The 57552-nt window shown below is 69.7% G+C and carries 52 protein-coding genes, 2 pseudogenes and 1 riboswitch (2 of these 55 running past the window's edge); of the genes and pseudogenes, 47 read left to right on the forward strand and 7 right to left on the reverse strand.

The window, feature by feature from the left end:
* The 8 genes and pseudogenes from ACIREI_RS34830 to mutM form a co-directional block, all read left to right on the forward strand.
* A protein-coding gene (locus ACIREI_RS34830; protein ID WP_403341623.1) for a helicase-related protein crosses the window boundary here: on the forward strand, positions 1-3150 show its 3' portion. 81 nt of this gene lie to the left of the window's left edge; 3150 of the gene's 3231 nt are visible here — the last part of the coding sequence; its start codon lies beyond the left edge, outside the window; its stop codon occupies positions 3148-3150.
* Between the two features lie 103 nt (positions 3151-3253).
* A pseudogene (rsmD, locus tag ACIREI_RS34835) lies at positions 3254-3847 on the forward strand (16S rRNA (guanine(966)-N(2))-methyltransferase RsmD); the annotation flags it as partial.
* A gap of 26 nt (positions 3848-3873) precedes the next feature.
* Positions 3874-4353 (forward strand): pantetheine-phosphate adenylyltransferase, encoded by a 480-nt coding sequence (gene coaD / locus ACIREI_RS34840; protein WP_301996628.1) that lies wholly within the window; start codon positions 3874-3876, stop codon positions 4351-4353.
* A 58-nt stretch (positions 4354-4411) separates the two neighbouring features.
* Complete coding sequence (locus ACIREI_RS34845; protein ID WP_403341625.1) at positions 4412-5491, forward strand: cell division initiation protein; 1080 nt, start codon at positions 4412-4414, stop codon at positions 5489-5491.
* A gap of 138 nt (positions 5492-5629) precedes the next feature.
* On the forward strand, positions 5630-6271 hold the full coding sequence (locus tag ACIREI_RS34850; RefSeq protein ID WP_403341627.1) for a YceD family protein: 642 nt from the start codon (positions 5630-5632) through the stop codon (positions 6269-6271).
* 2 nt (positions 6272-6273) lie between these two features.
* Positions 6274-6447 (forward strand): 50S ribosomal protein L32, encoded by a 174-nt coding sequence (gene rpmF, locus ACIREI_RS34855; protein WP_015657589.1) that lies wholly within the window; start codon positions 6274-6276, stop codon positions 6445-6447.
* Positions 6448-6466: 19 nt separating this feature from the next.
* The gene (rnc, locus tag ACIREI_RS34860) at positions 6467-7276 is read left to right on the forward strand and encodes a ribonuclease III (protein ID WP_403342051.1); all 810 of its coding nucleotides are present in this window, start codon (positions 6467-6469) and stop codon (positions 7274-7276) included.
* A 92-nt stretch (positions 7277-7368) separates the two neighbouring features.
* Entirely contained in the window at positions 7369-8229 is an 861-nt protein-coding gene (gene mutM, locus ACIREI_RS34865) for a bifunctional DNA-formamidopyrimidine glycosylase/DNA-(apurinic or apyrimidinic site) lyase (RefSeq protein ID WP_403341629.1), read from the forward strand.
* Here mutM and ACIREI_RS34870 read toward each other — a convergent pair.
* Positions 8202-8603, reverse strand: coding sequence for a winged helix-turn-helix transcriptional regulator (locus tag ACIREI_RS34870; protein WP_403341632.1), 402 nt, complete (start codon positions 8601-8603; stop codon positions 8202-8204). The genes mutM and ACIREI_RS34870 overlap by 28 nt on opposite strands.
* A gap of 118 nt (positions 8604-8721) precedes the next feature.
* Between ACIREI_RS34870 and ACIREI_RS34875 the strand changes: the two genes are divergently transcribed.
* The gene (locus tag ACIREI_RS34875) at positions 8722-9312 is read left to right on the forward strand and encodes a flavodoxin family protein (RefSeq protein ID WP_403341635.1); all 591 of its coding nucleotides are present in this window, start codon (positions 8722-8724) and stop codon (positions 9310-9312) included.
* 88 nt (positions 9313-9400) lie between these two features.
* On the opposite strand, the gene ACIREI_RS34880 is transcribed toward ACIREI_RS34875, so the two are convergent.
* Positions 9401-10570 carry a CAP domain-containing protein gene (locus ACIREI_RS34880; RefSeq protein WP_403341638.1) on the reverse strand — a complete coding sequence of 390 codons (1170 nt, stop codon included), beginning with the start codon at positions 10568-10570 and terminating at the stop codon, positions 9401-9403.
* Positions 10571-10722: 152 nt separating this feature from the next.
* Between ACIREI_RS34880 and ACIREI_RS34885 the strand changes: the two genes are divergently transcribed.
* The 4 genes from ACIREI_RS34885 (at position 10723) to ACIREI_RS34900 (ending at position 17097) form a co-directional block, all read left to right on the forward strand.
* Positions 10723-11004, forward strand: coding sequence for an acylphosphatase (locus tag ACIREI_RS34885; RefSeq protein ID WP_194040143.1), 282 nt, complete (start codon positions 10723-10725; stop codon positions 11002-11004).
* Positions 11005-11387: 383 nt separating this feature from the next.
* The gene (locus ACIREI_RS34890) at positions 11388-11591 is read left to right on the forward strand and encodes a hypothetical protein (RefSeq protein ID WP_007493378.1); all 204 of its coding nucleotides are present in this window, start codon (positions 11388-11390) and stop codon (positions 11589-11591) included.
* 253 nt (positions 11592-11844) lie between these two features.
* Positions 11845-15465 (forward strand): chromosome segregation protein SMC, encoded by a 3621-nt coding sequence (gene smc, locus ACIREI_RS34895; RefSeq protein WP_403341641.1) that lies wholly within the window; start codon positions 11845-11847, stop codon positions 15463-15465.
* Between the two features lie 216 nt (positions 15466-15681).
* Positions 15682-17097, forward strand: a complete 1416-nt coding sequence (locus ACIREI_RS34900; protein WP_403341644.1) for a sugar porter family MFS transporter — start codon at positions 15682-15684, stop codon at positions 17095-17097.
* A gap of 116 nt (positions 17098-17213) precedes the next feature.
* Here ACIREI_RS34900 and ACIREI_RS34905 read toward each other — a convergent pair whose 3' ends face one another.
* Entirely contained in the window at positions 17214-18185 is a 972-nt protein-coding gene (locus ACIREI_RS34905) for an LLM class flavin-dependent oxidoreductase (protein ID WP_403341647.1), read from the reverse strand.
* A gap of 105 nt (positions 18186-18290) precedes the next feature.
* Here ACIREI_RS34905 and ftsY point away from each other — a divergent pair, with 105 nt between their 5' ends.
* Positions 18291-19502, forward strand: a complete 1212-nt coding sequence (gene ftsY / locus ACIREI_RS34910; RefSeq protein WP_403341650.1) for a signal recognition particle-docking protein FtsY — start codon at positions 18291-18293, stop codon at positions 19500-19502.
* A gap of 140 nt (positions 19503-19642) precedes the next feature.
* On the opposite strand, the gene ACIREI_RS34915 is transcribed toward ftsY, so the two are convergent.
* Positions 19643-20299 carry a bifunctional DNA primase/polymerase gene (locus ACIREI_RS34915; RefSeq protein ID WP_403341652.1) on the reverse strand — a complete coding sequence of 219 codons (657 nt, stop codon included), beginning with the start codon at positions 20297-20299 and terminating at the stop codon, positions 19643-19645.
* A gap of 458 nt (positions 20300-20757) precedes the next feature.
* Here ACIREI_RS34915 and ACIREI_RS34920 point away from each other — a divergent pair, with 458 nt between their 5' ends.
* From ACIREI_RS34920 to ftsH, 6 genes are all read left to right on the forward strand, one after another.
* Positions 20758-22251, forward strand: coding sequence for a hypothetical protein (locus ACIREI_RS34920; RefSeq protein WP_403341654.1), 1494 nt, complete (start codon positions 20758-20760; stop codon positions 22249-22251).
* Positions 22252-22588: 337 nt separating this feature from the next.
* On the forward strand, positions 22589-23929 hold the full coding sequence (locus ACIREI_RS34925) for an ammonium transporter (RefSeq protein ID WP_403341656.1): 1341 nt from the start codon (positions 22589-22591) through the stop codon (positions 23927-23929).
* On the forward strand, positions 23926-24264 hold the full coding sequence (locus tag ACIREI_RS34930; protein ID WP_003997576.1) for a P-II family nitrogen regulator: 339 nt from the start codon (positions 23926-23928) through the stop codon (positions 24262-24264). The genes ACIREI_RS34925 and ACIREI_RS34930 overlap by 4 nt, the downstream gene beginning before the upstream one ends.
* Before the next feature lie 57 nt (positions 24265-24321).
* Positions 24322-26769 (forward strand): [protein-PII] uridylyltransferase, encoded by a 2448-nt coding sequence (locus ACIREI_RS34935; RefSeq protein WP_403341659.1) that lies wholly within the window; start codon positions 24322-24324, stop codon positions 26767-26769.
* Positions 26770-26875: 106 nt separating this feature from the next.
* Positions 26876-28429 (forward strand): signal recognition particle protein, encoded by a 1554-nt coding sequence (ffh, locus tag ACIREI_RS34940; RefSeq protein WP_403341661.1) that lies wholly within the window; start codon positions 26876-26878, stop codon positions 28427-28429.
* Between the two features lie 131 nt (positions 28430-28560).
* Positions 28561-30498 (forward strand): ATP-dependent zinc metalloprotease FtsH, encoded by a 1938-nt coding sequence (gene ftsH, locus ACIREI_RS34945; RefSeq protein WP_403341664.1) that lies wholly within the window; start codon positions 28561-28563, stop codon positions 30496-30498.
* Between the two features lie 28 nt (positions 30499-30526).
* On the opposite strand, the gene ACIREI_RS34950 is transcribed toward ftsH, so the two are convergent.
* A complete protein-coding gene (locus ACIREI_RS34950; protein WP_403341667.1) occupies positions 30527-31405 on the reverse strand; it encodes an SAM-dependent methyltransferase in 879 nt (292 codons plus the stop codon).
* A 327-nt stretch (positions 31406-31732) separates the two neighbouring features.
* Here ACIREI_RS34950 and ACIREI_RS34955 point away from each other — a divergent pair.
* The 18 genes and pseudogenes from ACIREI_RS34955 to ACIREI_RS35040 all read left to right on the forward strand — a co-directional run.
* Positions 31733-32112: pseudogene (locus ACIREI_RS34955) on the forward strand (proline--tRNA ligase); the annotation flags it as partial.
* A gap of 261 nt (positions 32113-32373) precedes the next feature.
* A complete protein-coding gene (locus ACIREI_RS34960; RefSeq protein ID WP_062709177.1) occupies positions 32374-32970 on the forward strand; it encodes a hypothetical protein in 597 nt (198 codons plus the stop codon).
* Positions 32971-33369: 399 nt separating this feature from the next.
* A complete protein-coding gene (rpsP, locus tag ACIREI_RS34965; RefSeq protein WP_030048919.1) occupies positions 33370-33789 on the forward strand; it encodes a 30S ribosomal protein S16 in 420 nt (139 codons plus the stop codon).
* A gap of 2 nt (positions 33790-33791) precedes the next feature.
* On the forward strand, positions 33792-34031 hold the full coding sequence (locus ACIREI_RS34970; protein ID WP_003973401.1) for an RNA-binding protein: 240 nt from the start codon (positions 33792-33794) through the stop codon (positions 34029-34031).
* A 108-nt stretch (positions 34032-34139) separates the two neighbouring features.
* A complete protein-coding gene (rimM, locus tag ACIREI_RS34975) occupies positions 34140-34700 on the forward strand; it encodes a ribosome maturation factor RimM (RefSeq protein ID WP_403341670.1) in 561 nt (186 codons plus the stop codon).
* Positions 34697-35530 carry a tRNA (guanosine(37)-N1)-methyltransferase TrmD gene (gene trmD / locus ACIREI_RS34980; RefSeq protein WP_403341674.1) on the forward strand — a complete coding sequence of 278 codons (834 nt, stop codon included), beginning with the start codon at positions 34697-34699 and terminating at the stop codon, positions 35528-35530. The genes rimM and trmD overlap by 4 nt, the downstream gene beginning before the upstream one ends.
* Positions 35531-35664: 134 nt before the next feature.
* Entirely contained in the window at positions 35665-36015 is a 351-nt protein-coding gene (gene rplS / locus ACIREI_RS34985) for a 50S ribosomal protein L19 (protein WP_018531094.1), read from the forward strand.
* Positions 36016-36075: 60 nt separating this feature from the next.
* Positions 36076-36792: a signal peptidase I gene (lepB, locus tag ACIREI_RS34990; protein WP_403341677.1), complete on the forward strand. Its 717-nt coding sequence runs from the start codon at positions 36076-36078 to the stop codon at positions 36790-36792.
* Positions 36785-37876, forward strand: a complete 1092-nt coding sequence (gene lepB / locus ACIREI_RS34995; protein ID WP_403341680.1) for a signal peptidase I — start codon at positions 36785-36787, stop codon at positions 37874-37876. The genes lepB (ACIREI_RS34990) and lepB (ACIREI_RS34995) overlap by 8 nt, the downstream gene beginning before the upstream one ends.
* A complete protein-coding gene (lepB, locus tag ACIREI_RS35000; protein ID WP_403341683.1) occupies positions 37764-38735 on the forward strand; it encodes a signal peptidase I in 972 nt (323 codons plus the stop codon). Before lepB (ACIREI_RS34995) ends, lepB (ACIREI_RS35000) begins: the two co-directional genes overlap by 113 nt.
* Before the next feature lie 141 nt (positions 38736-38876).
* Positions 38877-39653, forward strand: coding sequence for a signal peptidase I (lepB, locus tag ACIREI_RS35005; RefSeq protein ID WP_403341685.1), 777 nt, complete (start codon positions 38877-38879; stop codon positions 39651-39653).
* A 4-nt stretch (positions 39654-39657) separates the two neighbouring features.
* Positions 39658-40179, forward strand: coding sequence for an NUDIX hydrolase (locus ACIREI_RS35010; protein ID WP_403342053.1), 522 nt, complete (start codon positions 39658-39660; stop codon positions 40177-40179).
* 56 nt (positions 40180-40235) lie between these two features.
* Positions 40236-40544: a DUF2469 domain-containing protein gene (locus tag ACIREI_RS35015; RefSeq protein ID WP_003965949.1), complete on the forward strand. Its 309-nt coding sequence runs from the start codon at positions 40236-40238 to the stop codon at positions 40542-40544.
* 156 nt (positions 40545-40700) lie between these two features.
* Positions 40701-41063 (forward strand): YraN family protein, encoded by a 363-nt coding sequence (locus tag ACIREI_RS35020; RefSeq protein WP_403341688.1) that lies wholly within the window; start codon positions 40701-40703, stop codon positions 41061-41063.
* 1 nt (position 41064) lies between these two features.
* Positions 41065-42690 (forward strand): YifB family Mg chelatase-like AAA ATPase, encoded by a 1626-nt coding sequence (locus ACIREI_RS35025; RefSeq protein WP_403341691.1) that lies wholly within the window; start codon positions 41065-41067, stop codon positions 42688-42690.
* Positions 42687-43847 carry a DNA-processing protein DprA gene (dprA, locus tag ACIREI_RS35030; protein ID WP_403341693.1) on the forward strand — a complete coding sequence of 387 codons (1161 nt, stop codon included), beginning with the start codon at positions 42687-42689 and terminating at the stop codon, positions 43845-43847. The genes ACIREI_RS35025 and dprA overlap by 4 nt, the downstream gene beginning before the upstream one ends.
* Positions 43848-44152: 305 nt before the next feature.
* Entirely contained in the window at positions 44153-44995 is an 843-nt protein-coding gene (gene whiG / locus ACIREI_RS35035; protein ID WP_147994030.1) for an RNA polymerase sigma factor WhiG, read from the forward strand.
* 95 nt (positions 44996-45090) lie between these two features.
* A complete protein-coding gene (locus tag ACIREI_RS35040; protein ID WP_403342056.1) occupies positions 45091-45648 on the forward strand; it encodes a TetR/AcrR family transcriptional regulator in 558 nt (185 codons plus the stop codon).
* A gap of 560 nt (positions 45649-46208) precedes the next feature.
* Here ACIREI_RS35040 and ACIREI_RS35045 read toward each other — a convergent pair.
* The gene (locus tag ACIREI_RS35045; RefSeq protein ID WP_403342059.1) at positions 46209-46811 is read right to left on the reverse strand and encodes a murein hydrolase activator EnvC family protein; all 603 of its coding nucleotides are present in this window, start codon (positions 46809-46811) and stop codon (positions 46209-46211) included.
* Positions 46812-47093: 282 nt separating this feature from the next.
* Between ACIREI_RS35045 and rpsB the strand changes: the two genes are divergently transcribed.
* From rpsB to ACIREI_RS35075, 6 genes are all read left to right on the forward strand, one after another.
* On the forward strand, positions 47094-48002 hold the full coding sequence (rpsB, locus tag ACIREI_RS35050) for a 30S ribosomal protein S2 (protein ID WP_030048935.1): 909 nt from the start codon (positions 47094-47096) through the stop codon (positions 48000-48002).
* A 153-nt stretch (positions 48003-48155) separates the two neighbouring features.
* Positions 48156-48992, forward strand: a complete 837-nt coding sequence (tsf, locus tag ACIREI_RS35055; protein WP_403341698.1) for a translation elongation factor Ts — start codon at positions 48156-48158, stop codon at positions 48990-48992.
* Positions 48993-49188: 196 nt separating this feature from the next.
* A complete protein-coding gene (gene pyrH, locus ACIREI_RS35060) occupies positions 49189-49947 on the forward strand; it encodes a UMP kinase (protein WP_274243771.1) in 759 nt (252 codons plus the stop codon).
* 170 nt (positions 49948-50117) lie between these two features.
* Complete coding sequence (gene frr, locus ACIREI_RS35065; protein ID WP_062709224.1) at positions 50118-50675, forward strand: ribosome recycling factor; 558 nt, start codon at positions 50118-50120, stop codon at positions 50673-50675.
* Positions 50676-50812: 137 nt separating this feature from the next.
* Positions 50813-51832: a phosphatidate cytidylyltransferase gene (locus tag ACIREI_RS35070; RefSeq protein WP_403341701.1), complete on the forward strand. Its 1020-nt coding sequence runs from the start codon at positions 50813-50815 to the stop codon at positions 51830-51832.
* A gap of 242 nt (positions 51833-52074) precedes the next feature.
* On the forward strand, positions 52075-52524 hold the full coding sequence (locus tag ACIREI_RS35075) for an SRPBCC family protein (RefSeq protein ID WP_403341703.1): 450 nt from the start codon (positions 52075-52077) through the stop codon (positions 52522-52524).
* Positions 52525-52564: 40 nt separating this feature from the next.
* On the opposite strand, the gene ACIREI_RS35080 is transcribed toward ACIREI_RS35075, so the two are convergent.
* Positions 52565-55132, reverse strand: coding sequence for an NACHT domain-containing protein (locus ACIREI_RS35080; protein ID WP_403341706.1), 2568 nt, complete (start codon positions 55130-55132; stop codon positions 52565-52567).
* A 174-nt stretch (positions 55133-55306) separates the two neighbouring features.
* Here ACIREI_RS35080 and ACIREI_RS35085 point away from each other — a divergent pair, with 174 nt between their 5' ends.
* The 3 genes from ACIREI_RS35085 to ACIREI_RS35095 all read left to right on the forward strand — a co-directional run.
* Positions 55307-55435, forward strand: a complete 129-nt coding sequence (locus ACIREI_RS35085; protein ID WP_403341708.1) for a hypothetical protein — start codon at positions 55307-55309, stop codon at positions 55433-55435.
* Between the two features lie 48 nt (positions 55436-55483).
* Positions 55484-56590, forward strand: coding sequence for a 23S rRNA (adenine(2503)-C(2))-methyltransferase RlmN (gene rlmN / locus ACIREI_RS35090; RefSeq protein WP_403341711.1), 1107 nt, complete (start codon positions 55484-55486; stop codon positions 56588-56590).
* A gap of 24 nt (positions 56591-56614) precedes the next feature.
* Positions 56615-56720: riboswitch (TPP riboswitch) on the forward strand.
* A gap of 78 nt (positions 56721-56798) precedes the next feature.
* Positions 56799-57552, forward strand: the 5' portion of a protein-coding gene (locus ACIREI_RS35095) for a thiamine ABC transporter substrate binding subunit (RefSeq protein WP_403341713.1). The gene runs 344 nt beyond the window's last position; only the first 754 of its 1098 coding nucleotides appear in the window; it begins with the start codon at positions 56799-56801; its stop codon lies beyond the right edge, outside the window.

Consider the following 57552-nt stretch of genomic DNA (forward strand, 5'->3'; position numbering starts at 1 on the left):
GGCCTGCACACCGTCGGCGACCTCCTGCACCACTACCCCCGCAGATACGAGGAGCGCGGCCAGCTCACCCACCTCGCCGACCTCCCCATGGACGAGCACGTCACGGTGGTCGCGATGGTCGCCGACGCCCGCCTGCACACCTTCGCCTCCAGCAGGGCCCCCCGGGGCAAGGGCCAGCGCCTCGAAGTCACGATCACGGACGGCAGCGGCCGCCTCCAACTCGTCTTCTTCGGCAACGGCGTTCACAAGCCCCACAAGGAGCTCCTGCCGGGCACACGCGCGATGTTCGCGGGCAAGGTCTCCGTCTTCAACCGCCGCCTCCAACTGGCCCACCCCGCGTACGAGTTGCTGCGCGGTGCCGACGGCGAGGCGGAGGAGACGGTCGAGACCTGGGCCGGCGCCCTCATCCCCCTCTACCCCGCCACCGCCAAACTGGAGTCCTGGAAGATCGGCAAGGCGATCCAGACGGTCCTGCCCAGCGCCCAGGAAGCGATCGACCCCCTGCCGGACTCCCTCCGCGAGGGCCGCGGCCTGGTCTCCCTCCCCGAGGCCCTCCTGAAGATCCACCGCCCGCACACCAAGGCGGACATCGAGGACGCCCGCTCCCGCCTGAAGTGGGACGAGGCCTTCGTCCTCCAGGTCGCCCTGGCCCGCCGCCGTCACGCCGACGCCCAACTCCCGGCGGTCGCCCGCAAACCCAAGCCGGACGGCCTCCTCACGGCCTTCGACGACCGCCTCCCCTTCACCCTCACCGAAGGTCAGCAGAAGGTCTCGAAGGAGATCTTCGACGACCTGGCGACGGAGCACCCGATGCACCGGCTGCTCCAGGGAGAGGTGGGCTCAGGGAAGGCTCAGCCGCTGGACTCACTTGTGCTCACGCCCAGCGGTTTCCGGCGGATGGGCGACCTGGGGGTGGGGGACGAAGTTGTCGTGCCCGCAGGAGAGATCGCTCTGATCGACGGGGTCTTTCCACAAGGCGAGCGAGATGTGTGGCGCATCGTGCTCTCCGACGGAAGTTCGGTGGAATGCGATGACGAACACCTTTGGATCGTCGGCACGAGTTGCGGCTGGGATCGTGGTCAGTCCCCCAAAGTGCTGACCACCCGGGAAATCCGGCATGACCTGTTCAAGGCCAACGGATCGTCGAAGTGGTACATCCCGGCGGCAACGCCCGTGGACCTCGGCGACGACTCCGGGCCTCCCTTGGATCCCTATCTGTTCGGGCTCCTGTTGGGTGACGGCTCGTTCCGGCACAACCTGCGGTTCTCCACGGTCGACGAGGAAATGCGCGATGCCTTGGAGGCCTCGGTGGCTCCGGAATGTCGCGTCGTCCCTGTCACAGGCTCGCGGTGCGACTACACGATTCAGCTGACCCGACGCTCGGGCGGCGTCCGTAATCCGGTTATCCAGACACTGCGTGACCTGGGCCTTTGGGGACTGACGTCACACGACAAGTTCATTCCCGCCGAATTCAAGAACACGTCGATCAAGAACCGCCTCGCTCTCCTGCAGGGGCTCATGGACACCGTCGGCACGGTTGATCAAAACGGTATGAGCATTTCCCTGTGCTCGGCCTCGCCAACGTTGGCGGACGACGTGGCCTGGCTTGTGCGCTCCTTGGGCGGCCGGGCGCGTGTTCTGTCCAAGAAGGCGGCTTTCAACGTCTCGGTGGCGTTGCCGGATGGCTACCCCCCGTTCCGGCTCACCCGCAAAGCCGAACGTGTACGCCCACGCCCGAGGTACAACACCTTCCGCCGCGGCATCCGCGCTGTGGAGTACGTGGGGCGGAAGCCGGTCCAATGCATCAGTGTCGGCCACCCCAGCCACGCCTACGTGACGGATCACTTCACGGTGACCCACAACACGATGGTGGCGCTGCGCGCCATGCTCGCCGTCGTCGATGCGGGTGGGCAGGCCGCCATGCTCGCGCCCACAGAAGTGCTCGCCCAGCAGCACCACCGCTCCATCGTCGAGATGATGGGCGAGCTGGCCGAGGGCGGAATGCTGGGTGGGGCCGAGCAGGCCACGAAGGTGGTCCTGCTGACCGGCTCCATGGGCGCCGCCGCCCGCCGCCAGGCCCTGCTCGACCTGGTCACGGCGGAGGCCGGGATCGTGATCGGCACGCACGCGCTGATCGAGGACAAGGTGCAGTTCCACGACCTCGGTCTGGTCGTCGTCGACGAGCAGCACCGCTTCGGCGTCGAGCAGCGCGACGCCCTGCGCGGCAAGGGCAAGCAGCCCCCGCACCTGCTGGTCATGACCGCGACCCCCATCCCGCGCACGGTCGCCATGACCGTCTTCGGCGACCTGGAGACCTCGGTCCTCGACCAGCTCCCGGCCGGCCGCTCCCCGATCGCCAGCCATGTCGTCCCGGCCGCCGACAAGCCCCACTTCCTGGCCCGCGCCTGGGAGCGGGTGCGGGAGGAGGTGGAGAACGGCCACCAGGCGTACGTCGTCTGCCCCCGCATCGGCGACGAGGAGGACGACCCGAAGAAGGCCGGCAAGAAGAAGTCCCCCGAGGACGAGGCGGACAAGCGCCCGCCGCTCGCGGTCCTCGACGTGGCGGACCAGCTCTCCAAGGGGCCTCTCCGAGGCCTCGAGGTCGAGGTCCTGCACGGCAGGATGCACCCCGACGACAAGGACGCCGTCATGCGCCGCTTCGCCGCAGGCGAGACGGACGTCCTGGTCGCCACGACGGTCATCGAGGTCGGCGTGAACGTCCCGAACGCCACCGCGATGGTGATCATGGACGCCGACCGCTTCGGCGTCTCCCAGCTCCACCAGCTGCGCGGCCGAGTGGGCCGGGGCTCGGCACCCGGCCTCTGCCTCCTGGTCACCGAGATGCCGGAGGCCAGCGCGGCCCGCCAGCGCCTCAACGCCGTCGCGTCCACCCTCGACGGCTTCGAGCTCTCCCGCATCGACCTGGAACAGCGCCGCGAGGGCGACGTCCTGGGCCAGGCCCAGTCGGGCGCGCGGTCCAGCCTGAGAGTCCTCGCCGTCATCGAGGACGAGGAGATCATCGCCGAGGCACGGGACGAGGCGGCGGCGCTGGTGGCGGCGGACCCGGAACTGACCGGACTTCCGGGCTTGCGAACAGCCTTGGACGCACTCTTGGACGAGGAAAGGGAGCAGTACCTGGAAAAGGGGTGAGGATGAGCGCCCCTTCAGGAGCGCAGGGCTGTAATCCGTATGCGGCTACCGCCGCGCAGGCGCGACCAGCCACACTGAACCTAACGCTCCCCACAACCAAGGACCGAAGATGACCCGCGTGATCGCCGGTGCGGCCGGCGGACGTCGCCTGGCCGTCCCGCCAGGGACCGGTACCCGCCCCACCTCCGACCGCGCACGCGAAGGTCTCTTCTCGACCTGGCAGTCACTCCTCGGCGGCCCCCTGGAGGGAGAGCGGGTCCTCGACCTCTACGCCGGCTCCGGCGCCGTAGGCCTGGAGGCACTGTCCCGTGGCGCGAGTCACACCCTCCTCGTCGAGGCTGACGCAAGAGCCGCCCGCGTGATCCGCGAGAACGTGAAGAATCTCGGCCTCCCCGGCGCCGAGGTGAGGTCGGGCAAAGCCGAACAGATCATCCAGACACCAGCGCCGGCCGAGCCGTACGACATCGTCTTCCTCGACCCCCCGTACCGAGTCACAGATCACGATCTTCGCGAGATTCTGCTCACACTCCGCTCTGGGGGCTGGCTCGCGCCGGACGCTCTCGTCACCGTGGAGCGCAGCACCAGAGGCGGGGAATTCCGATGGCCGGACGGCTTCGAAGCGCTCCGGGCCCGTCGCTACGGCGAGGGAACGTTTTGGTACGGTCGCGCCGCCTCTACGTGCGAAGACGCACGATGACCGGACCGGAGAGCGAGGGATCACAAGTGCGCCGCGCCGTCTGTCCCGGGTCGTTCGACCCCATCACCAACGGACACCTCGACATCATTTCCCGCGCCTCCAGGCTGTACGACGAGGTCTACGTCGCAGTCATGATCAACAAGGCCAAGAAGGGCCTGTTCGAGGTCGACGAACGGCTCGACCTGATCCGCCAGGTCACGGCCGAGTACGGAAACGTCCGGATCGAGGCCTTCCACGGCCTCCTCGTCGACTTCTGCAAGCAGCGCGACATCCCGGCCATCGTGAAGGGCCTGCGCGCGGTCAGCGACTTCGACTACGAACTGCAGATGGCCCAGATGAACAACGGCCTGTCCGGCGTCGAGACACTGTTCGTGCCGACCAACCCGACCTACAGCTTCCTGTCCTCCTCGCTCGTGAAGGAAGTCGCCACCTGGGGCGGAGACGTCTCACACCTGGTGCCCCCGGTGGTCCTGGAAGCCCTGAACAAGCGCCTGCGCAGGGACTGATGGGGCTACAGTCGTCCCGTCGGTCTCCATCACAGCTGTAGAGAGTGGCGAGCACACGGTGGACGTACAGAAGAAGCTCGACGAGATCGTCGCGGCCGTCTCGGGTGCCCGGTCGATGCCCATGTCGGCCTCGTGCGTGGTCAACCGAGCCGAACTGCTCTCGATGCTCGAAGAGGTCCGCGCGGCCCTGCCCGGCTCCCTCGCCCAGGCCCAGGAGCTGATCGGCGACCGCGAGCAGATGGTCGAGCAGGCCCGTCAGGAGGCCGAGCGGATCATCCACTCCGCGCACGCCGAGCGCGGCTCCCTGATCTCCGACACCGAGGTCGCCCGCCGCTCCCAGGCCGAGGCCGACCGCATCCTCGCCGAGGCCCGCAAGGAGGCCGAGGACATCCGCGCCGAGGCCGACGACTACGTCGACTCCAAGCTCGCCAACTTCGAGGTCGTCCTCACCAAGACCCTCGGCTCCGTCGGCCGCGGCCGCGAGAAGCTCCTCGGCACCGGCCCCGGCACCGACGAGAACGGCTACCAGGACGAGGACGCCCCCGAGCGCAGCCACGACCCCGAGACCCTGCGCCGCACCGCCGACGAGTACGTCGACGTCAAGCTCGGCGCCTTCGAGGCGGTCCTCGCCAAGACCCTGGAGGCGGTCGGCCGCGGCCGCCAGAAGCTGCACGGCCGGATCGCCACCGACGACCTCGGCGCCCTCGCCGACGACACCAGCACCGTCCAGCACTCCAGCGACGCCGACTACCTCGCCGACCTCGCCGCCCTCGCGGAGCAGGACGCCCCGGCAGCCCCCGCCGAGCAGCCCGCACAGCAACAGCAGCAGTACGACCAGCAGGCGGCCGTGCAGCCGGCGTACGGCTACCAGCAGCAGAACGCGGATCCGTACGGCGGCTACCAGCAGGGCTACGGCGGCCAGCAGGACCCGTACGGCTACCAGCAGGCCGACCCCTACGCCTACCAGGGCTACGCCCCCCAGCAGGCCGCCTACGACCCGAACCAGGCCCAGCAGCAGGCCGCGCAGCAGACCTCGCAGGGCAACGACGGCTACGCCCTCGACGAGACCAGCCTCTTCGACACCAGCATGATCAGCGCGGAGCAGCTGCGGGCCTACGAGCAGGGGCGAGGCCAGTAAGGGGCCACCGGATTGGGCCGTGAGCGAAAGGTCCAGTATCCTGGCTCTTCGGTCGCGCGTACGTCCGCGATCACCGCTGCCCGGGAACACCGCGGGGCAGCAACCCTCTGAGCTCAGCAGATCGAAAGCAGGAATGGCGTGACAGCCCGCCTCGACCACCGCAACCCTCTCGTGTTCGACACACACGAGCTGGGCCGGCGGCCCGGTGCGCTGCAGCGCGTGACCCGCACGGTCGACGCCCCGAAGGACCTCGGTCTCAAGGACGTCATCGGAGTGCCGGAAGGCGCCCCGGTGGAGCTCGAACTCCGGCTCGAGTCGGTCATGGAAGGGGTGCTTGTCACAGGCACCGGCCGTGCACAGGCCGAGGGGGAGTGCGTAAGGTGTCTGGAGCCGCTTCAGCTCGACGTCGAAGCGGACTTCCAGGAGATGTTCTCGTACCCTGACGCCGATGACCGAGGCCGCGTCCACCACGCGGAACCCGGCGACGACGCCGAGGACGACGAGGACAGGCTCTTTCTCGAGGACGGCCTGTTCGACCTCGAACCCGTGCTGCGCGATGCGGTGGTGCTCGCACTGCCGATGCAGCCGGTGTGCCAGGAAGACTGCCCAGGACTGTGCGCCGAGTGCGGCGCACGCCTCGCGGACGACCCGGACCACCACCATGACGCCGTCGACATCCGTTGGGCGGCACTGCAGGGACTCGCCGGTTCACTCGAAGACGGCGAGAAGGACGAGATGAGCGGCGCCGAACCGGGCGTCGACGAGAAGCAGGAGAAGTAGCCGTGGCTGTTCCGAAGCGGAAGATGTCGCGCAGCAACACGCGCCACCGCCGGTCGCAGTGGAAGGCTGCGGTCACCCCCCTGGTTGCGTGCGAGCGCTGCCACGAGCCCAAGCAGCAGCACATCGCGTGCCCGTCTTGCGGCACCTACAACAAGCGCCAGGTCCTCGAGGTCTGAGCGGCTGGTGAGAGGCACTGTGTCCACGCCGAAGAAGAACGCAGCGGACAACACGGCCTCGTCCCACACGCTGTTGGAAGGGCGGCTCGGGTACAAGCTCGAGTCCGCCCTTCTGGTGCGTGCGCTGACCCACCGCTCCTACGCATACGAGAACGGCGGTCTGCCCACCAACGAGCGCCTGGAGTTCCTCGGGGACTCCGTCCTCGGCCTCGTGGTGACGGACACGCTGTACCGCACCCACCCCGACCTGCCCGAAGGCCAGCTGGCCAAGCTGCGGGCCGCGGTGGTCAACTCGCGTGCGCTGGCGGAGGTCGGCCGTGGGCTCGACCTGGGCTCCTTCATTCGGCTCGGCCGCGGTGAAGAGGGCACGGGCGGCCGGGACAAGGCATCCATCCTCGCCGACACCCTGGAAGCGGTGATCGGCGCGGTCTATCTCGACCAGGGCCTGGACTCGGCGGCGGAGCTGGTGCACCGCCTGTTCGACCCCCTGATCGAGAAGTCCTCGAACCTCGGAGCCGGCCTGGACTGGAAGACCAGTCTCCAGGAGCTCACCGCGACCGAAGGCCTCGGAGTCCCCGAGTACCTGGTCACGGAGACCGGCCCCGACCACGAGAAGACCTTCACTGCTGCCGCCCGCGTCGGAGGCGTCTCGTACGGCACCGGCACCGGCCGCAGCAAGAAGGAGGCGGAGCAGCAGGCCGCGGAATCCGCGTGGCGGTCCATTCGGGCCGCGGCGGACGAGCGCGTCAAGAAGGCGAAGGCGGCAGCGGATGCCGCCGAGCCGGATACCGCTGCGCCGGACGCCGACGCGTCATCGGCCTCCGCCTGACCGAACAGCGCGATCCGAGCGCCCGTCCCGGCCCCGGGACGGGCGCTCGGCCCATACCCGCAAGTACCCGCAAGGTGTGTACGGGGGATCCCATGCCCGAGTTGCCCGAGGTCGAGGTGGTACGGCGCGGTCTGGAGCGGTGGGTCGCCCATCGCACCGTCGCCGACGCCGAGGTGCTGCACCCGCGTGCCGTACGCCGGCACATCGCCGGTGCGGACGACTTCGCGCACCGCCTCAAGGGCCACCGGATCGGCATGCCGAGCCGTCGCGGCAAGTACCTGTGGCTGCCCCTGGAGGACACGCACCAGTCGATCCTGGCGCACCTCGGGATGAGCGGTCAGCTGCTGGTGCAGCCGCAGAGCGCGCACGACGAGAAGCACCTCAGGATCCGCGTGCGGTTCGCGGACGCCCTCGGCACCGAACTGCGCTTCGTCGACCAACGCACCTTCGGCGGCCTGTCGTTGCACGACAACACCCCCGACGGCCTGCCCGACGTCATCGCGCACATCGCCCGCGATCCGCTGGACCCGCTCTTCGACGACGAGGCCTTCCACCAGGCCCTGCGCCGCAAGCGCACGACCATCAAACGGGCCCTGCTCGACCAGTCGTTGATCAGCGGAGTCGGCAACATCTACGCGGACGAGGCCCTTTGGCGCACCCGCCTCCACTACGACCGCCCGACCGCGACCTTCACCCGCCCGCGCAGCCTCGAACTCCTGGGCCACGTAAGGGACGTCATGAACGCCGCCCTCGCGGTGGGCGGCACGAGCTTCGACAGTCTGTATGTCAACGTCAACGGTGAGTCGGGCTACTTCGACCGGTCACTGGACGCGTACGGCCGTGAAGGGCTGCCGTGCAAGCGGTGCGGTACGCCGATGCGCAGGCGGCCCTGGATGAACCGGTCCAGTTACTTCTGCCCGAAGTGTCAGAGGGCGCCGCGCGTCTCGTCGTAACGTCGGCGTGCTTCGAGTACGTCGTCCATCTCCCCCTCCACGAAGTGGATGAGGTTCAGCAGCCGCTCGGCGATCCCGCGCCCCAGCGGCGTCAGCTCGTAGTCGACCCGGGGCGGATTGGTCGGCTGGGCCTCGCGGTGCACCAGGCCGTCGCGCTCCAGGGCGTGCAGCGTCTGGGACAGCATCTTCTCGCTGACGCCGTCGACCCGGCGGCGCAGCTCGTTGAAGCGCAGCGAGCCCTCGTGCAGAGCGCCCAGGGTGAGTCCGCCCCAGCGGCCCGTGACGTGCTCCAGCGTGCCGCGCGAGGGGCAGGCCTTGGCGAACACGTTGTACGGGAGGTCCTGCGCCTCCGTGCGCTCCTGCGTGGTGTCCATATCGCAAGCGTACGCGAATGCAGCGCTAACCGGGAGGTTGCACTAACCAGAAGTTAGTGCTTTCCTTTCGTCATCGCCAGTGAGCTGCCTATCAGCTGCCTACCTCAGGAGTACGTACGTGACCACCCCTGTTGTCTCCATCGCCTACCACTCCGGCTACGGCCACACCGCTGTCGTCGCCGAGGCCGTCCGTTCCGGTGCCGTCGAGGCCGGTGCCGAGGTGCACCTGATCAAGGTGGACGAGATCACTGAGGAGCAGTGGGCGACCCTCGACGCTTCGGACGCCATCGTGTTCGGTTCGCCGACCTACATGGGCACCGCGTCCGGCGCCTTCCATGTCTTCGCGGAGGCCACCTCGAAGCGCTGGGCCGAGCAGGCCTGGACCGACAAGCTGGCCGCCGGCTTCACCAACTCCGCCTCCAAGAGCGGCGACAAGCTGCACACCCTGCAGTTCTTCCAGATCCTCGCCGCCCAGCTCGGCATGCACTGGGTCAACCTCGGACTGCTCCCCGGCTGGAACAGCAGCGCCGGCTCCGAGAACGACCTCAACCGCCTCGGCGTCTTCACCGGCGCCGCCGCCCAGACCAACGCAGACCAGGGCCCGGAGGCCGTTCACAAGGCCGACGTCGCGACGGCCGAGCACCTCGGGCGCCGGGTGGCCGAGACGGCGAAGGTCTTCGCGCGAGGGCGCGCAGCGGTCGCCGCGTAGGCGCTGACGCACGAAGGGGCTCCCAGCCGGTCACCTCACCGGATGGGAGCCCTCGTCGTACGTGCTCGTACCCTGCTCGTACCTGCTCTCAGTACCCGAAGTCCTGCGTCCACCAGGGCCCGCCGGAGCCGAAGTGCACGCCGACCCCGAGCGTCTTGAAGTCGCAGTTCAGGATGTTGGCCTTGTGGCCGGGGCTGTTCATCCAGGCGTCCATCACCGCAGCCGCGTCGGCCTGGCCGCGGGCTATGTTCTCGCCGCCGAGGTCGGTGATGCCCGCCTTCGCGGCCCGGTCCCACGGCGAGGCCCCGCTGGGGTCGGTGTGGTCGAAGAAGCCCCGCGCGGCCATGTCCTCGCTGAAGTCCTGGGCCAGATCGGCAAGCGAGCTGTTGGCGGCGACCGCGCTGCAGCCCACCTGGGCGCGCTCGTCGTTGACGAGTCTCAGCACCTCGGCAGCGGCGGCGGCCTCCGCGGACACCGTCACCGGGGCGCTGGTCTTCTCCTTCTCCGGTGCCTTCTCGGGCGCCTTCGTGGCCGTACGCGAAGGGGTCTCCTTCGGCTTCTGGCTGGGCGTGGCCGAGGGCTTCTTCGACGGGGTCTTCGTCGGTGCGGCCGACGAGGTCGACGGGGACGGCGAGGTGGGCCGCTGGGCGTCGCGGCTCGTCGAGCCGCCGTCGCCCTGGCTCTCGGCGCTGCCGGAGGTGCCGCCCTGCTCGCTCGGGGAGTTGGTCGGGGTGTCGGCGGCCTGCACCTTGTCCGCGCCCGAACCGCCGAGCTGGTAGTTGTCGATGCCGGGCACCACACCGGTGGCGACCGCGACGGTGCCGAGCGCGACCGCGGCGGAGACGCCGAGCAGCCCGGTCTTCACCGGGGCCCCGGCCCGCTTCTTGCGGCGGCGGTGCGAGCCGCCCGCGGGCCGCCGGGAGTCGCCGGTGGGCGTGAAGCCGTCACTGCGGAGGACCGCGGTGGTCGCGCCCGCGGCGGAGCCGGCGGCGGAAGCGGCGTCGCCCGGGAAGGTCGTGGTGCCCGTGACCAGGTCGAAGTCGTCGTCCGTGGCGAACAGGTAGGCGTCGCTCTTCGCGTAGGCCTCGGCGTACGCCTCCGGGTTCAGGTAGGGCGCGATGCCCATCTTCGGAGGGTGGTCGCTCGTGTACGAGTCCCGCGGGGCGTGGCCCTCCGTATAAGAGCCGTCCGTATGCGTGACCCCCGTGGCGCGGCCCGTGGCGGCGCGGCCGGCGGCGGAGCGTCGGTGGCGTCCCATGTCCTGGCCTTCCTCGTCCGTGCGGTCTCAACGTCCTCACAGAACTCACACGATCGAGTGAGTTTCATATGAGATTCATTGGGTGGGGACGGTACCCCATGGCGCCAGGGGAGGAAGTGCTCGGAGAGGTATTGGCCCGTTAGGTTGCACTCATGAGCGAGGATGTACGACTGGTCGCCTGGGTGCGTGGACGCGTCCAAGGCGTGGGTTTTCGCTGGTTCACGCGGGCCAAGGCGCTCGAGATCGGCGGCCTGAGTGGTTTTGCTCTCAATTTGGACGACGGACGGGTCCAGGTCGTCGCGGAGGGAGCCCGGGACGGCTGTGAAGGACTCCTGGACTGGCTCCAGGGTGACGACACGCCCGGGCGTGTGGACGGTGTCACCGAGATCTGGGACACACCTCGCGGGGGTTACGACGGCTTCGCCATCCGCTGAGCCGGATCTGTGAAACGGCCCTGGTGCAAGCGGAAGGACGTGCCACCGGCAACTGCCCCGAGCAGAAAGGAGCAGGTGGTTGCCAAGAATCGCTTGCACTGGCAGGCTCCGCACGCAAGGGTGATCGCCACGCCCCGAGGGGCCCGCAGGAGTCGCCGCGCAGCCGCCATTCGGCCGTGTGCCCCCGGGTTTGCCCCCCAATACGGGGCGTGATCGTGTTGACCGTCAAACTTTTTGGTGAGACGCTGAAAGCCCCGCGCACCTTAGCTGTTTGGCGTGGCTGAACGGCAGCACAACTCCAGGCCTGCCAAGCAACCGCGGGTGCGAATCCCTCACGACCCACACCGCATCGGTCGGTCACTCAGTGTGGAGGACCATCCATCATGGCAAAGGCGCTTCTCGGTTACGTCGGCGGCTCCGACCCTCGACTCCTCGCCGAGATGCGACGGCTCCAGCAGCGTGTCCAGGACCTGGAATCCGAACTCGGACGAATCCAGGCGGAGAACGACGCTCTGCAGGCTGCCGCTTCTCACGACAGGATCATGGAGAGCATCGACGCACACCAGGCGGAGCCTGCGCTCACCTGATCACTGCACCGCTCCACAACAGCACAAGCAGTGGTTGGGCGGCCCGTATCCAACCGCTAGGTAGTTGTCAGACGACTGGCTCGCCGGCCGTCAGAAGTTGCAAGGGACGCTTCGGCGTCCCTTCTTTCTTGCCCCCGGCTTACTGGCCCGCGCATCCTTTCACCTTCTTTAACGTCTGGTGTGCCCTGCACGTTCACCGGTGAAACCGTGGGTTCATGGAGTGACATCCGGGCGGAAGGTAGAGTCCAGCGGCGTGCACCTCAAGGCCCTGACCCTCCGCGGGTTCAAGTCGTTCGCCTCGGCGACCACGCTCCGGTTCGAGCCGGGGATCACGTGCGTCGTCGGTCCGAACGGCTCGGGCAAGTCCAATGTGGTGGACGCGCTCAGCTGGGTCATGGGTGAGCAGGGCGCCAAGTCGCTGCGCGGCGGCAAGATGGAGGACGTCATCTTCGCCGGCACGACCGGCCGCCCGCCACTTGGCCGTGCCGAGGTTTCGCTGACCATCGACAACTCCGATGGCGCACTGCCCATCGAGTACGCCGAGGTCACCATCACGCGGATCATGTTCCGCAACGGCGGCAGCGAGTACCAGATCAACGGCGACACCTGCCGCCTCCTCGACATCCAGGAGCTCCTCTCCGACTCCGGCATCGGCCGTGAGATGCACGTCATCGTCGGCCAGGGCCAGCTCGACTCCGTCCTGCACGCCGACCCCATGGGCCGCCGCGCCTTCATCGAGGAGGCCGCGGGCGTCCTCAAGCACCGCAAGCGCAAGGAAAAGGCGCTCAGGAAGCTGGACGCGATGCAGGCCAACCTCGCGCGCGTGCAGGACCTGACGGACGAGCTGCGCCGGCAGTTGAAGCCGCTGGGCCGCCAGGCGGCGGTGGCGCGCAGGGCCGCTGTCATCCAGGCGGATCTGCGCGACGCCCGCCTCCGCCTCCTCGCCGACGATCTCGTACGGCTGCGTGAGGCGCTGCAGGCCGAGGTCGCCGACGAGGCCGCGCTGAAGGAACGCAAAGAGGCCGCCGAGCAGCAGCTGAAGAAGGCCTTGCAACGCGAGGCGCTCCTGGAGGACGAGGTACGGCAGCTCACGCCGCGCCTCCAGCGGGCCCAGCAGACCTGGTACGAGCTGTCCCAGCTCGCCGAACGGGTACGTGGCACGATCTCGCTGGCCGACGCGCGCGTGAAGAGCGCGACGTCCGCGCCGCCGGAGGAACGTCGGGGCCGTGACCCCGAGGACATGGAGCGCGAGGCCGCTCGCATCCGCGAACAGGAGGCCGAACTCGAAGCGGCCCTGGAGGCGGCCGAGCGGGCCCTGGAGGACACGGTCGCCCACCGTGCCGAACTGGAACGGGAGCTCACGCAGGAAGAACGGCGCCTGAAGGACGTTGCCCGCGCCATCGCGGATCGCCGCGAGGGCCTGGCCCGGCTGAGCGGGCAGGTCAACGCGGCCCGTTCGCGTGCGGCCTCCGCCCAGGCCGAGATCGACCGCCTGGCCGCGGCCCGGGACGAGGCCCAGGAGCGGGCCTTCGCCGCGCAGGAGGAGTACGAGGCCCTGAAGGCCGAGGTCGACGGCCTGGACGCCGGCGACGCGGAACTCGGCGAGCAGCACGAGGCGGCGAAGCGGCAGCTCGCGGAGGCGGAGGCCGCGCTCACCGCAGCCCGCGAGGCGGCCACGGCGGCGGAACGAGCGCGCGCCGCGACCCAGGCCCGGCACGAGGCGCTGGCGCTCGGCCTGCGCCGCAAGGACGGCACCGGGATACTGCTTGATGCCCGCGACCGACTGACCGGGCTCCTCGGCCCGGCGGCGGAGATGCTGACGGTGACACCCGGCTACGAGGTGGCCCTGGCGGCCGCCTTCGGCGCGGCGGCGGACGCGATCGCGGTGACGTCACCGTCCGCCGCGGCGGAGGCGATCCGTTTGCTGCGCAAGCAGGACGGCGGTCGAGCGGCGCTGCTGCTGGCGGGGGAGCCGGGGGTGCCGACAGAGGCGGGGACGGAGGCGGGGACGGCAGCGCCCCAAAGGGGCGCGGGGAACTGCGCGACCAGCCACGATGAACCCGCAGACGCCCGACATGCTCACGCGGCACATTTCGTCCGCGGCCCTTCCGAGCTCATGCCCGCCCTACGCCGCCTCCTGCACGGCATCGTCGTCGTCCCCACCCTCGAAGACGCCGAGGAGCTCGTCTACGCCCACCCCGACCTCACCGCCGTAACCGCCGAAGGCGACCTGCTGGGCGCGCACTTCGCGCACGGCGGCTCCGCCGGGGCGCCGAGCCTCCTCGAAGTACAGGCCTCCGTGGACGAGGCCGCCGCAGAACTGGAGGAGCTGGCCGTCCGCTGCGAGGAACTGGCCGAGACCCAGGACGCGGCGGCCGAACGCCGTAAGGCATCCGCCGCGCTTGTCGAAGAGCTGGGGGAGCGGCGCCGTGCCGCCGACCGGGAGAAGTCGACGGTCGCCCAGCAGCTCGGCCGGCTCGCAGGCCAGGCAAGGGGCGCGGCGGGCGAAGCGGAGCGTTCCGTCGCCGCCGCCGCGCGGGCGCAGGAGGCGCTCGACAAGGCCCTCCAGGACGTCGAGGAGCTGGCCGAACGGCTCGCTGTCGCCGAGGAGATGCCGGTCGAGGAGGAACCCGACACGTCGGTACGGGACCGTCTCGCCGCCGATGGCGCCAACGCGCGCCAGACCGAGATGGAGGCCCGCCTCCAGGTCCGTACGCACGAAGAACGTGTGAAGGGACTCGCCGGCCGAGCCGATTCCCTCGACCGCGCCGCCCGAGCTGAGCGGGACGCACGCGCGCGTGCCGAGCAGCGGCGGGCCCGGCTGCGCCACGAGGCGGCCGTCGCCGAAGCCGTCGCCTCCGGTGCGCGCCAACTCCTCGCCCACGTCGAGGTCTCCCTCGCCCGCGCCGACGAGGAGCGCACCGCCGCCGAGGCCGCCAAGGCCCGGCGGGAGCAGGAGCTGGCCGCCGCCCGGAACGAAGGCCGCGACCTCAAGGCCGAACTGGACAAGCTGACCGACTCCGTCCACCGCGGCGAGGTCCTCGGCGCCGAGAAGCGGATGCGGATCGAGCAGCTGGAGACCAAGGCCCTGGAGGAACTGGGCGTCGAACCGGCCGGGCTCGTCTCCGAGTACGGCCCCCACCAGCTCGTACCGCCCTCCCCGGCCGCCGAGGGCGAGCAGCTCCCCGAGGACCCCGAGCATCCCCGCAACCAGCCCAAGCCCTTCGTCCGGGCCGAGCAGGAGAAGCGGCTCAAGGCGGCCGAGCGGGCCTACCAGCAGCTCGGCAAAGTCAACCCACTCGCGCTTGAGGAGTTCGCGGCGCTGGAGGAACGGCACAAGTTCCTCAGCGAGCAGCTCGAGGACCTGAAGAAGACCCGCGCCGACCTGCTCCAGGTCGTCAAGGAGGTCGACGAGCGCGTCGAGCAGGTCTTCACCGAGGCCTACCGGGACACGGCCCGGGAGTTCGAGGGCGTCTTCAGCCGGCTGTTCCCCGGTGGCGAGGGACGGCTGATCCTGACCGATCCCGACAACATGCTCACCACGGGAGTCGACGTCGAGGCCCGTCCGCCCGGCAAGAAGGTCAAGCGGCTGTCCCTGCTCTCGGGCGGTGAGCGCTCACTCACCGCGGTCGCCCTGCTCGTGTCGATCTTCAAGGCCCGGCCGAGCCCGTTCTACGTCATGGACGAGGTCGAGGCCGCCCTCGACGACACCAACCTGCAGCGGCTGATCCGCATCATGCAGGAGCTGCAGGAAGCCTCGCAGCTGATCGTGATCACCCACCAGAAGCGCACGATGGAGGTCGCCGACGCGCTGTACGGCGTCTCCATGCAGGGCGACGGCGTGTCGAAGGTCATCAGCCAGCGGCTGCGCTGACGCCGCCGGCCGTTCCCGATCGCGAGCTCTTCAAACCCATCACTTCAAGAAGTGAACACATCTCAGCTAGTCACGTCTCGAAAGTCACAGCAGCGCGACTATTGACTTCGAAACTTGAAGGAATAGTCTCTGCAACGTTCCTTTTACCTTCAGGTATCACTACTTGGAGCGGCTGACCCCCACCCGGCAGCGTTGCCGGTGGCCCGAGGAGTACACGTGACCAGCACAGCGCAGGCACCCACGTCAGGAGCCAGGACGGCTCATCCCGAGCACCTCGGGCACGTCGTCTTCATCACCGCGGCGGCCGCCATGGGCGGCTTCCTCTTCGGCTACGACAGCTCCGTCATCAACGGAGCCAACGGCGGTATCCAGGCCCGGTTCGACCTCAGCTCCGGTGTCACCGGAACCGTCGCCGCCAGCGCCCTGCTCGGCAGCGCACTGGGCGCCGCGATCGCCGGCCGCATAGCCGACCGCATCGGCCGCATCCGCGTCATGCAGATCGCGGCGGTGCTGTTCGCCGTGAGCGCCGTCGGTTCCGGCCTCCCGTTCGCCGCGTGGGACCTCGCTGCCTGGCGTGTCCTCGGCGGCATCGCCATCGGTATGGCCTCGGTCATCGGCCCGGCCTACATAGCCGAGGTCGCCCCGCCCGCGTACCGAGGCCGGCTCGCCTCCTTCCAGCAGGCCGCCATTGTCATCGGCATCGCCGTCTCCCAGCTGGTCAACTGGGCCATCCTCAACATGGCCGACGGCGAGGAGCGCGGCACGGTCGCGGGCCTGGAGGCCTGGCAGTGGATGCTCGGCGTGATGCTGGTCCCCGCCGTGATCTACGGCCTGCTGTCCTTCGCCATCCCCGAGTCCCCGCGCTACCTGATCAGCGTCGGCCGCGTCGACGATGCGAAGAAGGTCCTCGCCGACGTCGAGGGCGGCGTGGACCTGGACGCCCGGGTCGCCGAGATCGACCAGGCCATGCGCAGCGACCACAAGTCCACGTTCAAGGACCTGCTGGGCGGCAAGTTCGGCCTGCTGCCGATCGTGTGGATCGGTATCGGCCTCTCCGTCTTCCAGCAGCTGGTCGGCATCAACGTCATCTTCTACTACTCGAACCTGCTGTGGCAGTCCGTGGGCGTCGACCCGTCGAGCTCGTTCTTCTACTCGTTCGAGACCTCGATCATCAACATCGTCGGCACCGTGATCGCGATGATCTTCGTCGACCGCATCGGCCGCAAGCCGCTCGCCCTCATCGGCTCCGTCGGCATGGGCCTCTCGCTCGCGGCGGCGGCCTGGGCCTTCTCCTTCCAGAACGGCAACGACCCGCTGCCGACCGCGCAGGGCTACGTGGCGCTGATCGCCGCCAACGCGTTCGTCCTCTTCTTCGCCCTGTCCTGGGGTGTGGTCGTCTGGGTCATGCTCGGTGAGGTCTTCCCGAACAAGATCCGCGCCGCCGCCCTGGGTGTGGCCGCCTCGGCCCAGTGGATCGCCAACTGGGTCATCACGATCACCTTCCCGGACCTGTCGGACTGGAACCTGTCGCTGACGTACGTCATGTACGCGGTGTTCGCCTTCCTCTCCATCCCGTTCATCCTCAAGTTCGTGCCCGAGACCAAGGGCAAGAAGCTGGAGGAGATGGGCTGACCGGCCCCCGAACTCGGGGAGAAGGGCCAAGTCCCCGCTGCCCCTCTCCCCGTCATCCGCCGCCGCCCCGGCTCGGCCACTGCCCGAGCCGGGGCGGCGGTTTCGTGTACGAGCGGTCAGTCACCGAGCCCGGGCAGCACCCGCTCGCAGAACAGCCTGAGGCTGCGCCACCCCTCTTCCACCGGCATCCCGCCGGACAGCGGGTGCAGTACGTAGTTCTCGTGGCCCAGCGCCACACACTCCTGCGGCGTCACGATCCGGTACACGCCCTCGGCGCGCAGCTCCGCCACCGTCGTGGCCGCCGACTTCACGGCGGACCGTACGTCCCCGGACTGCCAGGAGGCGTACGTCCGCGCCTCGTGCAGGAAATGCCCGCCGTACCGGGCCCACGCCCGGTCCGGATCCTCGGCGATGTGCAGCAGCGGTGTCTCGGCGGCCGGCATCATCGTCCAGCCCTCGGTGCCGTACTCGACGAGCCGCTCCTTGTAGTACGCCTCCAGCTCCGGCAGATGCGCGCTGGGGAAGAACGGCAGGCCCAGCCGGGCGGCCCGGCGGGCGGCGGCCTTCGAGGAGCCGCCGACCAGGAGCAGCGGGTGCGGGTCGGTGTACGGGCGCGGGGTGACCCGTACCGTACGGCCCCGGTACTCGAAGGGATCGCCGCTCCAGGCCTTGAGCAGGGTGTCGAGGAGCTCGTCCTGAAGCCTGCCGCGCCGCTTCCAGTCCACGTCGAACAGGGCGTACTCCTCGGGCCGATACCCGATGCCGGCGACCGTCACCAGCCGCCCGCCGCTCAGCAGATCCAGTACGGCGATCTCCTCCGCCAGCCGCAGCGGGTCGTGCAGCGGGCCGATGATCGCCGAGACGGTGACCGCGATCCGGCGCGTCGCGCCGAACACCGCGGCCGCGAAGGAGAAGGGGGAGGGGAGCCAGTTGTTGTCGGCGCCGTGGTGCTCCTCGGTCTGCACGGTGGTGATGCCGTGCTCGTCGGCGTACGCGGCCATCTCCAGGGCCGCCCGATAGCGGGCGGCGAGCGAGGCGGGGGTGGCGTCGGGCTCGACGAGGTTGAAGCGTACGACCGTGACGGGCATGGGGGTCCCCCTTCACCGGGCGGGTGTGAAGGCGGACGTTAGCTGACGGTGTGTCAGACATCCAGAGGGGTGTCGCCGGACTCCATGGCCGATACTGGACGCGTTATGGACATCCTCATCCTTGCTGTAGTCATCGCCGTGGTCGTGCTCGGCGCGCTCGGCGGGCTGATCGTCGGCAGCCGACGCAAGAAGCAGCTGCCTCCGCCGCCCCCAGCCGCCCCCGACATCACCGCCCCTCCGGCCGAGCCGCACGTCGGCGACGAGGCCGAAACGCCGCGCGACGAACCGCGCCGGACCATAGAGGAGGTGGACCTTCCCGGCGGCGGCGCACCGACCGCCGTCGAGGAACCGCCCGTCGTCGAAGGGCTCCCGCCCGTCGAGATCGAGGTCCCGGAGCCCACCGCCGGCCGCCTGATCCGCCTGCGCGCCCGGCTCTCCCGCTCCCAGAACGCCCTCGGCAAGGGGCTGCTCACGCTCCTGTCGCGCGAGCACCTCGACGAGGACACCTGGGAGGAGATCGAGGACACGCTGCTCACCGCCGACGTCGGCGTGCTGCCCACCCAGGAGCTGGTCGACGGGCTGCGCGAGCGCGTGAAGGTCCTCGGCACCCGCACCCCCGAGGAGCTGCGCGGCCTGCTGCGCGAGGAGCTCCTCAAGCTGGTCGGCACCGACTTCGACCGCACGGTCAGGACCGAGCCGGAGACCAGCAAGCCCGGCATCGTGATGGTCGTCGGCGTCAACGGCACCGGCAAGACCACCACCACCGGCAAGCTCGCCCGCGTCCTCGTGGCCGACGGGCGCTCCGTCGTCCTGGGCGCCGCCGACACCTTCCGTGCCGCCGCCGCCGACCAGCTCCAGACCTGGGGCGAGCGCGTCGGCGCCTACACCGTGCGCGGGCCGGAGGGCGGCGACCCCGCCTCCGTCGCCTTCGACGCGGTGAAGGAGGGCAAGGAGATGGGCTCCGACGTCGTCCTCATCGACACCGCCGGGCGCCTGCACACCAAGACCGGCCTCATGGACGAGCTCGGCAAGGTCAAGCGGGTCGTCGAGAAGCACGCTCCGCTGGACGAGATCCTGCTCGTGCTGGACGCGACGACCGGGCAGAACGGCCTGGTCCAGGCCCGCGTCTTCGCCGAGGTCGTCGACATCACCGGCATCGTGCTCACCAAGCTGGACGGCACGGCCAAGGGCGGCATCGTCATCGCGGTCCAGCGCGAGCTGGGCGTGCCGGTGAAGCTGGTCGGCCTGGGCGAGGGCGCCGACGACCTGGCGCCGTTCGAGCCGGAGGCGTTCGTTGACGCCCTTATCGGGGAGTGACCCACCTCACCTGCGAACTTTCGTATGTGCTCGGCCGGAGAAGCGCCCGCCCCCAAGGTGCAGTTGGGGACGGGCGCTTCGCTGTGTACGACTGTGACGATCGGGACGTGAGCGCTGACCTGTGACGGTCGGGCCCTGCGCTACACCCGCGACCGATGCGCCACGTACGCCAGCGTCCCCAGCAGCAGCCGTGCGGCCGGCGGCCTCGTCGCCGAGTCCAGCTCGGGTGGCCGCAGCCACCGCACCGGACCCAGGCCGCCCCGGTCGGACGGCGGTGCCGTGATGTGCGCGCCGGGGCCGAGGCCGCGCAGGTCGAGGTGGGTCGGGTCGTCCCAGCCCATGCGGTAGAGGAGTTCGGGGAGTTCCGCGGCGGCGCCGGGGGCGACGAAGAAGTGGGCGCGGCCCTCGGGGGTGGCGGCGACCGGCCCCAGGGGGAGGCCCATGCGTTCGAGCCGGGTCAGCGCGCGGCGTCCGGCGGGCTCGGCCACCTCGATCACGTCGAAGGCCCGCCCGACCGGCAGCATCACTGCGGCGCCCGGCACCTCCGCCCAGGCCTTGCCGACCTCGTCGAGCGTGGCCCCGGCCGGGACCTCGGGCGCGAAGTCGAGGGGGTGGGCGCCGGGGGCGTGGCAGTCGGAGCGGCCGCACGAGCAGGTGCCCGCCGCGGCTCGCGCGCCGGGCACCACGTCCCAGCCCCACAGTCCGGTGAACTCGGCGACGGTGGTGCACTCCGAGGAGCGGCCGCGTCGTCGCGAGCCGGAGCGGATCTCCCGGATGCCGCCGATCGTGAAGCCCATGCCCCCTCCAACGGGTCCAGCGCGCCGGTGGTTACGACGCGGATTCGGATCGTGACCCTGTGTGTTCCTGGATCGCCGGTTACCCACTGTCGCCGCTCGGTCCACGCGGCGCCTGGAAGTGCTCAGGGTTGTGGGCCCGGCGACACGCGCCCCTGAGTGCTCCGCTGCGCCCACTTCCGGCCGTCCTATGTCAAGTGAATCGCGTAGAGGCCACCGTAGGTTCATTCGAAGGGGTGGCGAATGGTGGCGTTTCCGGGATCGCCATGGCTGGGGGCGTGATCGTAGGATTACCGTGTGTGCACGGCCTGTTGGGGCACATGCACACGTGGGTATGCCGGAGGCAAGTCGGCTTTCCGTTCGAAGGGTGACAACCGCCGGACGGGCGACCGTATTTACCGGCATTCTGATAGGGCTTGGCGCACTCGGTGACAAGTGGTCCAAGGGATGGGGGCATTCCAGTGAGCGGCAACAGCGGAAGCGGTACGAGTGCCGGTAGCGCATCGCACGCTGACAAGCGCCCGAACGAGCTGCTCACGTCCTGGTTCGTGCGCAGCGGCTGGTCGAAGGGCGAGCTCGCCCGCCAAGTGAACCGCCGCGCACGCCAGTTGGGCGCCAACCACATCTCCACCGACACCTCCCGGGTACGCCGCTGGCTGGACGGCGAGAACCCCCGCGAGCCGATCCCGCGGATCCTGTCCGAGCTGTTCTCCGAGCGCTTCGGCTGCGTCGTCTCCGTCGAGGATCTCGGCCTGCGCGCCGCCCGTCAGTCACCCTCCGTGTCCGGCGTCGACCTGCCCTGGACGGGCCCGCAGACGGTGGCCCTGCTCAGCGAGTTCTCGCGCAGCGACCTGATGCTGGCGCGGCGCGGCTTCCTCGGGAGTTCGCTGGCCCTGTCCGCGGGCCCGGCCCTCATCGAACCGATGCAGCGCTGGCTGGTCCCCGCGCCCCAGGCGCCGTACCAGGAGCCCCGGCCCCTCCCGTCCTCACGCGCGCGTGGCCGCCTGTCCAGGCCCGAGCTGGACCTGCTGGAGTCCACCACCGTGATGTTCCGGCAGTGGGACGCCCAGTGCGGCGGCGGTCTGCGCCGCAAGGCGGTCGTCGGCCAGCTGCACGAGGTGACCGACCTGCTCCAGGAGCCCCACCCCGAGCCCACCGCCAGGAAGCTGTTCAAGGTCGCCGCCGAGCTGGCGGAGCTGGCCGGCTGGATGTCGTACGACGTGGGGCTCCAGCCCACCGCGCAGAAGTACTTCGTCCTCGCGCTGCACGCCGCCAAGGAGGCGGGCGACCGGCCGCTCGGCTCGTACATCCTCTCCAGCATGAGCCGCCAGATGATCCACCTCGGCCGGCCCGACGACGCCCTGGAGCTGATCCATCTCGCGCAGTACGGCAGCCGGGACTGCGCGAGCCCGCGCACCCAGTCGATGCTGTATGCGATGGAGGCCCGCGCCTACGCCAACATGGGGCAGCCCGGCAAGTGCAAGCGGGCGGTGCGGATGGCCGAGGACACCTTCGCCGAGGCCGACGAGTGGGATGATCCGGACCCCGACTGGATCCGCTTCTTCTCCGAGGCCGAGCTGTACGGCGAGAACTCCCACTCCTACCGTGACCTGGCCTATGTCGCCGGCCGCAGCCCGACTTACGCCTCGCTGGCCGAGCCGGTGATGCAGCGGGCCGTGGACCTGTTCGCGAAGGACGGCGAGCACCAGCGGTCGTATGCGCTGAACCTCATCGGCATGGCCACGGTCCATCTGCTGCGGCGCGAGCCCGAGCAGAGCGCGGTCTACGCCGAACAGGCCATGCAGGTCGCCAAGAAGGTGCGCTCGGAGCGCGTCAACACTCGTATTCGAAAGACGGTCGACACGGCTGTACGCGATTTCGGGGATCTCGCCGAGGTCGTGGACCTCACCGACAAGCTCGCCGTGGAGCTGCCGGAGACCGCGGAGGCGGTCTGACCGATCCGGGCGGAAACCCGGAAACCCCAGAACCCCGGCCGCGGCCGGCCCTCCCGAACTGCCCGACTCGGCTCCCCCATGCCAGGTCATCGGAAGGCCGGCCGCGGCCGGTTCTCTTACCTCCAGTGAAGGTTGCGCCACGATAACGATCGTGCAGCGCAACATCTCGGAGTTCATCAACGCGTAACACGCAGGGCGCCTTCGTCACGGCGGCGAAACAACGAGGGGCTTCCATCGAAACTCCGCTGCGTCAATCTCGTGGCGCATAACCGGCCCACCCCTCAATCCGCTCAGGCTTCGCCCGCACGGGGCCGTACCAAACGACGAGGAGACGCCGATGGCACCAGCCATCACGCTTGCCGCAGAGACGGAGCTCTCTGCCGCCAACACAGGTTTCATGCTCATCTGCTCCGCCCTGGTGATGCTCATGACGCCGGGACTGGCCTTCTTCTACGGAGGCATGGTCCGCGTAAAGAGCACCCTGAACATGCTGATGATGAGCTTCATCAGTCTGGGGATCGTCACCATCCTGTGGGTGCTGTACGGCTTCTCCGTCGCCTTCGGTACCGACTCCGGCAGCCTCATCGGCTGGAACTCGGACTGGGTCGGCCTCAGCGGGGTCGACAAGGGCGAACTCTGGGGCTCGTACAACATCCCGCTGCTCGCCTTCATGGTCTTCCAGCTGATGTTCGCGATCATCACGCCCGCGCTGATCAGCGGTGCGCTCGCGGACCGCGTGAAGTTCTCCGCCTGGGCGCTGTTCATCGCGCTGTGGGCCACGATCGTCTACTTCCCCGTCGCCCACTGGGTCTGGGGTGAGGGCGGCTGGGCGTTCGACATGGGCGTGATCGACTTCGCCGGTGGTACGGCTGTCCACATCAACGCCGGTGCCGCGGCGCTCGGCGTGATCCTGGTCATCGGCAAGCGGGTCGGCTTCAAGAAGGACCCGATGCGTCCGCACAGCCTGCCGCTGGTCATGCTCGGCGCCGGTCTGCTGTGGTTCGGCTGGTTCGGCTTCAACGCCGGCTCGTGGCTCGGCAACGACGACGGCGTCGGCTCGCTGATGTTCGTCAACACGCAGGTCGCCACCGCCGCCGCCATGCTGGCCTGGCTCATCTACGAGAAGATCCGCCACGGCGCGTTCACCACGCTGGGTGCCGCCTCCGGTGCGGTCGCGGGTCTGGTCGCGATCACCCCGGCCGGTGGCGCGGTCACCCCGATGGGTGCGATCGCCGTCGGCGCCATCGCCGGTGTCCTGTGCGCCATGGCTGTCGGCCTGAAGTACAAGTTCGGCTACGACGACTCGCTCGACGTCGTCGGCGTCCACCTGGTCGGCGGTATCGTCGGCTCGATCCTGATCGGCTTCTTCGCCAGCGGCAAGGGCCAGTCCGAGGCGACGGGTGTCTTCTACGGCAAGCACACGTTCGACCAGCTGTGGAAGCAGCTCGCCGGTGTCGGCGGTGTCCTCGCCTACTCCCTGATCGTCTCCGCGCTTCTCGCCTTCATCCTCCACAAGACCATCGGTATGCGGGTCTCCGAGGACGAGGAGGTCGCGGGCATCGACCAGGCCGAGCACGCCGAGACCGCATACGACTTCAGTGGCGCCGGTGGCGGTGCCGCCAAGGCCGCGGTCACGGCCCCGGTCGCCGCAGCTGCGAGCAAGAAGGTGGACGCATGAAGCTCATCACCGCCGTCGTGAAGCCGCACCGGCTCGACGAGATCAAGGAGGCCCTCCAGGCCTTCGGCGTGCACGGCCTGACGGTCACCGAGGCGAGCGGCTACGGTCGTCAGCGGGGCCACACCGAGGTCTACCGCGGTGCCGAGTACACCGTCGACCTGGTCCCGAAGATCCGCATCGAGGTGCTGGCCGAGGACGACGACGCCGAACAGCTGATCGACGTCATCGTCAAGGCCGCCCGCACCGGCAAGATCGGTGACGGCAAGGTCTGGTCCCTGCCGGTCGAGACGGCCGTACGGGTGCGGACCGGCGAGCGCGGACCGGACGCGCTCTGAGGAACGCTCTGTACGAAGTACGCGCTCTGAGAGAAGAAGAAGGACAGGAGTCGCTGGGTGTCGAGTACGGACGTTCGTAAGGATGCAGAGGACTCGGGACCCAGCGGCTACGCGGCGGCCCGGCTGCACCTCCTCACCGAGGGGGCGCAGTCCGGGCCGCCGCGCCGTTCGGCGCTCGCGGAGCTGACCGACGACTGGCTGACCGGCCTGTTCGCCGCGGGCGCCGAGGGGCTGCGCGGCGTGTCCCTGGTCGCCGTCGGCGGATACGGCCGCGGCGAGCTGTCCCCGCGCAGCGACCTGGACCTGCTCCTGCTGCACGACGGCAGCGACTCCGGCGCGGTGGCCGCCCTGGCCGACCGCATCTGGTACCCCGTCTGGGACCTCGGTCTCGCCCTCGACCACTCCGTGCGGACGCCGGCCGAGGCCCGCAAGACCGCGGGCGAGGACCTCAAGGTCCAGCTGGGCCTGCTGGACGCCCGGCACATCGCGGGCGACCTCGGCCTCACGGCCGGACTGCGGACGGCGGTCCTGGCCGACTGGCGCAACCAGGCGCCCAAGCGCCTGCCCGAACTCCAGGAGCTGTCCGCCGAGCGCGCCGAGCGCCAGGGCGAGCTGCAGTACCTCCTGGAACCCGACCTGAAGGAAGCGCGCGGCGGGCTGCGCGACGCCACCATCCTGCGCGCCGTCGCCGCCTCCTGGCTGGCCGACGCCCCGCGCGAGGGCCTCGCCGACGCCCGGCGCCGACTGCTCGACGCGCGTGACGCCCTGCACCTGGCGACGGGGCGCGCGACGGACCGGCTCGCGCTCCAGGAGCAGGACCAGGTCGCGGCCGAGCTGGGCCTGCTCGACGCGGACACGCTGCTGCGGCAGGTGTACGAGGCGGCGCGGGTCATCTCGTACGCCAGTGATGTCACGTGGCGCGAGGTGGGGCGTGTGCTGCGCTCGCGCGCTGTGCGGCCGCGTCTGCGCGCCATGCTGGGCGGCGGCAAGCCCACTGCTGAAAGGTCCCCGCTCGCCGAGGGCGTGGTGGAGCAGGACGGCGAGGTGGTGCTCGCCCGCGCCGCGCGCCCCGAACGCGACCCCGTGCTGCCCTTGCGTGCCGCGGCCGCCGCCGCGCAGGCCGGACTCCCGCTCTCCCTGCATGCCGTACGGCGCATGGCGGCCGCCGTGCGCCCGCTGCCCACGCCCTGGCCCGCCGAGGCGCGTGAGCAGCTCGTGACCCTGCTGGGCTCCGGGCGGCCGACGGTCGAGGTCTGGGAGGCCCTGGAGGCCGAAGGGCTGATCACTCGCTTCCTCCCGGACTGGGAGCGGGTGCGCTGCCGTCCGCAGCGCAACGCCGTGCACATCTGGACCGTCGACCGGCACCTCATCGAGACGGCCGTCCGCGCGTCCGAGTTCACCCGCCGCGTCCACCGCCCCGACCTCCTCCTGGTCGCCGCGCTGCTGCACGACATCGGCAAGGGCTGGCCCGGCGACCACTCGGTGGCCGGCGAGATCATCGTCAAGGACGTGGCCGCCCGCATCGGCTTCGACCGCGACGACGTGACGGTGCTCTCCACCCTCGTACGCCATCACCTGCTGCTCGTCGAGACGGCCACCCGGCGTGACCTGGAGGACCCGGCCACCGTGCGCGCGGTCGCCGAGGCGGTCGGCTCCCAGGGCACCCTGGAGCTGCTGCACGCCCTGACCGAGGCGGACGCGCTGGCCACCGGCCCGGCGGCCTGGTCGTCGTGGCGGGGCTCGCTCGTGGCCGACCTGGTGAAACGGGTCGCCGCCGTGCTCGCCGGGGACGACCTCGACGAGCCCGAGGCCGCCGCGCCCACCGCCGAGCAGGAGCGGCTCGCCATCGAGGCGGTCGCGACGGGCAGCCCGGTGCTGTCGCTGCGCGCGCAGACCGAGCCGCCGACCGAGGAGCAGCCCTCGGGCGACCCGGAGCCGCTCGGGGTGGAGCTCCTCATCGCCGTACCGGACCAGCCGGGCGTGCTGCCCGCGGTGGCCGGCGTCCTGGTGATGCACCGCCTGACCGTGCGCACCGCCGAACTGCGCGCCCTGGATCTGCCGGACGGCGTCGAGGGCACCGTCCTGCTGCTGGACTGGCGGGTCGCCGCCGAGTACGGCTCCCTGCCGCAGGCCGCCCGGCTCCGTGCCGACCTGGTACGGGCCCTGGACGGCTCCCTGGACATCGCGGGCCGCCTCGCCGAGCGGGACGCCGCGTATCCGCGCCGCCGGGGCGTCGTGCCACCGGCGGCGAGGGTCTCGGTCCACCCGGCCGCCTCCCGGCTGGCCACGGTGATCGAGGTGCGCGCACAGGACGCGCCGGGGCTGCTGTTCCGGATCGGGCGGGCGCTGGAGGACGCGAGCGTGCGGGTGCGCAGTGCGCATGTCAGCACCCTGGGTGCGAACGCCGTCGACGCGTTCTATGTCACAGGGCCCGAAGGGGCGCCGCTGCCCAGCGAGGAAGCGGCCTCCGTGGCGCGCAAGCTGGAGGAGACGTTGCGGGGCTGAGACCCCGTTCAAAGGCTCTGCACCCAGGGATCCCGGCAACCTGCGCCGCCGGGATACCCTGGAGGGCGATTCCCAGCTGCCACCGACCCCGAGGACCGCGAGCGCCGTGTTCGATACTCTCTCCGATCGCCTCTCAGCGACTTTCAAGAACCTGCGCGGCAAGGGACGGCTCTCCGAGGCGGACATCGACGCCACCGCGCGCGAGATCCGCATCGCGCTCCTCGAAGCGGACGTGGCGCTGCCCGTCGTCCGGACGTTCATCAAGAACGTCAAGGAGCGTGCCCTCGGCGCCGAAGTCTCCAAGGCGCTGAACCCGGCCCAGCAGGTCCTGAAGATCGTCAACGACGAGCTCGTGACGATCCTGGGTGGCGAGACCCGGCGCCTGCGCTTCGCCAAGCAGCCCCCGACCGTGATCATGCTGGCGGGTCTGCAGGGTGCCGGTAAGACGACCCTCGCGGGCAAGCTCGGCCGCTGGCTGAAGGAGCAGGGCCACTCGCCGCTCCTGGTCGCCGCCGACCTCCAGCGCCCGAACGCCGTCAACCAGCTCAGCGTGGTCGCCGACCGCGCCGGCGTGGCCGTCTTCGCGCCGGAGCCGGGCAACGGCGTCGGTGACCCCATCAAGGTCGCCAAGGACTCCATCGAGCACGCCAAGGCCAAGGTCCACGACATCGTGATCGTGGACACCGCCGGCCGCCTCGGCATCGACCAGGAGATGATGCAGCAGGCCGCGGACATCCGCGACGCCGTCTCCCCGGACGAGATCCTCTTCGTCGTCGACGCGATGATCGGTCAGGACGCGGTCAACACCGCCGAGGCCTTCCGCGACGGCGTCGGCTTCGACGGCGTGGTGCTCTCCAAGCTCGACGGTGACGCCCGCGGTGGTGCGGCCCTGTCGATCCGCCAGATCACCGGCAAGCCCATCATGTTCGCGTCGAACGGCGAGAAGCTCGACGACTTCGACGCCTTCCACCCGGACCGGATGGCCTCCCGCATCCTCGACATGGGTGACCTGCTCACCCTGATCGAGCAGGCGGAGAAGACCTTCGACCAGGCCGAAGCCCAGAAGATGGCCGAGAAGCTGGCCTCCAAGAAGGGCCAGGACTTCACCCTCGACGACTTCCTGGCCCAGATGGAGCAGGTCAGGAAGATGGGCTCCATCTCCAAGCTGCTCGGGATGCTCCCGGGCATGGGCCAGATCAAGGACCAGATCAACAACCTCGACGAGCGCGACGTCGACCGCACGGCCGCGATCATCAAGTCGATGACCCCGGCCGAGCGCCAGGAGCCGACGATCATCAACGGCTCGCGGCGCGCCCGTATCGCCCGCGGTTCCGGTGTCGAGGTCAGCGCGGTCAAGAACCTGGTCGAGCGGTTCTTCGAGGCCCGCAAGATGATGTCCCGCATGGCCCAGGGCGGCGGCATGCCCGGTATGCCGGGGATGCCCGGCATGGGTGGCGGTCCGGGCCGTACGAAGAAGCAGCCGAAGAAGGCCAAGGGCAAGCAGCGCTCCGGCAACCCGATGAAGCGCAAGCAGCAGGAGCAGGAGGAGGCCGCCCGCAGGGCCGCCGCCGCGCAGGCCGGAGGCGCCTTCGGCGTGCCGGGCCAGCAGGCTCCGCAGGACTTCGAGCTGCCGGACGAGTTCAAGAAGTTCATGGGCTGACGGTTCGTCTCGTACGGACTTCCCGTCCCATCTCGTACGATCGTCTCGTCGCGTACGTCGCTGAGGGCGCCCCTTCCATAGGGGCGCCCTCAGCGCGTGCCGGGGCCCGGCATCTGCCGTAACGTCCAGATATGAGCAATGCCGCGCCACCACGCAAGGCCCCTGACCAGCCGTGGCGCACCGAGGGCACACCGGACGAGCCGTCCGGGCGGCCCGGCGGGCGACGGATGCGCGGCCGCTGGTGGAGCCTGCTGCTCACCGCGGTGATCGTGTTCCTGCTCGCCTATGTGGGACTGACGTACCTCGACCGGGGCGACGAGCCGACGATCTCCTACACGGAGTTCAGCAGGCAGGTCGATGCCGGCAATGTCGACAAGATCTACTCCAAGGGCGACGCGATCCAGGGGGAGCTCAAGAGCGCCCGGGACAACCCCGAGGGTGACGGCGACTACACCCGGTTCAAGACACAGCGGCCGGCCTTCGCGGACGACGACCTCTGGCGGCAACTGGACAGCCACGACGTGACGGTGACCGCCCAGCCGGTGGTGCGGGAGCGCGGTGTCCTGTCCAACCTGCTGATCTCGCTGGCGCCGATCGTGATCATCGTCGCGGTGTGGATCTTCTTCGCCCGGCGGCTCGGCGCGGGCCGAGGTGGCGCGGGGGGCATGTTCGGGCGCAAGGCGCCGCCCAAGCCGGTCGAGCTGCGGCCGGGGACCCAGCGCACGACGTTCGCCGATGTGGCCGGCATCGACGAGGTCAAGGGCGAGCTGGACGACGTCGTCGACTTCCTGGAGCACCCCGACGCCTATCGCAGGATGGGCGCCAAGATGCCGCGCGGCGTGCTGCTGGCCGGCTCGCCCGGCACCGGCAAGACGCTGCTGGCGCGTGCGGTGGCGGGCGAGGCGGGGGTGCCGTTCTTCTCCGCGTCCGCGTCCGAGTTCATCGAGATGATCGTCGGTGTGGGCGCGTCCCGCGTCCGGGAACTGTTCGCCGAGGCCCGCAAGGTCGCGCCGTCGATCATCTTCATCGACGAGATCGACACCATCGGACGGGTGCGCAGCGGCGGCGCGTCGGTGAGCGGCCACGACGAGCGTGAGCAGACGCTGAACCAGATCCTCACGGAGATGGACGGCTTCTCCGGCTCGGAGGGCGTGATCGTCATCGCGGCCACGAACCGCGCCGACATCCTGGACCCGGCGCTGACCCGGCCCGGCCGCTTCGACCGGGTGGTCAACGTCTCCCCGCCGGACCGCGGCGGACGCGAGGCGATCCTGCGGATCCACACCCGCGGGATCCCGCTCGCCGTGGACGTGGACCTGACCCGGCTGGCCCGCACCACCCCCGGTATGACGGGTGCGGATCTGGCCAATCTCGCCAACGAGGCCGCTCTGCTCGCGGTCAAACGGAAGCGGGAGCAGGTGACCGCCGCGGACTTGTCCGAGGCCCTGGAGAAGGTGCAACTGGGCGCCGAGCGCACCCTCGTGATGCCCGAGGAGGACCGCCGCCGCACGGCCTACCACGAGAGCGGGCACGCCCTCCTCGGCATGCTGCAGCCGGGCGCCGACCCCGTCCGCAAGGTCACCATCGTGCCGCGCGGCCGGGCGCTCGGAGTGACGATGTCGACGCCCGAGGTGGAGCGGTACGCGCACTCGGAGGAGTACCTGCGCGGCCGCATCATCGGCGCACTGGGCGGCATGGCGGCCGAGCAGGTGGTCTACGGCGTCGTCACCACGGGCGCGGAGAGCGACCTGGAACAGGTCACCAACATCGCGCGCGGCATGGTCGCCCGCTGGGGCATGAGCGCACGGGTCGGCCGACTGTCCGCGCTGCCCAGCGACACCCAGCAGGCGTACGGCCTCGCGGCCGCCCCGCAGACCCTCGACGTGATCGACGCGGAGATGCGCCGGATCGTGGACGAGTGCTACGAGGAGGCCTGCCGCAAACTCCGCGAACACTACCGGCAGTTGGAGGCGCTGGCGGAGGCCCTGCTGGAGAACGAGACGCTGGAGGAGGCGGACGCCTACCGGATCGCGGGCATCACCCGGCTGACCAAGGAGGCGGACGCGTAGCGGGCCCCGCTTCAGGCCCGCATGCGCATCACGGCACGCGCGCGATCAGGTACCGGAAGACATTCGGCATCCACACCGTCCCGTCCGGCCGCAGATACGGATGCAGCGCCTCCGCCAACTCCTTGTCCACCTGCACCTGATCGGTCGCCGCGATCGCCGAGTCGAACAACCCGGTCGACAGCAGCCCCCGTACGGCACTGTCGACGTCCGCGTACCCGAAGGGGCAGGCCACCCGCCCGGAACCGTCGGGCCTGAGGCCCGCGCGCTGGGCGACCTCCTCCAGGTCGTCGCGCAGGGCGACGCGCCAACTGCCCGTACTGCGCAAGGGGTCGGCCAGCTTGGTGGCCACGCGCAGCACGGACGACGTGGCGCAGCGCTCAGGCGGCCCCCAGCCGGCCAGCACCACGGGCGCCCCCCGCTCGGCGAGCGGCGTCGCGGCCGCGAGCATCTCACCGAGCCCCTCCGAGTCGCCCGCGAGGCACCCGATGGGCTCGAAGGCGGTCACCAGCGTGTACGCGGCCGTCTCCGAGCGCTCCTCGGCGTCGGCCGCGGCCGCCAGGTCGTCGGGTGAGCCGTCGACGAGCCGGGTCCCTGCACGCGCGTCCGTGCCCCACCCCTCGGGCAGCAACCGCTGCCGTGCGAGGGCCAGTCGTTCGGCGGAGGAGGACTCGACACCGGTGACGGCCGCGCCTCTGGACGCCGCCATCACCAGCGCGAGCCCGCTGCCGCAGCCGAGGCCCAACAGCCGGGTGCCCGGGCCCGCTTCCAGTCGTTCGTAGACGGCTTCGTAGAGCGGAACCAGCATCCGCTCCTGGATCTCGGACCAGTCACGCGCGCGTGCACACAGGTCCACGCGAGGCACCGCCCCCGCGTGAGGCAGGTGCTGTCGCACGAGCGTAGGTGTCATGTAAAGCGCCCCAATCCGCCGAGAGTTACCGCTGAGTCCGATTCCGTCGCCCCCGTGGCATGCGCTCGCGCTCCCCCCGTATGCCAGGAAACTCCGCCAGGGACCGTGCGTCCAGTGGGAAGCGGCCGCTGCTGGGAAGTTGCATGTGCCACTGGCGAGAATTCACGTGCCGGCAATGTGAACCGCATGGGCTGTAGGAGCGCATGCAGGCCGAGATGGACGCCCGGATCAAGGAGACGGACCCCCAGAAGACGTACTTCCCGTTGCGGTAGGTAGGCCACACGGCGCACTTGCGTACGAGGAGGCGCGTGACTTCGCCGCGCACATCCGCCTCGGCTGGCGCAGCCGCAGGTCGTGTGCTCGCGATCAAGGGCGACGACGCGGTTCTGGCCAAGGTCCACGAACTCGGCGACAAGCTGAAGGCGGCCGGCCTCCGCGTCCAGGTCGACGACCGCAACGGCACCTCGTTCGGGCGCGCTGGAGAAACGCACGGCGATGCGTCCGAGGTGTCGACGATCGGGCAGGCCGTCGAGGCGGCCGGCACCGGCGGCACGGCGCGCGTCCCGTGGGCGACGCTCCGCGAAGAAGGCGAGGTCGGGCCGGTCGAGCGCGCGGTGACCGTACGGCGTCTGGTCGCCGAGGACGGGGCGGTGCCGGGCGCCGGCGAGGCGCCAGGTAACGTCGCGGTCGTGGCGCGCGCTTCCTGACATGACGCCCGTGTGGAACGAGAGCGGCCGAATCGCCTCTTGCGCATCCGCGAACCACAGCCGCACCGGCGCGTGGACGGGGCGTACGCGCCGGCGCGTACGTCAGACTACGCACCAGCTTGGTACGAGCTGTGAGGCTTCTCCGCAGATCGGCGCACCCGCCCTCGTCGGGGCGCATCATTCGCAACTGACGGGTACGTGCAAATTATTTGGGATGCCCCGGAATCGGAACACAGCGGCACTCCGGCTCGTTGTCATTACGTGAGCACGACACAGACACCACCTGTTCTCGCCGCAGAGCTGGCACAGGCGTGGGCCGACATTCAGCGGTACCACCCCGAGCTGCCGGATCTCGCCGCGCCAGAGTCCCTGATCGGGGAGTCGTCGTCCGCGTGCGGTCACGAGCTCTCCTTCGAGCGACTGCTTCACGAGGCAGTCCATGGCATCGCCGCCGCGCGCGGCGTCCGCGACACCTCCCGGGCCGGCCGCTACCACAACCGCAGATTCCTCTCCATCGCCGAGGAGCTGGGCCTCGACCACCCTGAGGAGCCGCACCCGAGCAGCGGCTTCTCCCTGGTCACGCTCAACCCCGAGGCCAAGCGCCGCTACCGCCCGACCATCGAACGCCTCCAGCGCGCCCTGAAGGCCCACACCGCGGCGACCTCCGCCGACACCAGCCGGACCTTCCGCGGCCCGGCAGCCCGCCACGGCTCCTCCGGGGGCGGCGTCCGCGTCAAGGCGGTCTGCGACTGCGGCCGCAACGTCCGGGTCGTCCCGTCGGTGCTGGCGCAGGCGCCGATCGTGTGCGGCGGGTGCGGGAAGCCGTTCCGGATTCCCGAGGTGGTCGGAGCGGCGTAACGGCGCCTCGTCGGGCACCGGCATCTCGTGGCTGCCGGTCAGGACGTATGGCTTACGGGACGCTGACGCGTGGGGGTGCCGCTGTGGCCCATGCGGCCTACGGGCAGCCGTGCCGCTGGGGTGGCACGGCTGGTCGCGGGCGGCACCCCGTAGCGCCGGGCTGCGCAACGCCGGACGGCACCGAAGCACCCGGCGCCGCTCAGGCATGCCCAGGCACCCTCACCGCCCCTCGGCCAAAGGTGACCCGCAGGGTGTGGCACAATGGCTAGCTGTACTCGACAGCCGCACAGGACCCCTCTCTCCTCCGGCTGACGCGTCCATCGGGCACTCGGGTACCGCAACCCCACGCGGCTTCTCTCGCCGTGCCCAACCACGTCAAATCCAGGAGAACCCACTCCCGTGGCAGTCAAGATCAAGCTGAAGCGTCTGGGCAAGATCCGTTCGCCTCACTACCGCATCGTCGTCGCCGACTCCCGTACCCGTCGTGACGGTCGTGCGATCGAGGAGATCGGCAAGTACCACCCGACGTACAACCCGTCGGTCATCGAGGTCGACGCGGACCGTGTCGCGTACTGGCTGGGTGTCGGCGCGCAGCCGACCGAGCCCGTGCTCGCCATCCTGAAGAAGACCGGCGACTGGCAGAAGTTCAAGGGCGAGCCCGCCCCGGCTCCGCTGCTCGTGGCCGAGCCGAAGAAGGCGCGCCCGTCGTTCGAGGCCCTCGGTGGCGACGACGAGGGCAAGGGTGAGGCCATCACCCAGAAGAAGAAGGCGGAGAAGAAGGACGAGGCTGCCGCCGAGTCCGAGTCGGCCGAGGCCTGAGCATGCTCGAGGAGGCTCTCGAGCACCTCGTGAAGGGCATCGTCGACAACCCTGACGATGTGCAGGTCGCCTCGCGCAACCTGCGTCGCGGGCGTGTGCTGGAGGTCCGGGTGCACCCCGACGACCTCGGCAAGGTGATCGGCCGCAACGGCCGCACCGCACGCGCTCTGCGCACCGTCGTGGGTGCCATCGGCGGCCGCGGTGTCCGCGTCGACCTCGTCGACGTGGACCACGTCCGCTGACGCCGAACGCAGCACCGGCTCGGGCCGGGGAGGGCCACTGGGCCGTCCCCGGCCCGTAGTCGTATGAGCCTCGCGGCTCGTAGTCGTTCCGACAGGAGATTTCCGAAAGTGCAGCTCGTAGTCGCACGGATCGGCCGCGCCCACGGCATCAAGGGCGAGGTCACCGTGGAGGTCCGCACCGACGAGCCGGAACTGCGGCTCGCGCCCGGCGCGGTGCTCCTCACCGATCCCGCCTCGGCAGGCCCACTCACCATCGAGACCGGCAAGGTGCACAGCGGCCGGCTGCTGCTGCGCTTCGAAGGGGTCAAGGACCGCAACGCCGCCGAGGCGCTGCGCAACACCCTTCTGATCGCCGAGGTGGACCCGGACGAGCTGCCCGAGGAGGAGGACGAGTACTACGACCACCAGCTGATGGACCTGGACGTGGTCACCGCTGATGGCGTGGAGGTCGGCCGAATCACCGAGATCTCGCACCTGCCCTCCCAGGACCTCTTCATCGTGGAGCGTCCCGACGGCAGCGAGGTCATGATCCCGTTCGTCGAGGAGATCGTCACCGAGATCGACCTGGCGGAGCAGAAGGCCGTCATCACGCCACCTCCGGGCCTGATCGACGACAAGGCGGAGATCGACTCCGCCAGGGACGACTCCACCAGGGACGACAGCGCATGAGGCTCGACGTCGTCACGATCTTCCCCGAGTACCTGGAGCCCCTGAACGTCTCCCTGGTCGGCAAGGCACGCGCGCGTGGGCAGCTGAACGTCCATGTGCACGACCTCCGCGGCTGGACGTACGACCGCCACAACACGGTCGACGACACGCCGTACGGCGGCGGCCCCGGCATGGTCATGAAGACCGAGCCCTGGGGAGACGCGCTGGATTCCGTGCTGGCGGACGGCTACGAGACCGGCGCCGGCGCGCCCACCCTGATCGTCCCCACCCCCAGCGGCCGCCCCTTCACCCAGGAACTCGCCGTCGAGCTCTCCGAGCGACCCTGGTTGATCTTCACACCGGCCCGCTACGAGGGCATCGACCGCCGCGTCATCGACGAGTACGCGACCCGTATGCCCGTCCATGAGGTGTCCATCGGTGACTACGTCCTCGCCGGCGGCGAGGCGGCCGTACTGGTCATCACTGAGGCCGTGGCCCGTCTGCTGCCCGGCGTCCTCGGGAACGTGGAGTCCCACCGGGACGACTCCTTCGCGCCCGGCGCGATGGCCAACCTCCTGGAAGGCCCCGTCTACACCAAGCCGCCCGAGTGGCGCGGCCGCGACATCCCCGACGTGCTGCTCAGCGGCCACCACGGCAAGATCGCCCGCTGGCGCCGCGACGAGGCGCTGAGGCGTACGACGGTCAACCGGCCCGACCTCATCGAGCGCTGCGACCCCAAGACCTTCGACAAGAAGGACCGCGAGATGCTCTCCATCCTGGGCTGGATGCCCGACCCGGAGGGGGAGCGGTTCGGTCGATTTTGGCGCAGGACAGAGGGCGTGGAAGAATAGGTCGCTGTTGTGCGTCGTCCGGCGTGCGCCCCTGCCACAGGGGGACACGACGCCCGCCCCGACACGGACAGCATCCTCACGAAACACCTAGCTCCCGCCTATGACCTGTGGCATGGGCGAAGAAAGCAGACGAAATGTCTCACCTGCTCGACTCCGTCGACGCCGCGTCGCTGCGCAGCGACGTCCCGGCCTTCCGCCCGGGCGACACCGTCAACGTCCACGTCCGCGTCATCGAGGGCAACCGCTCCCGTGTGCAGCAGTTCAAGGGCGTTGTGATCCGCCGCCAGGGCGCCGGCGTGCGCGAGACCTTCACGGTCCGCAAGGTCTCCTTCTCCGTCGGCGTCGAGCGCACCTTCCCGGTGCACACCCCGATCGTCGAGAAGATCGAGCTCGTCACCAAGGGTGACGTGCGTCGCGCCAAGCTGTACTACCTGCGCGAGCTGCGCGGCAAGGCGGCGAAGATCAAGGAGAAGCGCGAGAACTGAGCGCTTCAGGGGGCTCGCCCCCGCGGGGTCCAAAGCGGGGCCGGATAACATCTGGCCCCGATGGACACCGAAGCACAGCCGACGGAGCGCGACCGCTCCTCCCGCCCTTCCGCTTCCGAGGAGATCTCGGACACAGAGGGTCAGGAGGAACGGTCGCGCTTCGCGTTGGTGTCGCGGATCACCCAAGGGCTCCCGGGTGGGCGCATCAGTCTGACCCTGCTCGTTCTCCTGGCGTTTCTGCTGCTTCTCAACACGTTCGTGCTGCGGCCGTTCGAGATTCCCAGCGGATCCATGGAGTCCGGATTGAGGATCGGCGACCGCGTTCTCGTAAATAAGTTGGCGTACCGTTTCGGTGCCGAGCCGCGACGCGGTGATGTTGTCGTGTTCGATGGAACTGGGTATTTCGGGGATGCCGACTACATCAAACGCGTTGTGGGTGTGGGGGGAGACCACGTGGTCTGCTGCGACAAGGAGGGGAGGATCCGGGTGAACGGCCGGTCGGTCGACGAGTCGACATTCCTGTACCCCGGTGACAGCCCGTCCACGGTGCCGTTCGACGTCGTCGTGCCCGACGGCACCCTGTTCGTCCTCGGCGACCACCGCAGTGACTCCAGCGACTCCCGCGACCATCTGGGCTCGCCCGGCGGCGGCATGGTCCCCGTCGGCGACGTCATCGGCCGTGCCGACTGGATCGTATGGCCGACCGCCCACTGGACCCGCCTGCACCGACCGGACGCCTACGCGCGCGTGCCCGCAGCGGAGGGCGCGCATGGGTAACCGTGGCAAGCCGCGTGGAGTGCCCACCAGCGCCGCCGACAATCTGCTGCCCACCGGTGCCCGGCGCGCCGCCAGCCCCGCCGGCGGTCGCACGCGCGCGGAGCGGCGCAAGCTCCAGCGCAAGGTCAAGCGGCGCCGCAGGCGCTCGGCGATGAAGGAGATACCCCTCCTCGTCGGCGTCGCCGTCCTCATAGCGCTCGTCCTGAAGACCTTCCTCGTCCAGGCCTTCGTGATCCCCTCCGGCTCCATGGAACAGACGATCCAGATCGGCGACCGTGTCCTGGTCGACAAGCTCACGCCCTGGTTCGGTTCCAAGCCGCAGCGCGGGGACGTCGTCGTCTTCAAGGACCCCGGCGGCTGGCTCCAGGACGAGCAGACGACGGTGCAGAAGGAGGACCCCGTCGTCGTCAAGCAGGTCAAGGAGGCGCTCACCTTCATCGGCCTGCTGCCGTCCGACAACGAGAAGGACCTCATCAAGCGGGTCGTCGGCGTCGGCGGCGACCGCGTCAAGTGCTGTGACACGCAAGGGCGGGTCACCGTCAACGGCGTTCCCCTGAACGAGGACTATCTGTATCCCGGCAACGTCCCCTCGAAGACGGCGTTCGACATCACCGTCCCACAGGGCCGACTGTGGGTCATGGGCGACCACCGGGCCAACTCCGCGGACTCCCGCTCCCACCAGGACAGGAACTACGGGGGCACGGTCTCCGAGGACGAGGTGGTGGGGCGGGCCATGGTCATCGCCTGGCCCCTCGGTCACTGGACCTCCCTCGAGGAACCGAAAACCTACGCCTCCGTGTCCGACTCGGCGACCGGGTCGACCGCGTCCGTCCAGCTGTCGCATAGGGTTGCTCACGACGATTCGAACGGAACGATCCAGCTCCCGAGCCCTGCGGAACTCCCGCTCGTTATGGGAGTGGTGGGCCTGCGCCGCGCATGGGGCAGGCAGCGGCACAGAGTAAGGAGTTGGCGTGGGGGATGTGGCGGTTGGCGCACGATCCGGGCACGACGGCGAGGAGCACCGCGGACACCCCGTGGGAGCAGCCGACCCGGCCGCGGACGGCGCCGTGACCTCCGGGAATGACCCCGGAGCGGCCGGCGACGGCGAAGGGTCGGGCGGACAGCCCCCGACCGACGAGCAGGGGTCGGGCGGGGCTTCCCCCAAGCCGAAGAAGCAGCGCTCCTTCTGGAAGGAGCTGCCCATCCTGATCGGCATCGCGCTCGTCCTCGCGCTGCTGATCAAGACGTTCCTGGTGCAGGCGTTCTCGATTCCTTCCGATTCGATGCAGAACACCCTCCAGCAGGGTGACCGTGTCCTGGTCGACAAGCTCACCCCCTGGTTCGGCTCCGAGCCGGAGCGCGGCGAGGTCGTCGTCTTCCACGACCCCGACAACTGGCTGGCGGGCGAGCCCACCCCCGACCCCAACGCGCTGCAGACCTTCCTCAGCTGGATCGGCCTGATGCCGTCCGCCGAGGAGAAGGACCTGATCAAGCGCGTGATCGGCGTCGGCGGCGACACGATCGAGTGCAAGGGCACCGGCCCGCTGACGGTCAACGGCAAGGCGCTGAGCGAGTCCTCCTACGTCTACGAGGGCAACACCCCCTGCAGCCAGGACGACCAGGGCGGCCAGTTCAAGGTGAAGGTCCCCAAGGGCTCCATCTGGGTCATGGGCGACCACCGGCAGAACTCCCGCGACTCGCGCTACAACCAGGCCGACAAGAACCACGGCATGGTCCCCGTCGACGAGGTCGTCGGCCGCGCCATCGTGATCGCCTGGCCGATCAACCGATGGGACAACCTGCCGGTCCCGGACACCTTCGAGCAGAACCTGGACGCCCGGTCCGCCGCTCTGACGGTCGCGCCGCAGGGGCTCGCCCTGGCCGGTGCGGTGCCGCTGGTGCTGTGGCGCCGGCAGCGGATCAAGGCGGCCGAGACGCGTTGACCGCTCGACGCCCTTCCTGCTGCCGCCCCTGGCGTACCCCCTTCCGGGGCGGCGAGCTTGGGAAAGCTTTGCCGAGCGGGTGACCTCGGGGGCTCAGGAGGGGCTGCCCGGTGTCGGTACCGCCGGGTAGGGTGCGGACCCATGGGTGGCGAGAGCACGACACGTACGGCGCCGCGCGAGAGTGGCGCGAGCAGTGGCCCGGCGGGCAGCCGGACCGGACAGCGGTTGTCCGGGCTGGCCGTGGCGCTGGGCCTGTTGCTGTTCCTCGGCGGGTTCGCCTGGGGAGCGGTCCTCTACCGGCCGTACACCGTGCCCACCAGTTCGATGGCGCCGACGATCGGTGCGGGCGACCGGGTGCTGGCCCAGCGCGTCGACGGCGGTGAGGTACGCCGCGGTGACGTCGTCGTCTTCACCGACAAGACGTGGGTGTCCAACGCGCCCGTCGTCAAGCGTGTGGTCGCCGTCGGCGGGGACACGGTCGCCTGCTGCACCGACGGAAAGCTGACCGTCAACGGCAAGCAGATCGACGAGCCCTATCTGGCCAAGGACAGTCTGGCCGAGATTCAGAACTTCCCGACCGTGACGGTCCCGAAGGGCAGGCTCTTCCTGCTCGGTGACGAGCGCAGCGGCTCCCTGGACTCCACCGCCCACCTCACGGACGCCGCCAGCGGCACCGTGGCGCGCAGTGCCGTGTCGGCCCGGGTGGACGCCGTCGTGTGGCCCATGGGCGGCATGCTGGAGCGCCCCACGGGCTTCGAACAGCTGGGGGCCCTGTCGTCGCCGGGGCCGCTGCGGACGGTTGTCGCGCTGATCGTCGTGGGTGGTGTGCTGGTCCTGGGCGGCGGGGCGTACGGGCCGATCGCGAACAGGCTGGGCAAGCGCGCCGGCCCCCGGCCGGAGCCCGCCGGTGCCCGCTGAGGCGATGGGTGTGGGGGAGAGCCCGTACGGGGACTCTTACGACGGCGGGTTGCGCAAGGTCGCCCGGGTCGTGCTGCTCGACCCGCAGGACCGCATTCTGCTGCTGCACGGCCATGAGCCGGAGGATCCGGCCGACGACTGGTGGTTCACCCCGGGCGGCGGCGTCGAGGGCGACGAGAGCCGTGCGGAAGCCGCGTTGCGGGAACTCGTCGAGGAGACCGGCATCACGGACGTCGAACTCGGTCCCGTGCTGTGGCGGCGCAGGTGCTCCTTCCCGTTCGCGGGACGCCGCTGGGACCAGGACGAGTGGTACTTCCTGGCCCGGACGACGCAGACGGCGACCCGACCGGTGGGGCTCACCGAGCTGGAGCGGCGCAGCGTCGCCGGAGCGCGCTGGTGGACGTGTCGGGAACTTGCCCGGGCACATGAGACGGTGTATCCGACCAGACTCGCCGAGCTGCTGCGCACACTGCTCGACGAAGGTCCCCCCGCCGGGCCCGTGACCCTTGACCCCGAAATCGTCTAGGCGCTGACGGGACTGACGCACAATGGTGGGATCGCACGGCTGAAGGGGAACATGCCATGAGCGCCGAGGACCTCGAGAAGTACGAGACCGAGATGGAGCTCAAGCTCTATCGGGAGTACCGCGATGTCGTCGGTCTGTTCAAGTATGTGATCGAGACTGAGCGGCGTTTCTATCTGACCAACGACTACGAGATGCAGGTGCACTCCGTCCAGGGTGAGGTGTTCTTCGAGGTGTCCATGGCGGATGCCTGGGTGTGGGACATGTACCGGCCGGCGCGGTTCGTGAAGCAGGTTCGCGTGCTCACGTTCAAGGACGTGAACATTGAGGAGCTGAACAAGAGCGATCTGGAGCTTCCGGGCGGGTGACCTGCGGTGGCCGTCCGTGCGGGGATGTCCGGTGCGGGACGTTCGGCGGTGTTCACCCGCAGGGGTGAGGAAGTTATCCACAGTCGCGGACTTGTCCACCAAGATCCAATAGCTCGCTGAGCCTGCCTCATCGTTGGCGCCGGAGGTGGTGCCGACATGAACGCACGCAGTGCACTCGGCAGGTACGGCGAGGAACTGGCCGCGCGGCGGCTGGTCGAGGCCGGGATGACCGTTCTGCAGCGCAACTGGCGCTGTGGCAGGACCGGAGAGATCGACATCGTCGCCAGGGACGGCGACGTGGTGGTCGTCTGTGAGGTGAAGACCCGCAGGACCAGCGGCTACGAGCATCCGATGGCAGCGGTCACGCCCGAGAAGGCACAGCGGCTGCGAGGCCTCGCGGAACGCTGGATCCACGCACATGGAGGGGTTCCACCCGGAGGCGTCCGCATCGACCTGGTCGGCATCGTGCTGCCCGACCGCGGCGCGCCCGTCGTCGAACACGCGCGGGGGGTGGCCTGACATGGGGTTCGCGCGAACGTGCTCGGTGGCCCTGGTGGGCGTCGAGGGTGTGGTGGTCGAGGTTCAGGCCGACCTGGAACCGGGGGTGGCGGCGTTCACCTTGGTGGGGCTGCCGGACAAGAGCCTGTCGGAGAGCCGGGACAGGGTTCGGGCGGCCGTCGTCAACTCGGGCGGCGAGTGGCCGCAGAAGAAGCTCACCGTCGGGCTCAGCCCGGCATCGGTGCCCAAGGCGGGCAGCGGTTTCGATCTGGCCGTCGCGTGCGCCGTCCTCGGCGCCTCCGAGCGAATCGATCCGCGGGTCCTCGCCGACATCGTGATGATCGGTGAGCTGGGCCTGGACGGACGGGTGCGGCCCGTGCGGGGCATCCTGCCCGCGGTGCTGGCCGCGGCGGACGCCGGCTATGAGCAGGTGGTCGTCCCGGAGTGCGCCGCGGCCGAGGCCTCGCTGGTGCCGGGTGTGTCCGTGCTGGGAGTGCGCAGCCTGCGCCAGCTGATCGCCGTCCTCGCGGACGAACCCGTACCCGACGAGGAACCCGACGACCTGGGCCGCCCGGATCCGCTGCTCGCCGGACTGCGCGTGCCGGGGACGGGAGCGGCCACGGGCATCCACAGCATGGGAGCCGGCCAGCCCGACCATGGCCACGACCTCGCCGATGTGGTGGGCCAGATGTCGGCGCGTACGGCCGTGGAGGTCGCCGCGGCCGGCGGGCATCACCTGTTCCTGGAAGGTCCGCCCGGCGCAGGCAAGACGATGCTCGCGGAGCGGCTGCCGGCCATCCTGCCCCGGCTCGGCAGGGAGGAGTCGCTGGAGGTCACGGCGGTGCACTCGGTGGCCGGGCTGCTGCCGCCGGGCAAGCCCATGATCGACGTGGCCCCCTACTGCGCCCCGCACCATTCGGCGACGATGCAGGCGCTCGTCGGCGGGGGCCAGGGCATCGCGCGGCCCGGCGCGGTGTCGCTGTCCCACCGGGGTGTCCTGTTCCTGGACGAGACGCCGGAGTTCAGCAGTCAGGCCCTCGACGCCCTGCGGCAGCCCCTGGAAGCCGGGCACGTCGTCATCGCGCGCAGCGCGGGCGTGGTGCGCTTCCCGGCGAAGTTCCTGATGGTGCTGGCGGCCAACCCCTGCCCCTGCGGCCGCTTCTCCCAGACGGACGACATGTGCGAGTGCCCGCCTTCGGCGATCCGCCGCTATCAGGCGCGGCTGTCCGGGCCGCTGCTCGACCGGGTCGACCTCCGGGTCGAGGTGGACCGTGTCACCCGCGCCCAGCTGACCGAGCGCGGAGCTCGCGGAGAGTCCACCGCGACGGTCGCCGACCGGGTGCGCGCGGCCCGTGAGCGGGCGTCGGCCCGGCTCTCCGGTACGCCGTGGCGGACCAACAGCGAGGTGCCCGGACGTGAGCTGCGCAGCCGTTGGTACGCCTCGGCCGGTGCCATGGACGAGGCGGAACGGAACCTGGAGCGCGGCGTACTGACCGCTCGCGGGCTCGACCGCGTCCTGCGCGTCGCCTGGACCGTCGCCGACCTCGTCGGTCACGACCGGCCCGACGCCACGGACGTCGCCCTGGCACTGCAACTGCGCACCGGTGTGCCGCGGGGCGTACCCATGGCCATCGGGGCGCTGACGTGAACGGCAGCGAGGAGCCGGACGACGAAGTGCTCGCCCGGGTGTTCCTCAGCCGGGTCGTCGAGCCCGGTGACGAGGTGGCCGGGCGGTGGGTGCGGGAGTACGGGGTCGGGGAAGTGGTGCGGCGGCTGCAGGAAGGGACGGAGACCTTGCCGGGGGTGAGTTACAAGCGGTGGGACGGGCTACGGGCGCGGGCGGTGCGGGCCGAGCCCGGACGGGACCTTGCCGTCGCCCGGGAGGCCGGGGTGCGGTTCCTGTGCCCGGGACATGTCGAGTGGCCGGGGCAGCTCGACGATCTCGGGGACGCGCGGCCCATCGGGCTGTGGGTGCGAGGGCGGGCCAGTCTGCGGATGTGGGCGTTGCGGTCCGTGGCGCTCGTCGGGGCGCGGGCCTGTACCGAGTACGGCGCCCACATGGCGGCCACCCTCGCCGGCGGGCTCGCCGAGCGGGGGTGGGTGGTGGTCTCCGGAGGTGCCTATGGGGTCGACGGCGCCGCTCACCGGGGTGCCCTCGGCGCCGGTGGGGCCACCGTCGCCGTGCTCGCCTGCGGAGTCGACCGGCCCTATCCACGCGGGCACACCCAGCTGATCAACAGGATCGCGGAACAGGGGCTCGTGATCGGGGAGCTGCCGCCGGGGGACCATCCGACGCCCAGCAGGTTCATCGTGCGGAACCGGGTGATCGCGGCGCTGACGCGCGGCACGGTCGTCGTGGAGGCCGCCCACCGCAGCGGGTCGCTGGTCACCGCCCGGGCGGCCCAGCGGCTGGGGCGTCACACGATGGGCGTGCCCGGCCCGGCCACCAGCGGGCTCTCCGCGGGCGTGCACGAGCTGCTGCGCGGGGACGCCGTGCTGGTCACCGATGCCGCCGAGGTCGTCGAGCTCGTGGGGGACATGGGAGAGCTGGCGCCCGAGCGGCGAGGGCCCGTCCTGCCGCGCGATCTGCTGGAGCCGGGGGCGCGCAGAGTCCTGGCCGCGCTGCCCGGCTCTCGCGCCGCGCGGGCGGACGAGATCGCACGGGGCGCACAGACCACCGAGGACGACGCGATCGCGAGACTGTACGAACTCCGCTCACTTGGTTACGTCGAACGACACGGCGACGGCTGGAAGTTGACACGCCAGGCGATGATCTCTGTCCGCGCCGGTCGGAGCCGATGTTGACCGAGCGTGTTCGGCCGTACGGGGGAACACGGATGCCCTTGTGAATTCCCCCAGTTGGGGTGTTCGGGTGATCACGTAGAGCGAACGATATGACCTGGCGGGGCGTCCAGCGGAACGTATCTGCGTACGGCTTGTGCTCCGCCCTTCGCGCACCGCGACGTGTCAGTCACGCTACGCTCACGAGGATTCCGGCGCAGACCGCACCTCGACATCGGAAGGTCCCCAGAACGGCACCAGCGCGACCACAGACCGACAGCTCCCCCCAAAGCACCCCCACTTCACGGCAGAACGGCACAAGGCAACGAATGCCCCAGCACACCTCCGGGTCCGACCGGGCGGCGATCCCCCCAGCCGCCCGTGACGGTGGCAGCGTGCGACCGCCCGCTCCCTCGACGCTCGACGAGCTGTGGCGGTCGTACAAGGCGACGGGGGACGAGCGGCTGCGCGAGCAGCTGATCCTGCACTACTCGCCGCTCGTGAAGTACGTGGCGGGCCGGGTGAGCGTCGGGCTGCCGCCCAATGTGGAGCAGGCGGACTTCGTGTCCTCGGGCGTGTTCGGGCTGATCGACGCGATCGAGAAGTTCGACATCGACCGGGAGATCAAGTTCGAGACGTACGCGATCACGCGGATCCGGGGCGCGATGATCGACGAGCTCAGGGCGCTCGACTGGATTCCGCGGTCGGTGCGGCAGAAGGCGCGGAACGTGGAGCGCGCGTACGCGACGCTGGAGGCGCGGCTGCGGCGGACGCCGACGGAGGCGGAGGTGGCCGTCGAGATGGGGATCGCGGTGGACGAACTCCACGCGGTCTTCAGCCAGTTGTCGCTGGCGAACGTGGTGGCGCTGGAGGAGTTGCTGCACGGCGGGGGCGAGGGCGGCGACGGGCTGAGCGTCATGGACACGCTGGAGGACACCGCCGCGGACAATCCGGTGGAGGTGGCCGAGGACCGGGAGCTGCGGCGATTTCTGGCACGGGCGATCAACACATTGCCCGAACGGGAGAAGACCGTGGTCACGCTCTACTACTACGAGGGGCTCACGCTGGCCGAGATCGGGAACGTACTGGGGGTGACCGAGAGCCGGGTGAGCCAGATCCACACCAAGTCCGTGCTGCAGCTGCGAGCGAAACTGGCCGGCTTCGGGCGTTGACCTGGCGTGATGAGGGTGGGGTTCGGCGGAGACACTCCCGTCGGGGGTGACGCGTCCGTAAAGTGGCTGACGTGCCAAGGATTCGAGCGGCCTCCGTGGCCGAGCACCGGTCGATGCAGCGAGCCGCCCTGCTGGACGCGGCTCGTTCCCTGTTGTCCGAGGGCGGGACGGAAGCGCTGACCTTCCCGGCTCTCGCCGAGCGGACGGGGCTCGCGCGGTCGTCCGTCTACGAGTACTTCCGGTCACGGGCAGCCGTGGTCGAGGAACTGTGCGAGGTCGACTTCCCTGTGTGGGCCGCGGAGGTGTCGGCGGCCATGGAGCGGGAGTCGACGGCCGAGGGCAAGGTCGAGGCGTATGTGCGCCGGCAGCTCGCTCTGGTCGGCGACCGGCGGCACCGGGCCGTGGTGGCCATCTCCGCGAGTGAGCTGGACGCGGGGGCTCGGGAGAAGATCCGGGCGGCGCACGGCGGGCTGGTCGCGATGATCGTCGAGGCACTGCGGGAGATGGGGCACGGCGAGCCTCGGCTGGCGGCGATGCTGCTGCAGGGCGTCGTGGACGCGGCTGTCCGGCGGATCGAGCTGGGGGCGGCGGAGGAGCCTGCGGCGATCACGGAGGCGGCTGTCGCCATGGCGCTGCGGGGAGTTCGGGGCTGACGTCGGCGAGGGCCGGGCAACGGGTGCGCTGCGCGGTCCGGAGCTGACGGGCACCCGGCGCCGAGACTGCGAGACTGGGGGCGAGCGTCGCGCAGCCCGGAGCTGACGGGGCGCCGGGCTGGGCCCACCCGGGCCGGCCCAGCGGCGCGACTGCCCGCAGCTGTGTCGGCCGGTGCGGGGCTGGTTGTCTGGGTGGGCGCTGGCACAGTCGCGCGACCGCGCGTGATGCGGGGCTGTTCGACTGGAGGGGTGCTGTTCCAGGGGCCCGACCGCTCGCAGCTGGGTCAGTGATGCGGGCTGTTCGGCTGGGTGGGCGCGTTCCAGTAGTGCGGCTGCCCGCAGCTGTGTCGGCCGGTGCGGAGCTGTTGGCCCGGGTGGGCGCTGGCACAGTGGTGCGGCTGCCGCAGCTGGGGCAGTGATGCGGGCTGTTCGGCTGGGGCGAGTTCCAGCGGCGCGACTGCCCGCAGCTCTGTCGGCCGGTGCGGAGCTGCCTGTCTGGTTGATGCCGGCCCAGCGGCCTCGGCGGTCTGTGAGCGCCCCTCTGTGCGCAGCCACGTCGGCTATGAGGGCAATGGCACTCCCAGCACCGGCAGCAACCGAGACGGACCCTTGCGCAGGAGCCAGGGCGGAAGCAGCGACAGCGGGTCCAGATAGGTGTCACCTCTCCGCAGGCCCCAGTGCACGCACGCACCCGTGCAGTGCGATCCGTGAGCCTCCACCGTCCCCACCACTTCCCCCGCCTCCACCTCGTCCCCCTTCCGTGCCGATGCCCGCACCGGTTCATACGTCACCCGCAACGGTGGATCCCCCGTCCCCGCCAGCTCCACCGACACGACCCCCTTCCCCGCCACCCGGCCCGCGAAGGACACCCGCCCGGCTGCCACAGCCCGTACCGGCGCCCCGGCCGGGGCAGCGAGGTCAACACCCCGGTGGCCCCGCCCGTACCGTGTCGCCGGAGGCTCCCAACCGCGGAGGACCGGGGGACGTAACCCCACGGGCCACGCTCGGCCGACCGTGGGTACCAACGGGTCCGGGGTGGGCGCGGCGGGCGCGCTCGTGGCGGTCGGGGTCAGGCGTGGGGCCGGTGCCAACAGGGCCGTTGCCGTCAGGAGCAGCAGCAACACCAGCCGCCCGCATGCCCTTGCCGTCCTCGCGTATCGCATCTCTCGCATGCCGAAACCGTCCCGCATCCGCGCCGATCATGGCCGGGATCTGTGGACAACTCTCCGGTTGTGGACAGCGGCGTCACCCGGGGCCTCGCGGGTCCCGTACACTTCTTCTGGCGATCCGGGTCACCGGGTCGACTTCGCACGCCCCGATACGACCACCGGCAACGGTCCGTATCAGCGCCCCTCGGTCCTTCGTGGCACGGCGCATGTGGGCGTCAGGCGCGGAAGCCGTCCGGCATCCGCGGCACAACCGAGAACATTCAAGGAGATACGGCCATGGCCGTCGTCACGATGCGGGAGCTGCTGGAGAGCGGCGTCCACTTCGGTCACCAGACCCGTCGTTGGAACCCGAAGATGAAGCGCTTCATCTTCACCGAGCGCAACGGCATCTACATCATCGACCTGCTCCAGTCGCTGTCGTACATCGACCGCGCCTACGAGTTCGTCAAGGAGACCGTCGCCCACGGCGGCACGGTCATGTTCGTCGGCACGAAGAAGCAGGCGCAGGAGGCCATCGCCGAGCAGGCCACCCGCGTCGGCATGCCTTACGTCAACCAGCGCTGGCTGGGCGGCATGCTCACCAACTTCTCCACCGTCTACAAGCGTCTGCAGCGCCTCAAGGAGCTCGAGCAGATCGACTTCGAGGACGTCGCCGCTTCGGGTCTGACCAAGAAGGAGCTCCTGGTCCTCTCGCGTGAGAAGGCCAAGCTCGAGAAGACCCTCGGTGGTATCCGCGAGATGCAGAAGGTGCCCAGCGCCGTCTGGATCGTGGACACCAAGAAGGAGCACATCGCGGTCGGCGAGGCCCGGAAGCTCAACATCCCGGTCGTCGCCATCCTCGACACCAACTGCGACCCCGACGAGGTCGACTACAAGATCCCGGGCAACGACGACGCGATCCGCTCCGTCACCCTGCTCACCCGCGTGATCGCCGACGCCGTCGCCGAGGGCCTCATCGCCCGCTCCGGCGTCGCCACCGGCGACAAGGGTGAGAAGGCCGCGGGCGAGCCGCTCGCCGAGTGGGAGCGCGACCTGCTCGAGGGCGAGAAGAAGGCCGACGAGGCTCCGGCCGCCGCCGAGGCCCCTGCTGCTGAGGCCCCGGCCGCCGAGGCCCCTGCTGCTGAGGCTCCGGCTGCTGAGGCCCCCGCCGCCGAGGCTCCGGCCGCCGAGGGCGAGCAGGCCTGACACCGTCAGCGTTGACGGCGGGAGCGGTGACATGAAGTCCGCTCCCGCCGTTCACCCGTAGGTCGACGGAAGGTCAGCGGCTCCCGCCTTCATGGGGGCCGCAGACCCCGTAGATCTTCGATCTTCCAGACTTCGAGAAAGATTCACAGACTCATGGCGAACTACACCGCCGCTGACGTCAAGAAGCTCCGTGAGCTCACCGGCGCCGGCATGATGGACTGCAAGAAGGCGCTGGACGAGGCCGAGGGCAACGTCGAGAAGGCCGTCGAGGCGCTCCGCATCAAGGGCCAGAAGGGCGTCGCCAAGCGCGAGGGCCGCTCCGCCGAGAACGGCGCTGTGGTCTCGATCATCGCTGACGACAACTCCTCCGGTGTCCTCGTCGAGCTGAAGTGCGAGACGGACTTCGTCGCCAAGGGCGAGAAGTTCCAGGCCGTGGCCAACGCCATCGCCGAGCACGTCGCCAAGACCTCCCCGGCCGACATCGAGGCCCTGCTCGCCTCCGAGATCGAGGCCGGCAAGACCGTCCAGGCGTTCGTGGACGAGGCCAACGCCAACCTCGGTGAGAAGATCGTCCTGGACCGCTTCGCGCAGTTCGCCGACGGCTTCGTGATCGCGTACATGCACCGCACGATGCCCGACCTGCCCCCGCAGATCGGTGTCCTCGTCGAGCTGGACAAGCCGAACGCCGAGGTCGCCAAGGGCGTCGCCCAGCACATCGCCGCCTTCGCGCCGAAGTACCTCTCCAAGGAGGACGTGCCGGCCGAGGTCGTCGAGTCCGAGCGCCGCGTCGCCGAGGAGACCACCCGCGCCGAGGGCAAGCCCGAGGCCGCCCTGCCGAAGATCGTCGAGGGTCGCCTCAACGGCTTCTTCAAGGACGCCACGCTGCTCGGCCAGCCGTACGCGCTCGACAACAAGAAGTCCGTCCAGAAGGTTCTGGACGAGGCCGGTGTCACCCTGAAGCGCTTCTCGCGCATCAAGGTCGGCATCTGAGTCCGTACCGCGATCGACGCCCGACCCCGATAGGGTCGAGGGCAAGTCGTCCGCGGACGCCGTCACCACGCACGCGCGCGTGACGGACGACAGCAGATCTGACGAGGAGGCCATTGCCGCGCATGGGATGCGAAACACGCCCCAACCGGCAATGGCCTTCTTCGTATGTGCACCACGTAACAAAGGCGGGATCTCGATGACCACCAAGGCCCAGAAGAGCGACGACGGCAAAGTACCCGGCCGGTTTCTGCTGAAGCTTTCCGGAGAGGCCTTCTCCGGCGGCGGGGGCCTCGGCGTCGACCCCGACGTGGTGCACAAGATCGCCCGCGAGATCGCCGCCGTCGTCCGCGACGGCGCGCAGATCGCGGTCGTCATCGGCGGCGGCAACTTCTTCCGCGGCGCCGAACTCCAGCAGCGCGGCATGGACCGGGCCCGCTCCGACTACATGGGCATGCTCGGCACCGTGATGAACTGCCTCGCCCTCCAGGACTTCCTGGAGAAGGAGGGCATCGACAGCCGGGTCCAGACCGCCATCACCATGGGCCAGGTCGCCGAGCCGTACATCCCGCTGCGCGCCGTACGGCACCTGGAGAAGGGCCGCGTGGTCATCTTCGGCGCCGGTATGGGCATGCCGTACTTCTCCACCGACACCACCGCCGCCCAGCGCGCCCTGGAGATCGACGCCGAGGCGCTGCTGATGGGCAAGAACGGGGTGGACGGGGTCTACGACTCCGACCCGAAGGCCAACCCGGACGCCGTCAAGTTCGACTCCCTCGGCTACGGCGAGGTCATCACCCGCGACCTCAAGGTCGCCGACATGACCGCGATCACCCTGTGCCGCGACAACAAGCTCCCGATCCTCGTCTTCGAGCTCCTGGCGGAGGGCAATATCGCCCGCGCCGTCAAGGGTGAGAAGATCGGCACGCTTGTGGGTGAGCAGGGCAGCCAGGGCTGACGCCCGAGAGCAAGCCCGTCCGGGCGACGGACGGGACGGACCCTGACCGGGGGATGGACAATGTCCTGCCGGTCGGGAACCGTGCAGGAAGAAGACGCGACGCAGCCGGCCGCCGCCCCCACGCAGGAACCGCAGCCGGGCCTTTTACTCAAGACACGCAGGAGCAAGTGGTGATCGAAGAGACCCTCCTCGAGGCCGAGGAGAAGATGGAGAAGGCCGTCGTGGTCGCCAAGGAGGACTTCGCCGCGATCCGCACCGGCCGTGCGCACCCGGCGATGTTCAACAAGATCGTGGCCGACTACTACGGCGCGCCGACGCCGATCAACCAGCTGGCTTCGTTCTCCGTGCCGGAGCCGCGCATGGCGGTCGTGACCCCGTTCGACAAGACCGCGCTGCGCAACATCGAGCAGGCGATCCGGGACTCCGACCTCGGCGTCAACCCGAGCAACGACGGCAACATCATCCGAGTGGTGTTCCCCGAGCTGACCGAGGAGCGCCGCCGCGACTACATCAAGGTCGCCAAGGGCAAGGCCGAGGACGCGCGCGTGTCCATCCGCTCCGTCCGCCGCAAGGCCAAGGACGCCATCGACAAGCTGATCAAGGACGGCGAGATCGGTGAGGACGAGGGCCGCCGTGCGGAGAAGGAGCTCGACGACACCACGCACAAGTACGTCGCCCAGGTGGACGAGCTTCTGAAGCACAAGGAAGCCGAGCTGCTCGAGGTCTGATGAACGACTCTTCCTGGGGGGCGCCGTCAGGGGCCGGGCAAGCCGGGTACTGGGGGGCCGCCGAGCGTGGACCTGTCCAGGGGGCTGCCCCGGCGGGTCCCGCGTACGATGCGCCTGAGGCGCAGCAGACTCGCCCCATGCCCATCGTGCCCGACGTACCCGCGTATGGCGGAGACCAGGATGATGACCGGGGGGCCGCTCGGCTGAGCGGTCCCTTGTTCAGCGACCGGCCGCCGCAGACGCGGCCTTATGACACGCCGCAGGCGCGGCCCTCCGAGGCGGCGTCGCAGAATCCGGAGCCCATGCCCGACGCCTCGCAGCCGGCGCCTCAGCCGCAGAAGAAGAGCGCGGGGCGCGACCTGAGTGCGGCCATAGGGGTCGGGGTCGGGCTCGGTGTGGTGATCATCGCGTCGCTGTTCGTCGTCAAGGCCGTGTTCGTCGGTGTCGTCGCGGTCGCCGTCGTCGTGGGCCTGTGGGAACTGGCCAAGCGGCTCGACGAGCGCAAGGGCATCAAGGTGCCGCTCGTTCCGCTCGCACTCGGCGGTGCGGCCATGGTCGTCGCCGGGTACGTCCGGGGCGCCGAGGGCGCCTGGGTGTCGATGGCGCTGACCGCGCTGGCCGTGCTGGTCTGGCGGATGACGGAGCCACCGGAGGGTTACCTCAAGGACGTCACGGCGGGCGTCTTCGCGGCGTTCTACGTGCCGTTCCTGGCGACGTTCGTCGCGATGATGCTGACCGCCGATGACGGGGCGTTCCGCGTCCTGACGTTCCTGCTCCTGACGGTCGTCAGCGACACCGGGGCGTACGCCATCGGCTGGCGCTTCGGCAGGCACAAGCTCGCCCCGCGCATCAGCCCCGGCAAGACCCGCGAGGGCCTGCTCGGCGCGGTGAGCTTCGCGATGGTGGCGGGTGCGCTGTGCATGGAGTTCCTGATCGACGACGGAGCCTGGTGGCAGGGCCTGCTGCTGGGCCTCGCGGTCGCGGCCAGCGCCACGCTCGGCGACCTCGGCGAGTCGATGATCAAGCGGGACCTGGGCATCAAGGACATGGGCACGCTGCTGCCGGGGCACGGCGGGATCATGGACCGGCTGGACTCGTTGCTGCCTACGGCGCCGGTCGTATGGCTCCTGCTCGTCCTGTTTGTCGGGTCTGGGTGACCGTGGGGCATGGTGCCGCGCGGCGGTAGCCGCGGGTGGATGGCGTATGGACCGGTTGGACTCGTTGCTGCCTACGGCGCCGGTGGTGTGGTTGCTGCTGGTGCTCTTCGTGGGGTCGGGCTGACGAAGCCGTGACGGGAAGCCCTCGCTCTTGTCGGGCGGGGGCTTCTTGCGATGGTGCCGGGGGTCCGCAGGTGGGACGATTCCGGTGTACGTCATCGAAGGCATCCAAAGGGGTCATCATGACCGCCATCCGAGAAGTCATCGACATAGACCGGTCCCCGGACGAGGTCTACGCGTATGTCACGGACCCTTCCCACCTGCCGGAATGGCAGCTGAGCGCCGTCTCCGCGGACCTGCTCGACGAGGGACCCACGCACCCCGGCTCCCGGGTCCGGGTCACCCGGCGCATCGGCAGTCGCGAGATTCCGATGACCGTGGAGTTCACCGAACTCGACCCACCGCACAGCTGGGAACTGCACGGCACCGAGGGTCCCGTCAGGCCACGGGCACACGGTGAGATCGAGCCGCTCGACGACGGCCGCCGCTCCCGCGTGACGATCGAGCTCGACTTCGAAGGGCACGGCCTCGGCAAGCTCCTGGTGCCCCTGGTCGTCCGCCCTCAGGTCCGCAAGGAGCTGCCGCGGGACGAGCAGCTGCTGAAGGACAGGTTGGAGCGCACGACCGACTGACCCGTTTCTGACGCTGACAGTGAGAACTCGACCACAGGTCCTAGCTGCCGTGACGACGAAGAATCGGATCAGCACCGCCGCTGGTCAGCAGCTGCACATGCGCTGACAATTCGTCGCGCTGGCACGGGCGCGCAGTAGGTTCACCCGCCATGGCCTGCATGAGCTCACGCGCCTGATCACGGTACGGGGCGCCGAGTTCGCTGAGAGCTGCCGCTGCCGCATACCGTTCGTCGAATGAATTTGTGCTGTCGGTCGCCAGTTCCCGCAAGACCTCAGCCGCGTGCGACAGATATTCGCTGTCGAAGTCCAGAAGCGACTCCGCTGCGTGAATTCGTGTCCCAGGATCGACGTGCGGTGAGGTCATGATCTCGAACGTGTGCTGGGTCGCGTGAGCCGCCCACTCAGGTGCCATGGCATGAAGGGTGTCGATGAGGGCCATGCGGTCCACGACGGACTCAAGTCCCAGGTGGCATACGAGCGAGCAGAACAGGTAGGTGTCATCACCTGGATCCGGTGGGCGACTACAGCCGAGCGTACTGAGCAGGGACTGGATGACCGACTGCTCGCGGATGTCCAGCGGTTCGTCTGCGACCGGGGAGGGGGCGACCGTCTCGGTGCGGCTGAGGAATTGCGAGACGGGAAATTGCTCCGCGAGGTATGCGCGGGCCAGGGGATTCGGTATCTGACAGGCTGTGCTCCGGCTCGCCGCGGGCAGGCGGGGCAGGACGGACAAGAATGTCTGCAGCTGGGCGGGTGTGTAGGGGCTGCCCTCTGCCATGAGGACACCCGCGACGTGTTGATGCCCCGCGCTGCCCTCCAGCAGCCAGGTCAGCAACGCCTCCGCAGCCAGAGGGTGCCGTTGGGCGTAGTGAACGAGTGCGGCACGGTGCTCGCGCCCCTTGCGTCCTGTGAGGCGTGCGGCCTCGAATGCGAACGCCTGCCATTCCACGGAGCTTCCGTCGAAACTCTCGGGAAGATCCATGGCGCGCGCCTCTGCCGCAAGGAATTCGGCGAAGCTCGTATGCATGAACCGGATCGATCCCTCGCCGGAGGCGAGGAGCCCACTCGATATCAGCAGGGTCGCGACGTATTCACCCCAACCAGGAATGCCGGTCTGCGCGCGGGGGCCGACTTTCGGGCGCAGCCACTCCAGGGCGACCGTCAACAGGTTGAACGAGGCCCGCTGATCGGATTCGTCGGAGCGGCCCGCGGGTTCTGAAAGGTGCCGGACTGCTTCAGTGGCGACATGACGCAAGACATCGTCGAGGTTCTCCTGGAGAAACCGGATGGCTTCCAGGGCCCACGAGTCCCTGCCTGCGTGCGTACGCATCTGGCTGAAGATGCCTTCGCGCTGCGCGGCCTTCGCACTCGTCAGATAGGTGCGGTACTGGTCGAAGAGAGCGTACTGATTGTTCGGCAGCCTCTGTTCCGGCCACGCTTCGAACACGGCGGCGGCCACCGCCGCCAGCAACGGAACTGCCACCAGATCGCGCAGTTCCGGGGTGTCGACCTGTTGAAGGAACTCCTGGGCCTGACGACGCCCGGGATCACGGCTCCCGAACCAGCGGTCGGCGAACGTCTCCAGCTGTGAGCGATCGAAGGGGACCATGGTGAAGACGAGGAAGCCGCTCTCGAGGAAGCGGTCCCGTTCCACCGGGTGCAGCGGACGGCACGATGCGATGATCTTGATACGACCGACCCGGCCTGCCTCGCTTCTGGCGATGGTGGTGAGGTGCAGGGCCAGCCGGTTACGTGCCTCCATAGGGATCTCGTCGAACCCGTCCACCAGGAGCAGCCAGGAGTAATCCTCCGGGACCAGTGCCTCGGTGGCGTCATCGAACCGCCGCTCATCGTGCTCAGTCCCGGCGAAGACGAGCCGGGACAAGGTGCGGTCCACCCCGCCCGGGCCGGCGGTCAGTTGCTCGGCCGTCGCCCAGACCGGGACGCAGGCGTTCCGCGTGAGCGTCGCGTCGAGGAGCTCGGCGGACAGATGCCCGGCAAGTCTGGCGAGCAAGGTCGACTTGCCGCTGCCCGGACCGGACTCCAGGAGGAGATGGCAGCCGGCGGGATCATCGAGGATGTCCTCGATGTGCCCTCGCTTCAGTTCTGCCCCCGGTTCCTCGGCAGTACGGGATTCGTCCAACTGCTGCTGAACGTGTACGGCCGACAGCGGTCGTCGCGCGCCCGTGCCACCGCGAACGACATAGGGCCACGCCTCGCCTCGTTCCCTCTGTTCCATCAGCAGCGGGAGCAGGAAAGAGGGAACCGGCGCTGACGAAGCCCTGACGGCATGCCGGACGGGCTGGGCCGACTCGAGAAGTTCGTTGAGATACCGACGGCTGGGCTGCTCCCCGGCCCAGCGCGACCAGAGCTGTACCAGGGCCCATAGTTTCGGCTCATTGGCCAAGGTGGGTGCCTGGCGGCTTCGCGGCTCGTCCGTCAGCCAGTTACTCAGCCGGCGAGCATCCAGCTCGACCTGGAACTCCTTGCTGAGGATCTTCGCGGTCTCGCGACGGGAGTACGGAATCCTGTGCCGAAGCCGATTCGCTTTGGCTCTGCGTTCCAGGTCGCGCAGGTATGCGTGGAGCGCGCGGTCCGGATGCTCCACGTCCTCCCGTCCCCCCTTGACGACCCTTGCGGTGCCCGCTGCGGGCACCGCCGGGCAACCCCTGACCTGCAGGGTAAGAGGGTGGCCGCCCGGTCCGCCCGCACTTCCCCAGGATTCGGTCCACGAGCGCCCACCGTGTGGAGGCGAAACGTACGACGCCACCAGGGAGGGATCATGAGGCGTAACAAACGCCCCACCATCGAGCGCCTGTATCGAGCCGCGCTGTTCGCAGCGGTCCGCGGAGCAGCCGCCGCAGCCGGGTCGTCCGTGGTGGCCATCGCGGTGTGGGCATTCCAACGCTGACCGTACGGCCGCGGGTCACAGGAATTGATCTGCGACACTGGTTGAGCCATGCCTAAGCCCGGAGAACTCACATTCGTCGCCCCGCGCGGAGCCAAGAAGCCGCCGCGGCATCTTGCCGACCTCACGCCCGGTGAGCGCAAGGACGCCGTCGCTGCGATCGGTGAGAAGCCGTTTCGCGCCAAACAGCTCTCACAGCACTACTTCGCGCGGTACGCGCACGACCCGGAGCAGTGGACCGACATCCCGGCCGGTTCGCGCGCCAAGCTGCGGGAGGAGCTGTTCCCGGAGCTGATGACCGTCGTACGGCATCTGTCGACCGACCAGGGCGACACGCGCAAGACGCTGTGGCGGCTGTTCGACGGGACGCTCGTCGAGTCGGTGCTGATGCGGTACCCGGACCGGGTGACCATGTGCATCAGTTCGCAGGCGGGATGCGGGATGAACTGCCCGTTCTGTGCGACCGGGCAGGCGGGCCTCGACCGGAATCTGTCCACCGCCGAGATCGTGCATCAGATCGTGGACGGGATGCGGGCGCTCAGGGACGGAGAGGTTCCTGGGGGGTCCGCGCGGCTTTCCAACATCGTCTTCATGGGCATGGGGGAGCCGCTCGCCAACTACAACCGGGTCGTGGGGGCCATTCGGCGGCTCACCGATCCCGAGCCCGACGGGCTGGGGCTCTCCCAGCGCGGGATCACCGTGTCGACGGTCGGGCTCGTGCCGGCCATCCACCGGTTCGCCGACGAGGGCTTCAAGTGCCGGCTCGCGATCTCGCTGCACGCGCCCGACGACGAGCTGCGCGACACCCTGGTGCCGGTCAATACACGGTGGAAGGTGCGTGAGGTGCTCGACGCCGGGTTCGAGTACGTCGCCAAGTCGGGCCGTCGGCTGTCCATCGAGTACGCCCTCATCCGGGACATCAACGACCAGGCCTGGCGTGGTGACCGGCTCGGGCGGCTGCTCAAGGGCAAGCCGGTGCATGTGAACCTGATTCCGCTGAACCCGACGCCCGGGTCGAAGTGGACCGCTTCGCGGCCCGAGGACGAGAAGGCGTTCGTCGAGGCCATCGCCGCCCATGGTGTGCCGGTGACCATTCGGGACACCCGTGGGCAGGAGATCGACGGGGCGTGTGGGCAGCTCGCGGCGACCGAGCGGTAGTCTGGCCGCCGTAAGTACATCTTCATATTCCGACAGGGGAGCGCCACAGCGCTGAGAGTGCGGCACCGGCCGCAGACCCTCCGAACCTGGCCCAGGTCATTCTGGGTAGGGAGATCGGTCACCACTCGAGCTGTTGCGCCCTGCCCGGAGCCCCCAGAGGTTCCGGGCAGGGCCGCGTCTTCTCCTGGTCAACCCCAGGAGGAATTCAGTGAGCATCACCAAGAAGGCCACGGTTTTCGCCGTCGGGTTCGGTCTCGTCGCGCTGCCCGCCCTGGCCGCGTGCGGATCGTCCGACAGTGACGGCGGCAGCGGCAGCGGCGGCGGTTCCAAGACCGTCACGCTCGTCAGCCACAACTCGTGGGCCGTCTCCAAGCCGGTCCTCGGCGCCTTCGAGAAGCAGTCCGGCTACAAGGTCAAGGTCCTGGAGGACGGCGACGCCGGGCAGGCCGTCAACAAGGCGATCCTGACCAAGGACAACCCGCAGGGCGACGTCTTCTTCGGCGTCGACAACACCCTGCTCTCGCGGGCGCTCGACAACGATCTGTTCCAGTCGTACGAGGCGAAGGGCGCCGGCACCATCAAGCCCGAGTACCTCGCGGACAAGGACGAGCACCGGGTCACGCCCATCGACACCGGCGACATCTGCGTCAACTACGACAAGGCGTACTTCAGCGAGCACAAGCTGACGCCGCCGACGTCGTACGACGACCTGATCAAGCCGGAGTACAAGAACCTCCTCGTCACCGAGAACGCCTCCACCTCCTCGCCCGGCCTCGGCTTCCTGCTCGGCACCGCCGCGAAGTACGGCGACGACGGCTGGGAGGGCTACTGGAAGAAGCTGAAGGCCAACGGCGTGAAGGTCGTCGACGGCTGGGAGCAGGCCTACAACGAGGAGTTCTCCGGGTCCGCCGGCGGGAAGAAGGCGAAGGCCGACCGGCCGCTCGTCGTGTCGTACGCCTCCT

Origin of the sequence: Streptomyces sp. NPDC093591, assembly GCF_044764885.1 — a bacterium.
Lineage (GTDB): Bacteria > Actinomycetota > Actinomycetes > Streptomycetales > Streptomycetaceae > Streptomyces.

Excerpts from the sequence above, each read along its gene's own strand:
- mutM (WP_403341629.1), top strand. The coding sequence starts at position 7,369 with ATGCCCGAGTTGCCCGAGGTCGAGGTGGTACGGCGCGGTCTGGAGCGG.
- ACIREI_RS34870 (WP_403341632.1), bottom strand. The coding sequence starts at position 8,603 with ATGGACACCACGCAGGAGCGCACGGAGGCGCAGGACCTCCCGTACAAC.
- ACIREI_RS34880 (WP_403341638.1), bottom strand. The coding sequence starts at position 10,570 with ATGGGACGCCACCGACGCTCCGCCGCCGGCCGCGCCGCCACGGGCCGC.
- ACIREI_RS34885 (WP_194040143.1), top strand. The coding sequence starts at position 10,723 with ATGAGCGAGGATGTACGACTGGTCGCCTGGGTGCGTGGACGCGTCCAA.
- ACIREI_RS34890 (WP_007493378.1), top strand. The coding sequence starts at position 11,388 with ATGGCAAAGGCGCTTCTCGGTTACGTCGGCGGCTCCGACCCTCGACTC.
- ACIREI_RS34905 (WP_403341647.1), bottom strand. The coding sequence starts at position 18,185 with ATGCCCGTCACGGTCGTACGCTTCAACCTCGTCGAGCCCGACGCCACC.
- ftsY (WP_403341650.1), top strand. The coding sequence starts at position 18,291 with ATGGACATCCTCATCCTTGCTGTAGTCATCGCCGTGGTCGTGCTCGGC.
- ACIREI_RS34915 (WP_403341652.1), bottom strand. The coding sequence starts at position 20,299 with ATGGGCTTCACGATCGGCGGCATCCGGGAGATCCGCTCCGGCTCGCGA.
- ACIREI_RS34925 (WP_403341656.1), top strand. The coding sequence starts at position 22,589 with ATGGCACCAGCCATCACGCTTGCCGCAGAGACGGAGCTCTCTGCCGCC.
- ACIREI_RS34930 (WP_003997576.1), top strand. The coding sequence starts at position 23,926 with ATGAAGCTCATCACCGCCGTCGTGAAGCCGCACCGGCTCGACGAGATC.
- ftsH (WP_403341664.1), top strand. The coding sequence starts at position 28,561 with ATGAGCAATGCCGCGCCACCACGCAAGGCCCCTGACCAGCCGTGGCGC.
- ACIREI_RS34950 (WP_403341667.1), bottom strand. The coding sequence starts at position 31,405 with ATGACACCTACGCTCGTGCGACAGCACCTGCCTCACGCGGGGGCGGTG.
- ACIREI_RS34970 (WP_003973401.1), top strand. The coding sequence starts at position 33,792 with ATGCTCGAGGAGGCTCTCGAGCACCTCGTGAAGGGCATCGTCGACAAC.
- trmD (WP_403341674.1), top strand. The coding sequence starts at position 34,697 with ATGAGGCTCGACGTCGTCACGATCTTCCCCGAGTACCTGGAGCCCCTG.
- rplS (WP_018531094.1), top strand. The coding sequence starts at position 35,665 with ATGTCTCACCTGCTCGACTCCGTCGACGCCGCGTCGCTGCGCAGCGAC.
- lepB (WP_403341677.1), top strand. The coding sequence starts at position 36,076 with ATGGACACCGAAGCACAGCCGACGGAGCGCGACCGCTCCTCCCGCCCT.
- lepB (WP_403341680.1), top strand. The coding sequence starts at position 36,785 with ATGGGTAACCGTGGCAAGCCGCGTGGAGTGCCCACCAGCGCCGCCGAC.
- lepB (WP_403341685.1), top strand. The coding sequence starts at position 38,877 with ATGGGTGGCGAGAGCACGACACGTACGGCGCCGCGCGAGAGTGGCGCG.
- ACIREI_RS35010 (WP_403342053.1), top strand. The coding sequence starts at position 39,658 with ATGGGTGTGGGGGAGAGCCCGTACGGGGACTCTTACGACGGCGGGTTG.
- ACIREI_RS35015 (WP_003965949.1), top strand. The coding sequence starts at position 40,236 with ATGAGCGCCGAGGACCTCGAGAAGTACGAGACCGAGATGGAGCTCAAG.
- ACIREI_RS35020 (WP_403341688.1), top strand. The coding sequence starts at position 40,701 with ATGAACGCACGCAGTGCACTCGGCAGGTACGGCGAGGAACTGGCCGCG.
- ACIREI_RS35025 (WP_403341691.1), top strand. The coding sequence starts at position 41,065 with ATGGGGTTCGCGCGAACGTGCTCGGTGGCCCTGGTGGGCGTCGAGGGT.
- whiG (WP_147994030.1), top strand. The coding sequence starts at position 44,153 with ATGCCCCAGCACACCTCCGGGTCCGACCGGGCGGCGATCCCCCCAGCC.
- ACIREI_RS35045 (WP_403342059.1), bottom strand. The coding sequence starts at position 46,811 with ATGCGATACGCGAGGACGGCAAGGGCATGCGGGCGGCTGGTGTTGCTG.
- rpsB (WP_030048935.1), top strand. The coding sequence starts at position 47,094 with ATGGCCGTCGTCACGATGCGGGAGCTGCTGGAGAGCGGCGTCCACTTC.
- tsf (WP_403341698.1), top strand. The coding sequence starts at position 48,156 with ATGGCGAACTACACCGCCGCTGACGTCAAGAAGCTCCGTGAGCTCACC.
- pyrH (WP_274243771.1), top strand. The coding sequence starts at position 49,189 with ATGACCACCAAGGCCCAGAAGAGCGACGACGGCAAAGTACCCGGCCGG.
- ACIREI_RS35070 (WP_403341701.1), top strand. The coding sequence starts at position 50,813 with ATGCCCATCGTGCCCGACGTACCCGCGTATGGCGGAGACCAGGATGAT.
- ACIREI_RS35075 (WP_403341703.1), top strand. The coding sequence starts at position 52,075 with ATGACCGCCATCCGAGAAGTCATCGACATAGACCGGTCCCCGGACGAG.
- ACIREI_RS35085 (WP_403341708.1), top strand. The coding sequence starts at position 55,307 with ATGAGGCGTAACAAACGCCCCACCATCGAGCGCCTGTATCGAGCCGCG.
- rlmN (WP_403341711.1), top strand. The coding sequence starts at position 55,484 with ATGCCTAAGCCCGGAGAACTCACATTCGTCGCCCCGCGCGGAGCCAAG.